At 61.7% G+C, this 56,090-nt stretch carries 52 protein-coding genes and 2 pseudogenes (2 of these 54 running past the window's edge); 28 read left to right on the forward strand and 26 right to left on the reverse strand.

What is annotated here, in order from left to right; translation table 11 throughout:
- Positions 1–212, forward strand: partial view of a patatin-like phospholipase family protein gene (locus tag TU80_RS04030; protein WP_017845816.1) — the end only. It extends 943 nt beyond the left edge of the window; only the last 212 of its 1,155 coding nucleotides appear in the window; its start codon lies beyond the left edge, outside the window; its stop codon occupies positions 210–212.
- Between the two features lie 46 nt (positions 213–258).
- On the opposite strand, the gene TU80_RS04035 is transcribed toward TU80_RS04030, so the two are convergent.
- From TU80_RS04035 to puuE, 7 genes are all read right to left on the reverse strand, one after another.
- Positions 259–1,044, reverse strand: a complete 786-nt coding sequence (locus TU80_RS04035) for an outer membrane protein OmpK (RefSeq protein ID WP_026139882.1) — start codon at positions 1,042–1,044, stop codon at positions 259–261.
- Between the two features lie 15 nt (positions 1,045–1,059).
- Entirely contained in the window at positions 1,060–1,245 is a 186-nt protein-coding gene (locus tag TU80_RS32585; RefSeq protein ID WP_128192346.1) for a hypothetical protein, read from the reverse strand.
- A 300-nt stretch (positions 1,246–1,545) separates the two neighbouring features.
- Positions 1,546–2,829, reverse strand: a complete 1,284-nt coding sequence (locus TU80_RS04040; protein ID WP_057003887.1) for a urate hydroxylase PuuD — start codon at positions 2,827–2,829, stop codon at positions 1,546–1,548.
- A 51-nt stretch (positions 2,830–2,880) separates the two neighbouring features.
- Positions 2,881–3,384: an ureidoglycolate lyase gene (locus tag TU80_RS04045; RefSeq protein ID WP_017845819.1), complete on the reverse strand. Its 504-nt coding sequence runs from the start codon at positions 3,382–3,384 to the stop codon at positions 2,881–2,883.
- Between the two features lie 141 nt (positions 3,385–3,525).
- Complete coding sequence (gene alc / locus TU80_RS04050) at positions 3,526–4,527, reverse strand: allantoicase (RefSeq protein ID WP_017845820.1); 1,002 nt, start codon at positions 4,525–4,527, stop codon at positions 3,526–3,528.
- 41 nt (positions 4,528–4,568) lie between these two features.
- On the reverse strand, positions 4,569–5,084 hold the full coding sequence (gene uraD, locus TU80_RS04055) for a 2-oxo-4-hydroxy-4-carboxy-5-ureidoimidazoline decarboxylase (protein ID WP_017845821.1): 516 nt from the start codon (positions 5,082–5,084) through the stop codon (positions 4,569–4,571).
- A complete protein-coding gene (gene puuE / locus TU80_RS04060) occupies positions 5,081–6,007 on the reverse strand; it encodes an allantoinase PuuE (RefSeq protein WP_017845822.1) in 927 nt (308 codons plus the stop codon). The genes uraD and puuE overlap by 4 nt, the downstream gene beginning before the upstream one ends.
- Positions 6,008–6,396: 389 nt before the next feature.
- Here puuE and uraH point away from each other — a divergent pair, with 389 nt between their 5' ends.
- From uraH to TU80_RS04085, 6 genes and pseudogenes are all read left to right on the forward strand, one after another.
- Entirely contained in the window at positions 6,397–6,750 is a 354-nt protein-coding gene (uraH, locus tag TU80_RS04065) for a hydroxyisourate hydrolase (protein WP_017845823.1), read from the forward strand.
- Between the two features lie 129 nt (positions 6,751–6,879).
- A pseudogene (locus TU80_RS32590) lies at positions 6,880–6,987 on the forward strand (IS110 family transposase); the annotation flags it as partial.
- A gap of 291 nt (positions 6,988–7,278) precedes the next feature.
- A complete protein-coding gene (gene tla1 / locus TU80_RS04070; protein WP_052735820.1) occupies positions 7,279–8,034 on the forward strand; it encodes a toxin Tle1 chaperone Tla1 in 756 nt (251 codons plus the stop codon).
- A 102-nt stretch (positions 8,035–8,136) separates the two neighbouring features.
- A complete protein-coding gene (gene tli1a / locus TU80_RS31285) occupies positions 8,137–8,652 on the forward strand; it encodes a Tli1a family immunity protein (RefSeq protein ID WP_082643800.1) in 516 nt (171 codons plus the stop codon).
- Positions 8,640–10,985: a T6SS phospholipase effector Tle1-like catalytic domain-containing protein gene (locus TU80_RS04075; RefSeq protein WP_057003888.1), complete on the forward strand. Its 2,346-nt coding sequence runs from the start codon at positions 8,640–8,642 to the stop codon at positions 10,983–10,985. The genes tli1a and TU80_RS04075 overlap by 13 nt, the downstream gene beginning before the upstream one ends.
- A gap of 588 nt (positions 10,986–11,573) precedes the next feature.
- The gene (locus TU80_RS04085; RefSeq protein ID WP_057003889.1) at positions 11,574–16,838 is read left to right on the forward strand and encodes a dermonecrotic toxin domain-containing protein; all 5,265 of its coding nucleotides are present in this window, start codon (positions 11,574–11,576) and stop codon (positions 16,836–16,838) included.
- Here TU80_RS04085 and TU80_RS04090 read toward each other — a convergent pair.
- The 3 genes from TU80_RS04090 to TU80_RS04100 form a co-directional block, all read right to left on the reverse strand.
- Positions 16,819–17,460, reverse strand: coding sequence for a LysE family translocator (locus tag TU80_RS04090; RefSeq protein ID WP_057003890.1), 642 nt, complete (start codon positions 17,458–17,460; stop codon positions 16,819–16,821). The genes TU80_RS04085 and TU80_RS04090 overlap by 20 nt on opposite strands.
- Before the next feature lie 66 nt (positions 17,461–17,526).
- Positions 17,527–18,858, reverse strand: a complete 1,332-nt coding sequence (locus tag TU80_RS04095) for an NCS2 family permease (protein WP_169796379.1) — start codon at positions 18,856–18,858, stop codon at positions 17,527–17,529.
- 197 nt (positions 18,859–19,055) lie between these two features.
- A complete protein-coding gene (locus tag TU80_RS04100; protein WP_046382563.1) occupies positions 19,056–19,490 on the reverse strand; it encodes a MarR family winged helix-turn-helix transcriptional regulator in 435 nt (144 codons plus the stop codon).
- An 81-nt stretch (positions 19,491–19,571) separates the two neighbouring features.
- On the opposite strand from TU80_RS04100, the gene TU80_RS04105 reads away from it, so the two are divergent.
- Together TU80_RS04105 and TU80_RS04110 are read left to right on the forward strand one after the other, a co-directional pair.
- A complete protein-coding gene (locus tag TU80_RS04105) occupies positions 19,572–20,738 on the forward strand; it encodes an aminotransferase-like domain-containing protein (protein ID WP_017845832.1) in 1,167 nt (388 codons plus the stop codon).
- Positions 20,739–20,748: 10 nt separating this feature from the next.
- On the forward strand, positions 20,749–21,351 hold the full coding sequence (locus TU80_RS04110) for a glutathione S-transferase family protein (protein ID WP_017845833.1): 603 nt from the start codon (positions 20,749–20,751) through the stop codon (positions 21,349–21,351).
- Between the two features lie 42 nt (positions 21,352–21,393).
- Here TU80_RS04110 and TU80_RS04115 read toward each other — a convergent pair whose 3' ends face one another.
- The gene (locus TU80_RS04115; RefSeq protein WP_057003892.1) at positions 21,394–22,290 is read right to left on the reverse strand and encodes a LysR family transcriptional regulator; all 897 of its coding nucleotides are present in this window, start codon (positions 22,288–22,290) and stop codon (positions 21,394–21,396) included.
- A gap of 111 nt (positions 22,291–22,401) precedes the next feature.
- Here TU80_RS04115 and TU80_RS04120 point away from each other — a divergent pair, with 111 nt between their 5' ends.
- The 4 genes and pseudogenes from TU80_RS04120 to TU80_RS33295 all read left to right on the forward strand — a co-directional run.
- The gene (locus tag TU80_RS04120) at positions 22,402–23,694 is read left to right on the forward strand and encodes a CitMHS family transporter (RefSeq protein ID WP_057003893.1); all 1,293 of its coding nucleotides are present in this window, start codon (positions 22,402–22,404) and stop codon (positions 23,692–23,694) included.
- A 1-nt stretch (position 23,695) separates the two neighbouring features.
- Entirely contained in the window at positions 23,696–25,021 is a 1,326-nt protein-coding gene (locus TU80_RS04125; RefSeq protein ID WP_057003894.1) for an acyclic terpene utilization AtuA family protein, read from the forward strand.
- Entirely contained in the window at positions 25,018–25,335 is a 318-nt protein-coding gene (locus TU80_RS04130; RefSeq protein WP_046382567.1) for an AtuA-related protein, read from the forward strand. The genes TU80_RS04125 and TU80_RS04130 overlap by 4 nt, the downstream gene beginning before the upstream one ends.
- A pseudogene (locus TU80_RS33295) lies at positions 25,305–25,430 on the forward strand (outer membrane lipoprotein carrier protein LolA); the annotation flags it as partial. The gene TU80_RS04130 and the pseudogene TU80_RS33295, both read left to right, overlap by 31 nt.
- A 16-nt stretch (positions 25,431–25,446) precedes the next feature.
- Here the strand turns inward: TU80_RS33295 and TU80_RS04135 are convergent.
- The 5 genes from TU80_RS04135 to TU80_RS04155 all read right to left on the reverse strand — a co-directional run bounded on the left by TU80_RS04135 (position 25,447) and on the right by TU80_RS04155 (position 28,227).
- The gene (locus TU80_RS04135; RefSeq protein WP_057003895.1) at positions 25,447–25,818 is read right to left on the reverse strand and encodes a glutathione S-transferase N-terminal domain-containing protein; all 372 of its coding nucleotides are present in this window, start codon (positions 25,816–25,818) and stop codon (positions 25,447–25,449) included.
- A gap of 100 nt (positions 25,819–25,918) precedes the next feature.
- A complete protein-coding gene (folE, locus tag TU80_RS04140) occupies positions 25,919–26,464 on the reverse strand; it encodes a GTP cyclohydrolase I FolE (protein ID WP_017845839.1) in 546 nt (181 codons plus the stop codon).
- A 78-nt stretch (positions 26,465–26,542) separates the two neighbouring features.
- Positions 26,543–27,100, reverse strand: a complete 558-nt coding sequence (locus TU80_RS04145) for a Smr/MutS family protein (protein WP_017845840.1) — start codon at positions 27,098–27,100, stop codon at positions 26,543–26,545.
- Between the two features lie 75 nt (positions 27,101–27,175).
- Positions 27,176–27,496 carry a hypothetical protein gene (locus tag TU80_RS04150; protein ID WP_046382569.1) on the reverse strand — a complete coding sequence of 107 codons (321 nt, stop codon included), beginning with the start codon at positions 27,494–27,496 and terminating at the stop codon, positions 27,176–27,178.
- Between the two features lie 140 nt (positions 27,497–27,636).
- A complete protein-coding gene (locus TU80_RS04155) occupies positions 27,637–28,227 on the reverse strand; it encodes a cysteine hydrolase family protein (RefSeq protein WP_026139885.1) in 591 nt (196 codons plus the stop codon).
- A gap of 240 nt (positions 28,228–28,467) precedes the next feature.
- On the opposite strand from TU80_RS04155, the gene prmB reads away from it, so the two are divergent.
- Positions 28,468–29,376: a 50S ribosomal protein L3 N(5)-glutamine methyltransferase gene (prmB, locus tag TU80_RS04160; protein WP_057003896.1), complete on the forward strand. Its 909-nt coding sequence runs from the start codon at positions 28,468–28,470 to the stop codon at positions 29,374–29,376.
- 105 nt (positions 29,377–29,481) lie between these two features.
- Here the strand turns inward: prmB and TU80_RS04165 are convergent, their stop codons facing one another.
- Positions 29,482–30,288, reverse strand: a complete 807-nt coding sequence (locus TU80_RS04165; RefSeq protein ID WP_017845844.1) for a hypothetical protein — start codon at positions 30,286–30,288, stop codon at positions 29,482–29,484.
- A 99-nt stretch (positions 30,289–30,387) separates the two neighbouring features.
- Complete coding sequence (locus TU80_RS04170; protein WP_057003897.1) at positions 30,388–31,350, reverse strand: alpha/beta hydrolase; 963 nt, start codon at positions 31,348–31,350, stop codon at positions 30,388–30,390.
- Between the two features lie 142 nt (positions 31,351–31,492).
- On the opposite strand from TU80_RS04170, the gene aroC reads away from it, so the two are divergent.
- The 4 genes from aroC (at position 31,493) to TU80_RS04190 (ending at position 34,804) form a co-directional block, all read left to right on the forward strand.
- Entirely contained in the window at positions 31,493–32,584 is a 1,092-nt protein-coding gene (gene aroC / locus TU80_RS04175) for a chorismate synthase (RefSeq protein ID WP_046382572.1), read from the forward strand.
- A gap of 52 nt (positions 32,585–32,636) precedes the next feature.
- The gene (locus tag TU80_RS04180; RefSeq protein ID WP_017845847.1) at positions 32,637–33,800 is read left to right on the forward strand and encodes an MFS transporter; all 1,164 of its coding nucleotides are present in this window, start codon (positions 32,637–32,639) and stop codon (positions 33,798–33,800) included.
- Positions 33,797–34,327: an acireductone dioxygenase gene (locus tag TU80_RS04185; RefSeq protein WP_017845848.1), complete on the forward strand. Its 531-nt coding sequence runs from the start codon at positions 33,797–33,799 to the stop codon at positions 34,325–34,327. The genes TU80_RS04180 and TU80_RS04185 overlap by 4 nt, the downstream gene beginning before the upstream one ends.
- Before the next feature lie 210 nt (positions 34,328–34,537).
- The gene (locus tag TU80_RS04190; RefSeq protein WP_046382574.1) at positions 34,538–34,804 is read left to right on the forward strand and encodes a response regulator transcription factor; all 267 of its coding nucleotides are present in this window, start codon (positions 34,538–34,540) and stop codon (positions 34,802–34,804) included.
- Between the two features lie 55 nt (positions 34,805–34,859).
- Here TU80_RS04190 and TU80_RS04195 read toward each other — a convergent pair whose 3' ends face one another.
- Positions 34,860–35,138, reverse strand: a complete 279-nt coding sequence (locus TU80_RS04195; RefSeq protein WP_016970113.1) for a DUF3509 domain-containing protein — start codon at positions 35,136–35,138, stop codon at positions 34,860–34,862.
- Positions 35,139–35,533: 395 nt separating this feature from the next.
- Between TU80_RS04195 and TU80_RS04200 the strand changes: the two genes are divergently transcribed.
- The 5 genes from TU80_RS04200 to TU80_RS04220 all read left to right on the forward strand — a co-directional run bounded on the left by TU80_RS04200 (position 35,534) and on the right by TU80_RS04220 (position 41,320).
- On the forward strand, positions 35,534–37,360 hold the full coding sequence (locus TU80_RS04200; RefSeq protein ID WP_057003898.1) for a long-chain-acyl-CoA synthetase: 1,827 nt from the start codon (positions 35,534–35,536) through the stop codon (positions 37,358–37,360).
- Positions 37,361–37,471: 111 nt separating this feature from the next.
- A complete protein-coding gene (locus TU80_RS04205) occupies positions 37,472–37,987 on the forward strand; it encodes an ankyrin repeat domain-containing protein (protein ID WP_017845853.1) in 516 nt (171 codons plus the stop codon).
- 41 nt (positions 37,988–38,028) lie between these two features.
- Complete coding sequence (locus TU80_RS04210) at positions 38,029–38,559, forward strand: hypothetical protein (protein WP_057003899.1); 531 nt, start codon at positions 38,029–38,031, stop codon at positions 38,557–38,559.
- A gap of 67 nt (positions 38,560–38,626) precedes the next feature.
- On the forward strand, positions 38,627–38,818 hold the full coding sequence (locus TU80_RS04215; protein ID WP_010567448.1) for a PLDc N-terminal domain-containing protein: 192 nt from the start codon (positions 38,627–38,629) through the stop codon (positions 38,816–38,818).
- A 414-nt stretch (positions 38,819–39,232) separates the two neighbouring features.
- Positions 39,233–41,320 (forward strand): LTA synthase family protein, encoded by a 2,088-nt coding sequence (locus TU80_RS04220; protein ID WP_046382577.1) that lies wholly within the window; start codon positions 39,233–39,235, stop codon positions 41,318–41,320.
- Positions 41,321–41,374: 54 nt separating this feature from the next.
- Here TU80_RS04220 and TU80_RS31295 read toward each other — a convergent pair whose 3' ends face one another.
- Positions 41,375–41,527: a DUF3309 family protein gene (locus TU80_RS31295; RefSeq protein ID WP_010208879.1), complete on the reverse strand. Its 153-nt coding sequence runs from the start codon at positions 41,525–41,527 to the stop codon at positions 41,375–41,377.
- Between the two features lie 331 nt (positions 41,528–41,858).
- On the opposite strand from TU80_RS31295, the gene TU80_RS04225 reads away from it, so the two are divergent.
- Positions 41,859–42,674, forward strand: coding sequence for an SDR family oxidoreductase (locus TU80_RS04225; RefSeq protein WP_046382578.1), 816 nt, complete (start codon positions 41,859–41,861; stop codon positions 42,672–42,674).
- Between the two features lie 170 nt (positions 42,675–42,844).
- The gene (gene csrA / locus TU80_RS04230) at positions 42,845–43,042 is read left to right on the forward strand and encodes a carbon storage regulator CsrA (RefSeq protein WP_017845857.1); all 198 of its coding nucleotides are present in this window, start codon (positions 42,845–42,847) and stop codon (positions 43,040–43,042) included.
- 9 nt (positions 43,043–43,051) lie between these two features.
- On the opposite strand, the gene TU80_RS04235 is transcribed toward csrA, so the two are convergent.
- From TU80_RS04235 to mnmC, 5 genes are all read right to left on the reverse strand, one after another.
- Entirely contained in the window at positions 43,052–43,279 is a 228-nt protein-coding gene (locus TU80_RS04235; protein ID WP_003236706.1) for a YheU family protein, read from the reverse strand.
- Positions 43,280–43,338: 59 nt separating this feature from the next.
- Entirely contained in the window at positions 43,339–44,523 is a 1,185-nt protein-coding gene (locus TU80_RS04240) for an osmoprotectant NAGGN system M42 family peptidase (protein ID WP_057003900.1), read from the reverse strand.
- A gap of 75 nt (positions 44,524–44,598) precedes the next feature.
- Positions 44,599–46,344 (reverse strand): N-acetylglutaminylglutamine synthetase, encoded by a 1,746-nt coding sequence (gene ngg, locus TU80_RS04245; RefSeq protein ID WP_057003901.1) that lies wholly within the window; start codon positions 46,342–46,344, stop codon positions 44,599–44,601.
- A gap of 3 nt (positions 46,345–46,347) precedes the next feature.
- Entirely contained in the window at positions 46,348–48,120 is a 1,773-nt protein-coding gene (locus TU80_RS04250; RefSeq protein WP_057003902.1) for an N-acetylglutaminylglutamine amidotransferase, read from the reverse strand.
- A 284-nt stretch (positions 48,121–48,404) separates the two neighbouring features.
- Positions 48,405–50,390, reverse strand: a complete 1,986-nt coding sequence (gene mnmC / locus TU80_RS04255) for a bifunctional tRNA (5-methylaminomethyl-2-thiouridine)(34)-methyltransferase MnmC2/FAD-dependent 5-carboxymethylaminomethyl-2-thiouridine(34) oxidoreductase MnmC1 (RefSeq protein ID WP_057003903.1) — start codon at positions 50,388–50,390, stop codon at positions 48,405–48,407.
- A 141-nt stretch (positions 50,391–50,531) separates the two neighbouring features.
- Between mnmC and pap the strand changes: the two genes are divergently transcribed.
- From pap to TU80_RS04270, 3 genes are all read left to right on the forward strand, one after another.
- Positions 50,532–52,049 (forward strand): polyphosphate:AMP phosphotransferase, encoded by a 1,518-nt coding sequence (gene pap / locus TU80_RS04260; protein WP_046382583.1) that lies wholly within the window; start codon positions 50,532–50,534, stop codon positions 52,047–52,049.
- A 92-nt stretch (positions 52,050–52,141) separates the two neighbouring features.
- Positions 52,142–53,326: a thiolase family protein gene (locus TU80_RS04265; RefSeq protein ID WP_046483950.1), complete on the forward strand. Its 1,185-nt coding sequence runs from the start codon at positions 52,142–52,144 to the stop codon at positions 53,324–53,326.
- A 108-nt stretch (positions 53,327–53,434) separates the two neighbouring features.
- Complete coding sequence (locus tag TU80_RS04270) at positions 53,435–54,391, forward strand: DMT family transporter (protein ID WP_017845864.1); 957 nt, start codon at positions 53,435–53,437, stop codon at positions 54,389–54,391.
- 499 nt (positions 54,392–54,890) lie between these two features.
- Here TU80_RS04270 and TU80_RS04275 read toward each other — a convergent pair whose 3' ends face one another.
- Positions 54,891–56,090 carry the 3' portion of a class II fumarate hydratase gene (locus TU80_RS04275; protein ID WP_057003904.1) on the reverse strand. The gene runs 189 nt beyond the window's last position, so 1,200 of the gene's 1,389 nt are visible here — the last part of the coding sequence; its start codon lies off the right edge, out of view; it ends in the stop codon at positions 54,891–54,893.

Below are 56,090 nucleotides of genomic sequence, written 5' to 3' on the forward strand. Positions count from 1 at the left end.
ATGAAATCGCGGCGCGGCATCGGCAGGAATTGCCCGCGGCGTTGCGCCTGTTCCTGCGCGGGCCGGGTGCGACCAAGACCAGCGGGGCGGGAGTGCTCAGTTACTTGCTGTTCGAGGCGGGGTATTGCAGCGAGTTGATCGAGTTGGGGCGCAGTGATGCGCTGGCCAAGCGCGAGGAGATAACCCGGTTTTTGGGGCTGTCCCCTAGCTGAATTTGGGAGCAGGCACGCCAGCTCCCCCATCAGGCCCGCGGTGTGGTCAGAAGTGGTACTTGACCAAAAAGCTCGCCGTATCCTGGTTGGTCTTGAACGCACCGGAATCTTCGATCCCGTACTTGTTCTTCCAATAGTCGTATTCAAAACCGACGTACAGCTGTTTCTCGCCCCAGTTCAACGCCTTGCCCAGGTCATATTTGACTTGTGGGTTGAAGTGCAGGTTGGCGTGATAAGTGCCACGGGCGTTCTTGTCGTTGTCGACCACCCAATCCATATAGCCGTCGATCAGGATGTTGGAGTTGCCCACGGGAAGGGTGTACGACCACACCGGGGTGATCTGCCACACACCGTCGCCCGGGCGATTGCCTTCGGTCTGGCGCTGGTAGAAGTTCAACTGGAAGTAGTCGAAACCAGGGATGTTCAGGTCGAAGCCCGGGCCCAGCAGGTACGATTCGTTATCGCCTTCGCCGAACTCATAAGTGAATGCCAGCAATACATCTTTGATCGGTCCGAAGGACAAGTCCTTGTCGAAAATCTTGCCGAACGATAGACGCGGGCTGAACTCGCCGTAGTAAGTACTGGGGCCGACGTTGCCGTCTTCCTTGCCGTTGTAAAAGATGCGGTCGAGGAAAAAGAAGTTGTCGCCGTACTTCCACGCATCGGCGTGTTCAAACGTGACGGTCTGTTGGATCTGCGGGTTGACGGTGAAGTTTTTGCCCCACAGGTACGTCAGGCTGTTGTTCTGCCACTGCAACAAGTCGCCGGCAACGGCTTGGCCGCCCGCCAGCAGGGTTGCCGCCAGCATCAGGCCTTTGAACATAGGTTTCATTCGGTTGCTCCCGAGTTAAAGTTTTATGGTTTTTCTTCTAAGCAGGCGCTCTGGTGTGGCGCCTTTTGGTTCGCTGAAAAAAATCGTCTGTTCGGTCAGCTTTAATGCTTTTAGCAAGAGCTGCGCCAAGGTGTAAAAAAAGCCAAAAAAATCCCCGTCGGCTGCAGCGGCTGCAGTCGAATTCAGAGGGCTTTTGCGCACTTGGGCCGCCGCCCGCAGGCCGGGATAAGTTGGCCTTGCAGTCAGCTTTTACATTCGCTGTTTTTTTTTCAGTCGATTCGAGCGGGCGCGGAGAATACTGGCTCCAAAGCCTTGGCTCAAGTGCGCTGTTAGAGCGCGCGTGGGGCGAGAATGGGGCACGGCTTGTGGCCGTCCCCAGGTCAAAGGTGTACATGTGGGCGTTCCCTGTTCGTTATTGTTTTTGTTGTGACGAAGGAATCAATGAGTGTGGGCGACGGCGGGTCGTTCAGAACCGCCCACATTGGGATCTGTGTGAGTCAGTCAGTGCGTGCTGGCCCCCTGGTTGATCCAGGTGCCGATCAGATCGCGTTCCTGCTGGGTCATCTGGGTGATGTTGCCCAACGGCATGATCTGGCTCGCCACGGCCTGCGCCTGAATGCGCGCGGCCTGTTGCTGGATCTGCGTCGGCGTGTCGAACATCACCCCCGCCGGTGCGGTGCTGAACAGCGGGCTGGTGGGCTTGGCCGAATGGCACACGGCGCAGCGTGCCTGGATCACCCCATGCACCTTGTCGAAGTCGACCGTCGCCTGGGCCGGCGCGGGTGCCGCAGCGGGGGCGGCCGGCGCGACGGGTTTCTCGCCGCCGCCCAATGCGGTCTCCGGCAACGGCTGGTACTCGATGGCCGCTGGTGCCTTGGCCACTTCGGCGATCGGCTTGGGCCCGGTGACATACGCCAGGCAAATCATCGCCAACGCGCCCACCGGCAAGGTCCAGGCATATTTCTGGCTGTTGTGCCGGGTGTTGAAATAATGCCGCACCAACACCGCCGCCACCGCGATCCCCGCCAGGATCAGCCAGTTGTAGTGGCTGCCGTAGGTGCTCGGGAAGTGGTTGCTGATCATGATGAACAGCACCGGCAAGGTGAAGTAGTTGTTGTGCCGTGAACGCAGCAAGCCCTTGGCCGGCAGGGCCGGGTCCGGCGTGCGCTGCTCCGCGATCGCCGCCACCAGCGCGCGTTGTGCCGGCATGATGATGCGGAACACGTTGCCCACCATGATGGTGCCGATGATCGCCCCCACATGCAGGTACGCGCCCCGGCCGCTGAACACTGTGCTGAAGCCGTATGCCGCCGCGATCAACAGCACGAACAGGATCAAGCCGAGCAGCGCCGGGCGTTTGCCCAGGGCCGAGTCGCAGAGAAAGGAGTAGATGAACCAGCCGGCGAACAGTGAGCCGATGCCCAGCAACACGCCTTCGGTGCCGCTCAGGCTGCTGCCGGGGGCGAGCAGGTACAGCGTCGGGTTGAGGTAGAACACCACGCACAGCAGCGCGACGCCCGACATCCAGGTGAAATAGGCTTCCCATTTGAACCAGTGCAGGTTGTCCGGCATGGTCGGCGGGGCCAGTTTGTATTTTTCCAGGTGGTAGATACCGCCACCGTGGATCGCCCACAAGTCACCGGACAGGCCGTCCTTGGGGTTGACGCGGTTGAGGTTGTTTTCCAGCCAGACGAAGTAAAACGACGCGCCGATCCAGGCCACGCCAGTGATCATATGAACCCAGCGCACGCTGAGGTTCAGCCATTCCAACAGATGTGCTTCCACAGTCTTTACCTCTCGCCTGTCACCCTTGTTGTCGGGTGATCCGGCCTTCTCTTATTGGTGGGGGGCGAGGATCAACCGCTCATCCTCTTTGAAAAAATGCTCATCGCAGTTATTGCCTGTGCCACTGCGATCAACCACCAGGAAGTCATCCCGCTTTTCGATCGTCAGCACCGGGTGGTGCCAGACGCCGCGATGGTAATTAATGCCCTGCCTGCCGTTGGTGACGAAGGCGCGGACCAAGCCTGATACAGGTGCATCGCCAAGTGGCGCGACCACGATCAGAAAGGGGTTGCCGAGCAGCGGAATGAAGGCTTGGCTGCCCAGCGGGTGTCGCTCCAGCATGCACACGGTCAGCGGCATTTCCAGCGCGTCGGCGCGGAAGATGCTGATGATGGCGTGGTCTTGCGGCTGGGCGGTTTCCACCGTTGCCAGCTTGTGAAAACGCATGGTCGACCCGTTGTTGATCATGAAGTGCTCGCTGCCGTCGGTTTCGATCACGTCTCCGAAGGGGGCGAAGGCTTCTTTGGTCAGGGGTTCGATCATCAGTGTGCGCATGGCTGGCTTCTTAATCTGTTGGGTTATTGATGGACCGTTGTAGGAGCAAGCTTGCTCGCGAAGGTCGTCAACGATAACGCGTGCATCCTGAATGAACGCGGTGTCCTTGAGTTTTTCGCGAGCAAGCTCGCTCCTACAGGTTCAGCATGACTTGGCGACCTTGCCCAGGACGCGCAGGCGACTCACACCGCCATCCGGGAACACGTTCAGGCGGATGTGGGTGATCGGCCCCAGCGCCTTGATCTGCTCGGCGAAGGTGTGTTCGGCGTGCATTTCCAGCTTCTGCGCCGGCAGCAGTTCGCGCCAGAACAGCGATTGGGTTTCGATCTGGCTGTCGGTGCCGCCTTTCACGAACGCGGCCTGGATCGAGCAGGTGTCCGGGTAGTTGCCCTTGAAGTGCAGGGTGTCGACGATGACTTTCTCGATCTCGCCCGCATGCCCCAGCGCGACGATCACCCAGTCATTGCCTGGCGTGCGACGCCGCGCGGTTTCCCAGCCGTCGCCCATGTTGACGCCACGGCCGGGGTTGAGGAGGTTGCCCATGCGGCCGAAGTGTTCGTCGGAACAGGCCAGGGCGCGACCGCCGTTCAACGCCGCCGCCAGGTCGACCTGTTCGTTGTCGCCCACTGCGGACCAGTCGCGGAACGGAACACCGTACACGCGCAGACGGGCCACGCCGCCATCCGGGTAGATGTTGAAGCGCAGGTGGCTGAACGCCTGGTCATGGTTGATTGCGTGGTAGTGGTGGCTGTTGCCTTGCAGCTCGACGGCCGACAGCACTTCCACCCACTGGGTGCTGTCATCCGGCTCGCCCGAGGCGAGGAAGCAGGCTTCCAGGGAGGCCGACGGCGGGAAGTTGCCGGTGAAGAATGAAGTGTCGATGTCCACGCCCTTGATCGAACCTGGTGCGCCCAGGCGGATCACCGCGCTGTCGTAGCCTTCGAAGCGCTTGCGGCGCGACTCCCAGCCGTCCATCCACTTGCCGTTGTCATCGAAAACGCCCTCCTTCCACACCGCCGGGGTCGGCTGGAACAGGCGGTTGGCGTCGGCGAACCAGTCATCGGTCACCGAGATGATTTTGGTGCCGAGGCGGGCGTCGGCCAGGTTGACGAACTTCTCGAAAGGTACGGGTTGCGCTTTCATTCTTCTTGTCTGCCTTGGATAGAGTGGCTGGGGATGGTCGTTTAGAGGGTCAGTAAGCGGAACAACGCGATCTTGTTGATCTCGTCCAGCGCGCACTTGAACTCGGTGTCGACCGGGTGGTGGATGCGCGTTTCGAACGCTTTGATGATCTGATGCCGGTTGCTGCCTTTTACCGCCATGATGAAGGGAAACTTGAACTTGGCCTTGTAGGCCTCATTCAGCTCGGTGAAGCGTGAGAACTCTTCGGCCGTGCATTGGTGAATACCGGCGCCGGCTTGTTCATGAGTGCTGGCTTCGGTCAGTTGGCCCTGGACGGCTGCACGGCCTGCCAGGTCCGGGTGAGCGTTGATCAGCGCCAGTTGCGTGGCGTGATCGGCGCTGAGCAGGATATCGCGCATGCGCTGGTGCAGGGTTTCGATCTCGTCGAGCGAAGCGTCCTGCCCCAGGTCGAAGGCCTTTTCGGCCACCCATGGCGAATGTTCGTAGATGTCGGCAAAGGCGCTGATGAATGCATCGCGGCTCAAGGTCGACGGTTTGACGGTCTGGAACCTGGTCATTGCGCCGCACCCTTATAAGGGTGAGTGGCGTGCCAGTGGCGGGCAATGTCGACCCGGCGGGTGAACCACACCTGTTCATGGCCCTTGGCGTATTCGATAAAGCGCTTCAACGCCGCGAGGCGCGCCGGGCGGCCGATCAGGCGGCAGTGCAGGCCGATGGAAAGCATCTTCGGCGCGTCGGCGCCTTCGGCGTAGAGCACGTCGAAAGCGTCTTTGAGGTACTCGAAAAAGTCATCGCCCTTGTTGAAGCCTTGCACCTGGGTGAAGCGCATGTCGTTGGTGTCCAGGGTGTAAGGGATCACCAGGTGCGGCTTGCCGGTGGGGTTGTTGGGTTCCCAGTAGGGCAGGTCGTCGTCGTAGGTGTCGCAGTCGTAGAGGAAGCCGCCTTCCTCCATCACCAGGCGCCGCGTATTCGGACCGGTGCGGCCGGTGTACCAGCCCAGCGGGCGTTCGCCGGTCAGTTCGGTGAGGATGCGGATGGCTTCGAGCATATGCTCGCGCTCCTGGGCCTCGTCCATGTACTGGTAGTCGATCCAGCGGTAGCCGTGGCTGCAGATTTCATGGCCGGCGGCGACCATCGCGCGGATCACGTCCGGGTGGCGCTGGGCGGCCATGGCCACGGCGAAGACGGTCAGCGGGATATCGAATGCTTTAAACAATTTGAGGATGCGCCACACGCCGGCACGGCTGCCGTATTCGTACAGCGACTCCATGCTCATGTTGCGCTCGCCTTGCAGCGGCTGGGCCGAGACCATTTCGGAAAGGAAGGCTTCGGACTCTTTGTCACCGTGCAAGATATTGCGCTCGCCGCCTTCTTCGTAGTTGAGTACAAAAGACAACGCAATGCGTGCCTTGCCCGGCCAGTGGGGGTGAGGAGGGTTACTGCCGTAACCGATCAGGTCGCGTGGGTAGTCAGCGCTCACTGCAGTCTTCCTTCTTGTGCGTGGTAGCGGTGGGTGTGGCGGCCGGGCAGTGAAAAGACTGAGTGGCGTCACAGCGATGAGTGATTGTATACAACTTATTCGCCACTTTGTAAGCCCGGATTTCTGCATTTTTTCCGCAACGCTCACCTTCAAGGGTGTAGCAAGAAACTTGCCTGACTGGTCAGCTAATGGACAAAAGGTCGTTTAAAAGCAAGGATGACTCATGAATCGGCCGGTCGCGCCAGGCCAGTGGAAGGATCGCAAGGTTTGTGATTTTTATTGTGTACAATTTTTTTGAAAAGTGTCTTAATCGACCCGCGCCAGCTTTTTCGCTGCCCTGAAAAAGTGCGGCACTCATTTCTACTGACCTCGGGAGGCGCGTACACGCCATGGGACGTTTGACCACACACGTTTTGGACGCCGCTCACGGCTGTCCCGGCAGCAGCATCACGGTTGAGCTGTACCGCGTCGACGGCGCGCAACTGGAACTGGTCGCCACTGCCGTCACCAACAGCGACGGCCGCTGCGACGCACCGTTGCTGCAAGGCGACGCCTACCGCAGCGGTGTGTACCAACTGCAATTCAGCGCCGGCGACTATTACCGGGCGCGCGGCGTGCAATTGCCGGAGCCGGCGTTCCTCGACGTGGTGGTGCTGCGCTTCGGCATCAGCGCCGAACAGGAGCACTACCATGTGCCGCTGTTGATTTCGCCTTATAGCTATTCCACCTATCGCGGTAGCTGAGCATCATCCCCTCGACGCTCTTCGTTGGTTTTTTTGCCCGCCCACACTGCGGGCTAATGAGATGGTCACCCCCAACACCCTGTGAGGGCTACGCTTTCACGGGGTGTTTTGTTTTCGGAGGCCATCATCATGAGCGAGTCAACACTGATCGGTACCGATCTCGGCAAACACACTTTCCACCTGCATGGCCAGGATAAGTCGGGCCGCGAGGTCTTTCGCAGAAAATGCTCACACCAAAACTCTGCCTACTTGTAACGGTTCGCGCTTGAAAAATATGCGACTCGCATTCATCGACTTTCTGACACGCTAAGTACATCAGTGCTGCTTTGTGGCAATTGCACCAGGGAGTAGTTTCCAGTGTGATCGCCATGAAATATTTTGCATGACTAAGCTCTCATCTTTGGGAAATGTCCTATTTACTCTCGATTTTTATGTGTGCAGCCTTTGGCGCATCGTTTGAGCGTCTGCCCGCCGACGCAAGAACCTCGACCGGACTGATCCGCGATAATTAATCGAGGGAATATGGACATGACGATGCCCACTCAATGGCAAGAACAGATCGAACATGTCTGCGCCCACATTGGCATAAGCCAGATTGACTTACTGCTCGACCAAGCAGGATGGAGCCACCGTGCTGTGCCTGCCTTGGAGATGCTAACGCCAAAAGTCCCCTGGTTCTCGTTGTTCACCGGCACGTCAGAGCAAAACCTGTTGGATCAGGCCCCTCTGTTGATGCGTCTGGACTTGACGCAGTGGCGACATAAGGCCTGGCTGGAACAGTTGGTGGAGCATGCCACCGATGGCCGCCTAATGGTGGTGATCTCGTCATTGCCCTTCGAAGTTTTGAGTAAAGTCCTGCAAGGGTTTTCGCAATTGGCTTGGGGTGGACAAACCGGTTTGTTACGGTATTACGATTCACGCATCTTTCCCCTGCTGATGTCCTCGATCCTCACCGATCAGCAGCGCGCCGAGTTTCTGCAAGCCGCTGCTTATTGGGGCTGGCTTGATCGGGATAACCAGCCGCAGTGGTTACAAGGCACGAGGCTCACCCATCAAAGCAATATCCAGGTCAGTCCCTTCGTGGAAATGAACGATCAACAATTTGACCTGCTTGGTTGTATCAGCGATGCACAGCAACTGTTAAATGGCAAAAACTTTGATTTCCTGGATGAGAGCCGAGAGCGGCGTTTCGCGCTAATTCACTCACTTGTTGTGCAAGCGGGTCAGGAAAATTATTTCGGCGATTTGACCGAGTATGTGAAACAGAACTTAAGCAGAACCTAGGTGCCTGGATAGCCACTTTGCGCTGGGACAAGAGTGTATTGCATGCACAAGTGATTTGAATGGTTTGCGCGGTCTAGGTAATCAGCAAGGAAGTTGCTAGCGATGCAGTCGATAATAAAAAAAACAACACAAAAAGTCGCGTTTTACTTGTTGGGATTCGCGTTATCTGGGTGTTCTTCAGCGAACAATGAAATGGCAGGGGGAAACCTGCAAGCCATCAACCATACCATGCATGGTATTAACTGGATGTCGGTCAATGGTTACCGAGCGGACGGTGGTGGTGGAAGCTCGTGTTGCATCATCATGCCCGTCAAATGGCGTCCTGGCTTAAAGGCCCAGATTGAATGGGAGGTCGATCCTGAGCCGTCTGCAAAAATGCCCTCTGTAACATCAGATGAGTTCAGAGAGGTTTATGCCAAACATGCAGCCAACTATCAGCGCCACAGCACCACCGTGGATATTCCAGAGTGGCCTGGAACGGAGCGATGCGGCCTGAAGGTACACTTTTTGGTTTGTAACCAGATCAAGGTTACGAGCTCATGTTGGGCATTTAACTCAGAGCATTACCCGATTAAAGAGCCCTCGCAAATGAAGGAGCCGGCCGTATGTCCGAAGTGAACAATAATTCAAAAGACAAAGCTTGGGGACCGCCAGTTTTTCCTGCTGCAGGGCGTTTCCCGACGAAAACATCGGATGTGACAGATAACTACAATAAGCAAATTGCTGAGCAAAATCGGCTTCAACAAAAACGTGACGATCAAGGGCGTCGCACACAGCGTTTTACCTGTTGTCATAGCCTGCATATCAGTCTGTTTTTCGATGGCACCAACAATAACGAAAAGAGCGACACCCAGAATGGTCATCCCACTAATATCGCCAAGCTGTTTCATGCCTCACTACGAGGTAAAGACGCGATGGGGCAGGGTTATTTTTCGTATTACATGCCCGGTGTCGGCACGCCATTCCCCGAAGTTGGCGAACTGGATTACAGCGATAGCGGGCTGCAATATGCCACTGGGGGGGAAGACCGGATCAACTGGGCCTTGGTACAGGTGGCCAGCGCGTTATCTTATGCTCTGAACAATAAAAGCGGAATTGATGACATTGTCGCCAAGACCAAGGTCGAGGCCATGAGCACCTGGAAGGCACCGCTGATGAGTGCTCTGGGTGAAGGCAATCGCCGCCGAATCATGAAAGAGCTGCTGGCCCCTTTATACGCTCGCAAGGACGAGGCCCAGCCTAAAGTGCTGGCGGTCAAACTGTACGTGTACGGTTTCTCTCGGGGAGCGGCAGAGGCTCGCACTTTTGTTACCTGGTTGAGTCAGTTGTTCGACACCCCAGAAGGGGATGAACTGCCAAAACAGGAACTGTTGGGCTTGCCTGTCAGCGTCGAGTTTCTTGGCGTGCTGGACACGGTGGCCTCGGTGGGTATCGCCCATGTAGCCCCATTCTTTGCTGGGCATATGGACTGGGCCGATAACACCCAGTTGCTACCGGATGCGCAGCGGTTCCCGGAACTGGTCAAGTGTTGTCGGCATTTTGTCGCGGGCTTCGAGCAACGCTCATGCTTTCCGTTGGATTCGATTCGTAACGAAAACGGCCAGTATCCGGCCAATACCTACGAAGTGGTGTACCCCGGTGTGCATTCGGATGTGGGCGGCGGCTACCCGAAAAATGACCAGGGCAAAGCTCGTGAAGGTACTCATGAGCTGGTGTCGCAGATTGTCTTGCACGACTTGTATGCCGCTGCTTTTGCAGCGGGTGCCCCTCTGCAAGTGCCAGAAGAGGTACTGCCGGACACGTTTAATACTAGCTCGGAGAGGTTGTGGAGAAAAATGGGGCCTGGGACTTCCTCAGAGTTTGTGGTCAGTCAGCAACTGATTGAGCGCTTCAACGCCTGGCTCCTCAAAACCCTACCAGGTGTTGCGGCTGACGAATCCGTCGAGGACTCGGCCTATAAGCCGCTGCGTTTGAACACCACCGTAGAAGACACCCTGGCCGATCAACTGGGCTGGATCACCGGTTGGCGTATTGGTCGTTACGTCAATGATCCTCAAGGTAATAACGACAGCTATAAGCGCCAGCCTTTTTTCACCCAAGCCAAAGAGGCGACGCCCTATCAGGAAACTACTGAGCGCGAACAGTATAAAAAAGACCAGGCTGATGCCGTGAAAATGCGGCGGGATAACCCTCAGTATCCCGGCCCACGAATCTATGAACCGCAGATTGATCAGACCCAACTCAGCCAAGCTGCCGAGGAATTCAAGTCTGACTACACCGGCCAGAAGCGTGAGCAATCCAGTTGGCAAGGCACGGTGACCGACGTGGTGTTACGCGATGCGATCTATTTACTTAACGAGAATGACGAGTCCAAGGACCATGACGCCCTCAAGACGGCAGGTGATCTGCGCAGTAAGCAACTGTTCCGTGATGCTCAAGGCACGTCCGGTGCAGACCCTGAGATGGCCCTACTGGTGGCGTTGTTCGATGACCAGATACACGACTCGCGGGCCTGGTTCATGCACGACAAGTTGAAGTCGAGGGAGTTGTGGGCCGGTTATTTCTTTTACCGCATGACCTATTTCGGCAATGACAATAGCCGTGATCTGTCCCCAGTCGTAGTGGCCGGTCGCATATTGGGCGTGGCGATGATTGCCGGGGCTACGGTGTATGGCATCAAGCGCCGTGGTGTATTAGGTGGTGTTGGCGGACTGGCGGCGGGCATTGGGGCGGCGACCATCGGCTACCAGGTGATCGATAAGGCCACTGGCCTAGTGGTACCGTTCTTGCCAGGCGCGGAACAACTCCTGCAACCAAGCAGCCATGTGGGTCAGATCGCGTCGGAGCAAAAGCATCAGATTGAACTGGATGACTTTGCCCGACGCATGGAACGAACCACAGCCATGTTGCGCAAGACGGGCAGCTTGTTCGAACCGGATAGTGTCGTTTAAGACGCGAAAAATAAATCATTCTGGTCGATTACCCTACAAACCTCAGTTCCAACTTCAACTGATGGCTTTGATAATCGAGCTGCACCTTCTCGCTTCCCACCCCATTCAGCCCGCAACTGTTCTCGGCTGCCCAACCAATTGGCCAGAGCAGTTGAGGGTGTTCCAACAGATGCTGATTGATCAAATGGCAGACGCTGTCGGCCTTGGGCGGCAAACCTTCAGGGCTGTGTAGCTGTTCAAGCAAAATGCGGATCGCATTGTCATCAGCGACTTCCTGCTGTCGATCTGCGAGCAGTTGCCAGATATATGGACGTCGGCTCGATAACCACTGCGCAATGTTCTGCGATGGGAGCAATATCGGAGGGGATGTTCAAGCGCTGACATATCGCGAGGAACTCGGTGACTTCAATAACCGTAGGGAATTCGAACTCTCTTGGCTGACGCTTTGTCTGGACCACCCGTTAATCAGTATTGCAAAAATGGGGGTGGCCATAGATTTTTATGCCGCTTGCGCATGCAACTATCTAGCGCCTTTTGCCCTGCGGCGCTGCCTAGGCTGGGTGTTTTCCTCATGCAGAAGAAAACCCCATGACCTCGTCCCCCGATCACGCGAGTGCTTCACCCGACACCGTTAATGCCGACGACCCGGACCTTGCCGCCCAAGTACAAGCGCAGGCGATTCGCGAGCAACTGATACGGCGGATCAACGCCTACACGCACCCCAGTCGCCTGATCAATCGAATTGCGCTTGCCGACGCGCGTTGCGTCGCCGCGACACGCGCACTGGCGCGGCTGATAGGCCGTTCGCCGAAAGTCTTGACGGTCATCCGCGCCGAGCTGCGCAAAGCGTTCGAAATGGACCCGGACCACCTCTTGTTCAGCGAGCCCAAGCCGCCCACCGCGCCGCGCAAAGTCGAGAGCCTGACCGAGCGGGCGTTGGCGTTGCTGGTCATGCCGACGGTGGTGATCAACGTCAATCAATTCACCGCCCTGAGTGTCAAAGACGCGCCGGAACGGCACTTGCCGTATACGCCGCTGGAAGCCCTGCGCCGCGTCGTCGCGCTGCAGCTGTTCGAGCGGCTCGCCCATGCGGTGAGCGCCTACTGGGACTGCCTGGCGCAGGGCACCTGGCTCACACGCCGGGAACGCTGGGTTGAGTTGCACACGGAGCTGTTTGCGGACCGGGTCTTTTTGGCGTGGCAACTGGACGAGCTATCGCGTGCGGGATTCGCCATGGTTCAGGCCCTGATCGATGCGCCCAGCGCTGAGGAGCGCCGACGTGCGGGCGGGGCTTGGGCTACGCTGCGCGTCGGCCAGTTGCTATGGCCGGGGGCATCGGCGGTCGCGATCCCAGGGGCACTGCATCTGTATCGCGAGGGCGACCCCAGCGATGCGCCGCACGTGGTTTACCTGCCGGGTGGGGGCCGCAACTTCTACGAGTACCCGTCCTTCGCCGCCCTGCAGGACGGCCTGCTGGCGCTGGACCGGTCGCGGTTCCACGCACTCTGGCAGTGCCTGCCGTTAAGTCGGCGCGATAACGTGTACCGCCCCGCTGCCTTGTCTGCGACGAGCGCCTTTATGCGCGGCCTGCCGCTGATGGCCGATGCGCTGGCGCTGGGTGCCGAGGCCTTGCTGAGTGGGCAATGGAGCAACGAGTTGGCGTGTGCGGCGAAGATGAATGACGGCTACGTGTTTTCCGAAGGGCGGCCTCGACTGCCGGATGCCGCACCGTTTCTGGCCGCGGTCGAAGGGGCGAGGCAGCAATGGGTCGGCGGCGCTCGGCTTGGCGTGATCGGCGCGCAATTACTCAAGTGGGACCGGCAACGCCGAGGCGCAGAAATCATCTTCGCCAGCACGGCCTCCGGCCTGGCCCTGCACACGGCACAGCGTCAGGTCGCACGCTACGAAGATGCGCTGCTCGCGCTGTTGGTCCCGGCTGATCCCAGCGCGGATACCCTGGCGTACCGGGTCATTGCGTCGCTGATGAGCCAAATTGACGTGCATATCCAAGCGTTGAATACGTTGATGCAAGATGCCGGGCAACGGCTGCTGGAGTTGGCTTTTTGGGCTGAACGTCCGGGGGGAGCGGGTACGCCCAGGCGCGTGTCGTTGTTTATGCAGGCCCAAACCGCGGCCCTGCGTTGCGAGGTGGAGTTGCAACACCGCCTCAAGCTGATCAGTACGGCGCATCGCGACCTGATGATCGAGGTGGTCGACCAACCGTTGGCCAGCCGCCGCCCGGGCAGTCTTGCCCAAGTGCTGTCGATCGCGGTGGGCAGCGCGCCGGACGCTTTCTACCCGCTCCATAACGTGTGGGTGGTGACCACGGCTGCGGCGCTAGAGCGCTCGTCGCGCCAACTGCCGGTGGTGCTTTACGCTTTCGGCGTGGAGGGTGGGATCAAGGCGTTTGCCGGGCTGGACGCGTTGACCCGCAGCCTCAAGGCAAGCCTGAACAGCCCAGACGACTCGGTGTTGTGGCGCTGCGTCGAGCACGATAAACGCGCCGACCTGCGCGCCCATGCCGCCGCGCAAACACTCGGCGTGCGCTACGTTGAAATCAACGGCAAGCCCGCGCTGGCTGCGCTCAAGAAACTGCTGGGGAGCTACGACCGCTTACACCGCAGCAGCGAGGACATCACGCGGGTGTTCAGCGAAGTGACGGATGCCGACCTGAGCCGCGCGCTGCTGATGGTCGATCTGGACGCGCAGTTGAAGATCCCGCCCAATAATGCCCTGAGCCAGGCGCTGGCCAATATTGAGCTGCTGCGCACGGCGGCGTCTGAGGCGAAAACCCTGCCCGCCTGGCTCGCGCACGCACCACGGGCCCAGCGTCAACACTTCAAGCGCTTGCTGCGCTTGTACCTGGGCAACGCGTTGGCCTTCAAAAGCCGGCTGGAGCAATGCCTGCCTGATCTGAACACCTTTGCCCGGCGCACCTTGATCGCCCGTTTGCGCGAGGACGGTTTTTTTCCGCAGTTGGATATCGACCAAGCGTTGATTGAGATGCCCGATGATGTCCACGGCGCTTTCTGTGGCTGGACCAGTGGCTGCGCCGTGGGCGATCGCCGCATCGTGCTGACCCCGACCGCGACGCGCACCTCCTTCAGCCTGCTGCAACTGGCGCTGCATAACCTGGACCCGCTGGCACCCTGGACGCAGTGGCGATTCGATCACGCGCGTTATCTGCAACCCGAATGGAAACAGCGCCTCAATGCCGCTTACTTGATCGACCTGGTGTCTTCGCTGGACATCGGTGGCCGCTACGATGCCCTGATCCACCAAGTTTATTATCCCCGTCGTGAAACCGACCGTGTGCTCAGCAACGGACGTATCCCTGGGTTATTGAATCGCGCCTTGCAAGCGGGCGCTGCATATCACCTGTTCGATGCGGTGCAACGGGGGCTGACGGCAACGGCACAAAGCCTGTTCAAGACGGCGATGGCGGCACGCACGCCGCAGGACCTGTCGAGCAGTCAGCCCGCGCTGCAACTGTATGTGGTCCATCTGGTCGGCCACACCCTGCAGCATGATCGCTATGTCGCAGGGATCGTCGCGGTACATGACCCGCGTACCGACCTGTGCGTGGTTTACTGGCCCGATGCGCCGCCGGCCCTGGTCCTGACCGAGTACGGCAGCTTGCAACAGGCCCATGCTGCATTGAACCGCATCGGTGCGTTAGCGGATAACGTCAAGACACTGGCGCGGCAGGTCGCGCCGGGCTGGGCATTCGAGGCGCTCCCCCAGCCACCGGAGGGTGTCGATACGCGCACCCAGGCCGCCAAAACGCTGAAAGCCATACCGGCGTTTTTCATGATGAAGGGCATCTGGCGGGGGATCGACTTCGTGCGCTCATTCGGCATCAAGCACCTGGAACCTGCGGTGGTGCTCGAGGAGATCGAAGCCCAGACCCTTGAACAGATCGCCAGTGCTCCGCAGGACTGGCTCGCGCTTGTGGCCGTGCCCCACTGCAACGCCCAGGCATTGCTTTACCACGCCAGCGTGCAGGAGCTGCAACGCCGCACTCAAGCGGCCAGTCATTCCGGCAAGGCGTTGGAGCACTATCGGAACCAGCGCCTGAATGAGCAGGGCGATACCCGCGCACGGGCGCTGGTGGGGTTTTTTTCGCCGTTGTACGGGACGTTCAATGACTTCCATGAGCTGCTGCTGGTGTCACGGCGTTATCACCGTTTCGGCGACCCCCGGGACGCGGTCGATGTGGGTTTCATGAGCGCCTTTATGGTGATCGACGTGTTGCTGAACTTTGTCCCCGGCCCCAGGAAAGTCGGACGTGTCGGCGCAGGTGTCGCGCGGCCGGCGCTGAGGGCCGTGCTGGGGCGGCTACATCGTTTACGGATGGCGACGGATGCCGGGGTTTCCCGCGTGGCAACGCCGCCCGTGACTCGGCTCAAGGCCTTGGATCGCTTCAAAATCAACGGCGTGCCTGAGGGCGCCGTTGCGCTGAAAGGGCCGGACACGGCAGGCGTGCAGGTGAAACACGGTGAGCTCTTTGTGGCGGACGACACCCACACTTACCCCCTTTACCGCCGTGGAGACGAACCGGCGTTTCGCCTGAAGAACCCGCAGGCACCGGGGCAGGACGAACTGATTTTGCACATCCACCAGTCCAAGGAATGGTTACTCGGCGCGGATGCACCGCAACCGGTCGCGGGCACCAGTTCCGGGGTGCTCAACCCATGGCGTCCACCCGTGACGCCGCCACCGGACTGGCGCCCACCGACGGTGCGCGCCGCTACGGAAAGCCGCATTTATCGCTCGTCTGCGCCGAACACCGAGTGGTTCGCCTGGCGCGCGCGCGTGCCCACGGGCCAAGTGCCTGGCTCCTCGGCGTTCGGCACGTTTCATGTGCATATGGACCCGCCGGGGTTTCCCTACGATGTCATCTATATCGGCGCCCAGTACGACCGCCCGACGGCATCGGGGGTGGGTTATTACCGGGTACTGGCGCCGGGGGACAGTGCGCCCTGGAGCGGCCTTGCATTCATTACCAAGGATGAACCGCTGGTGTCACTGGCCCGGGCGGACCTTGAGCGTTGGACAGACACTGCGCTGGAGGAACAGCCCATCCCGGTATCACGCACCCAGGCGGGCGAGTGGCGGCTGCATGCGCCGTTGTTCGACACGCCGTTGGAACGGTCTGTCGCCACGGCGTTCCCGAACCTTACTACTCATAGCCGCAGCATGGCCGTCGCCCGGCTGGTCGAACTGGCCGATACTTCTCGCTCGGCGACGGCCAGCCACCTGCTCAATGTGCGTGCAGCGCTGGACAATTGGTTGACCCCCACCGCCAACCGGCTGGGCCAGACCGATGATTTGCTGAGAATGCTGCGGCCCACCGAAAGCAGCGGCCGATCGATCTATATCGGCTTCGACGGCAAGGCACCGGGCTTCACTCGCGTCGACTTCAACGTCGCCGGCCTGGACCCGACCCTGCGCACCGGCGGCCGCGCGCGTGCGCCGCAGCGGGAGATTGCACAGCGCGCAGCCGTCAAGCGCGTGCTCGAACAGCAGGGCTTCGACGTGCAGGAACTGCAGGTCATGCGCGGCAAAAAGCCCAGCCATGAATTGCTCGTGACACATTCGCGCTGCGGTTCAAACAAACTGTACTACGTGTCGTTGCATTGGCTTGGGCGCGGCTCTGTACCGTTGGAAAACCGCCTGACAGACCATTGGTTCAATGCCGCGATCATCAGACACCCGACCTCGCTGGCGTTGGCTGCGGTCAAGAGTGCGCTGCGGGAAAACCGTCTGGTTCGGATCGCCGCCGGCATTCAGTGGCAGTCGACGGGGTCGGTCCGCCCCAGCGTGTATTTTGTCAAAGTGACCCCGCTCTGACGTTGAGCAGCGAGACCGCGCCAGCCGCCCCGAACAGCCCGGCACTGGTGCGGTTGAACCAGCTCTGGCCGTTGCCGCTGCGCAGATAGCGTGCCGCGCCGTGGGCGCCAAGGCCGTAGGCGAGCTTGCACAACAGGTCGAGCACGGTCCAGGTGGCGATCATCACCAGCAGTTGCGGCAGAAACGGCTGTTGGCTGCTGAGGAACTGCGGCAGGAAGGCGGCGAAGAACAGAATGTCCTTGGGGTTGCTGGCGCCCAGCACAAACGCACGGCCAAACAAGGCGCGAAAACGCGGCGTGGCGACGGCCAGGGGCACCACCGCGCCGTGGGCCGGTTGGCGCGATTGCTGCCAGCTCTGCCAGGCGAGGTAAAACAGGTAGAGCGCGCCGACTATCTTCAAGGCGCTGAACAATTGTTCCGACGCGAGCAACAGCGCACCCAGGCCGAGTGCCGAGGCACTCAACAGGCAGATCGAGGCGAACACGCCGCCGAGGAACGCCGGGTACGAACGGCGCAGGCCGTAGTTCAAGCTGTTGCTGATCATCAGCAACGACAGGGGACCGGGGATCAGGATCACCACCAGCGCGGCGCCGCTGAACAGCAGCCAGGTTTCCAGGTTCATTCACAGTGCTCCTTTCATGCAAAAGCCTCACCCAAAGGTGAGGCGGTTTCTTCGGGGGTTGCCGACCTAGAGGAAGATGAATTTCGCGATAAAGATCGCGCACAGCACCCACAGGCTGACGGAAATTTCGCGGTACTTGCCGCAGCCGGCCTTGAGCGCCACGTAAGTGATAAAGCCCAGGGCGATCCCGTCGGCGACCGAGAAGGTCAGCGGCATCATGATCGCGGTGACGATCGCCGGAATGCTGTCAGTAGCGTCGTCCCAATTGATATGGGCCATGCTCGCCATCATCAGCATCGCCACATAAATCAGCGCGCCGGCGGTGGCATAAGCAGGAATCATGCCCGCCAGCGGCGCGAAAAACATCGCCGCCACAAACAGCACGCCCACGGTCACGGCGGTCAGCCCGGTACGGCCGCCGGCGGCGACACCGGCGGCACTTTCCACGTAGCTGGTCACCGGCGGCACGCCGACCATGGCGCCGAACACGCTGGAGGCGCTGTCGGCCTTCAACGCACGGGACAGGTTGTGGATCTTGCCGTCGGGGTTGACCAGCCCGGCCCGTTGCGCGACGCCCATCAGGGTGCCGGCGGTGTCGAACATGTGTACAAACAGAAAGGCGAACACCACGCTGATCATGCTCACATTGAATACACCCATCACGTCCATGGCTAACCAGGTCGGTGCCAGGCTCGGCGGGGTGGCGAGGATGCCGTTGTAGTGCACCAGCCCGAGGCCCCAGCCGGCGAGGGTCACGGCGATGATGCTGATGAGGATCGCGCCGAACACCCGGTGGTAGCTGAGGATGGCAATCAGTAGAAAGCAGATGGCCGCCAGCAACGGTGCCGGCTCGTGTAGCGAACCGAGCTTGATCAGGGTGGCCGGGCTGTCGACGATGATGCCGGCGGTTTTCAGGCCGATCACCCCGAGGAACAAGCCGACACCGGCGCCCATCGCATGGCGCAGGCTCACCGGAATGCTGTTGAGCAGCCATTCGCGGATGCGCGACAGCGTCAGCACCATGAACAACACGCCGGAGATAAACACCGCGCCGAGGGCCGTCTCCCAGGTGTAGCCCATGGTCCCGACCACGGTGTAGGTGAAGAACGCGTTCAAGCCCATGCCTGGCGCCAGGCCCACCGGCCAGTTGGCATACAGGCCCATCAGCAGGCACCCCAGCGCGGCAGCGATGCACGTGGCGACAAAGGCGGCGCCGTGATCGATACCGGCATCGGCCATGATGTTCGGGTTGACGAAGATGATGTAGGCCATGGTGATAAACGTCGTGAGGCCGGCGATCAACTCGGTCTTCACTGTGGTGCCATGCACGCGCAGTTTGAACAGGCGTTCGAGCCAGCCGCTGTCGGTGGGGGAGAGGTTCGGCGCGGCGAGGTCCAGCGGGGCTTCGGATTTGCGGCTATCCACAGCAAGTACTCCTCAAGCATTTTATTGTTATGGTCAGCGCGCAGGCGCTGTGAGGTACTGGCGGGTTTTGTTGACTGATAGGTCAGGAACTCGCACGAAGCGAATTATGCTTTTGTATACAAAAAAAGCAAATAATGTTTTCGATTGTCTGCGCAAAAAAGGATGAAAGGCTAATTCACCGCACTCAACGCCTGATTGACCGCCAGCCAGCCGTTCACCGCGGCTTCCCCCGCTTCATTGAAGGCGCGCTGCAACAACTTCACCTGTTCGCGGCGCAAGGACTGCTCGAAACGCAGGCCTTCGGCGCTCAATTCCAGCAGGCGTTTGCGCTTGTCGGTCTCCGACGCGACGCTCTGCACCAGGTGCATTTCCTGTAATTGGCGCAGCGGCATGTTCAGCGCCTGCTTGCTCACGCCGAGCAATTCCAGCAGTTCCTTCACGCTCAGGCCGGGGTAGCGCGCGATAAAAAATACGATGCGCTGATGCACCCGGCTCAGGCCCCGGCGCTCCAGCATTTCGTCGGCCTTGGCGGTGAACGCCTGGTAGCCGAAGAAGAACGCTTCCATGGCGGTTTGCTGGCTGGTCTGGTTTTTAAGGTCAAGCATATTGACGTATCCACACAAGTCGTCGTAATTTCGGTCAACCAGTTTGACGTATTTCCCACAGGCTTTGCTACCGGTGACCCTATGGCCTTCTCAGAACGTGTTACGCGCCTCAAAAGCTCCTTGATCCGTGAAATTCTCGCGGCGGCTCAGCGCCCGGAAATGATGTCGTTCGCCGGTGGGCTGCCGGCCGAAGCGATGTTGCCCGCGTTGAACTGGGACGACATGCCGGTGAACATCGGCCAATACGGCATGAGCGAAGGCGAGCCGCAGCTGCGTGAATTGCTCGCCGCCGAGGCGCGTGCATTGGGTGTGCCGTGCCAGGCCAGCCAGGTGCTGGTGGTCAGCGGTTCCCAGCAGACCCTGGATCTGGCGGCCAAGCTGTATATCGACAAGGGCACGAACATCCTCCTGGAAGGCCCGACCTACCTGGCGGCCTTGCAGATTTTCCAACTGTTCGGCGCCGAGTGCCTCACCGTACAACTGGAAGCCGACGGCCCGGACCTGGCCGCGTTGCGCTCACGTCTCGAACGCTACCGCCCGGCGTTCATCTACCTGATCCCGACGTTCCAGAACCCGTCGGCCGTGCGTTACAGCGAGGCCAAGCGCGAAGCCGTCGCGGCGCTGCTCGATGAATTCGACGTGACCCTGATCGAAGACGAACCGTACCGCGAACTGACCTTCGACGGCGGCAGTGCGCAGCCCATCGCCGGCCGCCTGAAAAAGGCCAGTTGGATCTACACCGGCACCGTGTCGAAAACCTTGTTGCCCGGCCTGCGCGTCGGTTACCTGATCGCCAGCCCCGACCTGTTCCCGCACTTGCTCAAGCTCAAGCAGTCGGCCGACCTGCACACCAACCGCGTCGGCCAGTGGCAGGCGATGCAGTGGCTCGGCAGCGAGAAATATCAACAGCATCTGGTCGAGCTGCGCGGTTTCTATCGCGCGCGCCGGGATGCTTTTCAGGCGGCACTCGAGCGGCATTTCGGCGAATTGGCCGACTGGCAAGTGCCCCAGGGCGGATTATTCTTCTGGTTGACCTTGAAACAGCCGCTCGACACCCGCACCTTGTTGGCACCTGCGCTCGATCAGAACGTCGCGTTCATGCCCGGTGAACCGTTCTTTTCCGAGCCGGACCAGCACCTTGGCTCACTGCGGCTCAATTTCAGCCATATCGACCCGTCCCGTCTGGACGAAGGTCTCAAGCGCCTGGCCGCGGTGGTCCGTCAAGCACAGCACGCGCGAGCGGCATAAGGGGAGCCCCATGTACAAGGTTTATGGCGATTACAAGTCGGGCAACTGCTACAAGGTCAAATTGATGCTCAACCTGTTGGGCATCCCGTATCAATGGGTGGATGTCGACATCCTCAAGGGCGACACCCAGACCGCCGAATTCCTGGCCAAGAACCCCAACGGCAAGATCCCGGTGCTGGAGCTCGAAGACGGCACCTGCCTGTGGGAATCCAATGCGATCCTCAATTTCCTCGCCGATGGCAGCGAGTTTCTGCCGACCGAACCGCGCTTGCGTACCCAAGTGTTGCAGTGGCAGTTCTTCGAGCAGTACAGCCACGAGCCGTACATTGCGGTGGCGCGCTTTATCCAACTGTACTTGGGGATGCCCGAGGATCGCCTCGACGAATACAAAACCACCCACAAGGGCGGTTACAAGGCGTTGAAGGTCATGGAGCGCCAACTGCAAAGCACGCCGTACCTGGTGGGCGAGCAGTATTCGATTGCGGATATTGCGCTGTATGCCTACACCCACGTGGCGCATGAGGGCGGTTTTGACTTGACGCCTTACCCGGCGTTGCAGGCATGGCTGAAGCGTGTGGCCAGCCATCCCAGGCATGTGGCGATGCTCGACTGACTCACTCGGTCAATTGTGGGAGCGGGCAAGCCCCTCCCACATTTAGCTCAGTGGTGTGTCGGATAATTTGTCATGCAGCAAGTCGAAACAGCGCTGCGCCGCCGGGCTCAGCGCCATCGCGCTGCGACTGATCAACCCGATCTCGCGGTTCACGCCGGGATGATCGATGCTGATGCGCTTCAACCCCTCCAGGCTGTCCGCCGCCGACTCCGGCAACACACTGATCCCCAAGCCCTGACGCACCAGCGCCAACACCGTCGACATGTAGTTGGCCTCCATGCCCGCGTTCATCGTCAGGCGTGTCTCGTCAAATAACGCCTCGACGTGTTCGCGCACACTGCTGTCGCGCCCGGTCAGGATGATCGGCTGATCCGCCAGTTGCTTCAGGGTCAGCGCCGGATAGCGGGCGAGGGGATGATCCAGCGGTACGAACGCGCACAGCCGATCATTCAATACCGGCACGAACGCCAGCCCGTGGTTCAGCCGTGCGCGCACGCCGATGCCGAAGTCCACCTCGCCCGAGCGCACCTGGGCATGAATGCGATGGGCCACCAGGTCATGCAGGCGCACTTCGATCCCGCCGAAGCGTTCGCGAAACAGGCGCAGCGCGGGCGGCAAGGCGCCGGCGCACACCGAGGGCAGGGCGGCGATGGTCACCACGCCACGACGTAACGCCGCGAGGTCGCGGGAGCCGGTGACGATGTTGTCCAGGTCCAGCAGCAGCTTTTCCATCGGCCCGCGCGCTTCCTGGCCGGCGGCCGTGATGCTGACATGCCGCGGGCTACGGTCGAGCAGGGCGACGCCGAGCCAGTCCTCGAGTTGCTGAACCTGCACGGTGAGCGCGGACGGCGACAGGTGCAGTTCGTTGGCCGCCTTGGTAAAGCTGCCGGTGCGCGCGACAGCGAGGAAGGCTTGGATGTGTTGGATAGAGTTCTTCATTTTGTTTTTCCGAACACTAGCTGGTGAATATTCCAATTTACAAAGACTAACGCGTTTCCAATACTCCAGGGAAAACAATAACCGGCCACCAAGGCCGCTCTGGAGTAACCCATGCTCGCTACCCTGGGTGTCATTACCATCCTTTGCTTGCTCGCTGCCGTCATGAGCAAACGCCTCTCGCCCCTGGTGGCGCTGATCGCCTTGCCGATCATCGCTGCGCTGCTCGGCGGGTTCGGCCTGCAAACCAGTGCCTTCATCATTACCGGGATCAAGAACGTTGCCCCGGTGGTGGGCATGTTTGTGTTCGCGATTCTGTTTTTCGGGATCATGACCGATGCCGGCATGCTTGACCCGATCATTGATCGCATCCTGCGCACGGTAGGGACGCGTCCTACACGAATTGTCGTTGGCACCGCGACCCTCGCCTTGCTGGTCCACCTGGACGGTTCCGGCGCGGTGACATTTCTGGTGACGGTGCCGGCGATGCTGCCGCTGTATACGCGGCTGGGCATCGACAAACGCATCCTCGCCTGCGTCTGCGCGATGGCTGCCGGGGTCAACTTCCTGCCGTGGACCGGCCCGGTGCTGCGCTCGTCGGCGGCGTTGCATGTGCCAGTGGCGGATCTGTTCCAGCCGCTGATCCCGGTGCAGATCGTCGGCCTGATCTTTGTCTTCGCCTGCGCCTGGTGGCTCGGCCATCGTGAAGAAAAACGCCTTGGCCTGGGCGCCGGTTCGACGGTGGATGCCGTGCCGCAACGGGTGCTCAGCGACGACGACATCAAGCTGCGACGCCCGCGGCTGTTCTGGGTCAACCTGATGCTCACCGTGCTGGTGATGGTGGTGATGATCGCCGGCTGGGTCGACCCGGTGGTGATGTTCATGCTCGGCACCGTGGTCGCGCTGTGCATCAACTACCCGAATGTCGACGCCCAGCGCGCACGCATCGACGCCCATGCCAAGACCGCCCTGACCATGGCCAGTATCCTGCTCGCCGCCGGGGTGTTCACCGGCATCATGCAAGGCACCGGCATGCTCAAGGCGATTGCCGAAGTGGCGGTGGCGCAGATTCCGGCCGGCCACGGCAAGTTGATCCCGGCGGTGGTGGGCTTTATTTCCATGCCGCTGAGCATGTTGTTCGACCCCGATTCCTACTATTTCGGCGTGATGCCGGTGATCGCCGAAGTCGGCAAGGCCCTGGGCGTCGACCCGCTGCAAGTGGCCCAGGCCTCGCTGCTGGGCGTACACACCACCGGTTTCCCGGTCAGCCCGCTGACCCCCGCGACCTTCCTGTTGGTGGGGCTGTGCAAGATCGAGCTGGCCGATCACCAGCGCTTCACTATTCCGTTTCTGTTCGCCGCGTCGGTGTTGATGACCCTGACCGCGTTGCTCCTGGGAGTATTTTGAGATGAAAACCTTGCGCATCGGTTCCGGCGCCGGCTATTCCGGCGACCGCATCGAACCTGCCGTGGAACTGGCCGAACAGGGCGACCTCGATTACCTGGTCTTCGAATGCCTGGCCGAACGCACCATCGCCTTGGCGCAACAGGCACGCATCAGCGATCCGCAGGGCGGGTATGACCCGTTGCTGAGTGAGCGCATGCGCCGGGTGCTGCCCTTTGTCGGTGAGCAGGCGGGTCGCCGGCGCTTGCGCGTGATCACCAATATGGGCGCGGCCAACCCGGTGTCGGCGGCCGTTGAAGTGCGGCGCATTGCCAATGAGCTGGGCCTGAGCCTCAAGGTCGTGGCGGTGGTGGGCGATGATGTGCTCGACGTGTTGCGCCCCGAGCAGGTGTTGGATAACGGCCAGACCCTTGGCTCGCTGGGTGCGCGGCTGATTTCCGCGAACGCCTACCTGGGCGTCGACGGCATTCTGCAGGCGTTGCGCGCCGAGGCCGATGTAGTGATCACCGGGCGCGTGGCCGACCCGTCGCTATTTCTGGCGCCGCAGATGTTTGCGTTCGGCTGGGCGGCTGACGATTGGTTGCGCCTGGGGCGCGGCACGTTGGTCGGGCATTTGCTCGAATGCGCGGGGCAGGTCAGTGGCGGCTATTTCGCCGATCCCGGGTTCAAGGACGTAGACGACCTGGCGCGCCTCGGCTTCCCCCTGGCCGAGATCGATGCCGAGGGCAACGCCGTGATCACCAAAGTGAGCGGGTCCGGCGGGCGCGTCAGCTGCGCTACGTGTACTGAACAATTGATCTACGAAGTACACGACCCGGCGGCCTATCTGACGCCGGACGTGACGGCCGACTTTTCCCAGGTGAGCTTTGTCGAGGAAAGCGTCGACCGGGTACGCGCCCAGGGTGCTGCGGGACGGGTGCGGCCGGACCGGTTGAAAGTCAGCGTGGGTTACCTGGACGGTTGGATCGGCGAGGGGCAGATGTCCTACGGCGGGCCGGGAGCCGTCGCACGCGCCGAACTGGCGCGAGAGGTGGTGCTCAAGCGCCTGGAACTGATGGGGGTGAAGATGCAGGACGTGCGCGCCGAGTTGATCGGCATGGACTCGCTGCACGGCCCGCGCAGCCGCGTCGAGCCGTGGGAAGTGCGCCTGCGCGTCGCTGCGCGCTGTGAGGAACGCAGCGAAGCGGTGCGGGTCGGCAATGAAGTGGAAACCCTCTACACCAACGGCCCGTCCGGCGGCGGCGGTGCCAGTAAGAGCGTGCGCCAGGTGGTGGCGGTGGCCTCGTTGTTGTTGCCGCGTGACGCCGTCAACCCGAGGATCGAAGCATGAAGCTGCATACCCTGGCCCATTCCCGCACCGGGGATAAGGGCGACACCTCGAACATTTCGATCATTGCCTATCGCCCTGAGGATTATCCGCTGCTCTGCGAACAGCTCACTGCCGCGCGCGTGACGGCGTTCTTCGCCGGGCTGTTGGAGCCGGGGGCGGCGCCGGTGCGACGCTATGAATTGCCCAACGTGCAGGCGCTGAACTTCGTGTTGCCGGGGATCTTGCGCGGCGGCGTGACCCGTTCGCTGGCGCTGGACGCCCATGGCAAGTGCCTGGGCTCCGCATTACTGGACATGGAAATCCCCCCTCTGTAGGCGCGAGCCAGCTCGCGAAAATCGTCAACGATAACGAGGGGAACCTGACACCCAGCGGCGTCCTCAGGTTTTTCGCGAGCAAGCTCGCTCCTACAGAGGAGAGGGCGTTTGTCAGACGGCGGCGAAGCGCTTGTCCAGGTAATCGATGATCACCTTGGAGTCATACATCCAGGTGGTCTGGCCATTCTCTTCGATGCACAGGCACGGCACTTTGATCTTGCCGCCTTGCTCCAGCATGGTCTGGCGATCCTGTTCGTTGTTCTTCGCATCCTTCAATGCTACCGGCACATTCAGGCGATGCAGGGTGCGACGGGTCTTCACGCAGAACGGGCAGGCATGGAACTGATACAGGGTCAGTTCCTTGGCGGCCGCGTTGACCTGCGCTTGCTGCTCGGCGGGGCGCTGCTTTTTGCGTGGACGGGTAATGTAGTCGCCCGCGATGATGACGTGGCCGAGGCCCACTCGAAGTGCTTTGACGAACATGACTGAAACCTCTTGCCCAGAACAGAGGGCCGCATCTTACTTGATTTGTGGGGGCGAAAAAAAACCGGCGATGAACGCCGGCTTTTTCCTACCCGACCGGTTATTTGATCAGGCTGAGGAATTCGCTGCGGGTCGCCGCGTTTTCGCGGAACTCACCCAGCATCACCGAGGTGATCATCGACGAATTCTGTTTCTCCACACCGCGCATCATCATGCACATGTGCTTGGCTTCGATTACCACGGCCACGCCCAGGGCGCCGGTCACTTGCATCACGGCATCGGCGATCTGGCGGCTGAGGTTTTCCTGGATCTGCAGGCGGCGCGCATACATGTCGACAATCCGCGCGACCTTCGACAGGCCCAGCACTTTGCCGCTCGGGATATACGCGACGTGGGCCTTGCCGATAAACGGCAGCAGGTGGTGTTCGCACAACGAGTACAACTCGATGTCCTTGACCAGCACCATTTCGCTGTTGTCGGAGCTGAACAAGGCACCGTTGGTGACTTCTTCCAGTGTCTGTTCATAGCCGCGGCAAAGGTACTGCATCGCCTTGGCGGCACGCTTTGGCGTGTCGAGCAGGCCCTCGCGGGTAACGTCCTCGCCGAGTTGGCCGAGGATCGCGGTGTAATTCTGTTCCAGGGACATGAAACTACCTGTGGGATTTTCGCAAAGCGCAAGGGTACGGTGGCCGACCCATCGCTGCAAGCCTGACGATGGCACGGGTTACTCGTCGCGCCCTTCCAGCATGGTGCGCTTGAGCATCACATACACCGCGCCGGCGCCACCGTGGCGGGGCTGGCAGGAGGTAAAGCCGAGTACTTGGGCATGCTGGCGCAGCCAGGTGTTGACGTGGCTCTTGATCATCGGCCGCTTGCCGTCCAGGCGCACGGCCTTGCCGTGGGTGACGCGCACGCAGCGGATTTCGAACCGGGTGGCTTCGGCGAGGAAGGCCCAGAGGGTTTCCCGGGCTTTTTCCACGCTCATGCCGTGCAGGTCGAGGCTGCCTTCGAAGGGGATCTGGCCGGTCTTGAGCTTGCGTATCTGGCTTTCCTGCACGCCGTCGCGGGCCCACATCAGCTCGTCTTCGGGGCCGACGTCAATCACGAACTGGTCCGACAGACCGTCCACGGTGGTGGCGTCAGTGCGTACGGTCGCGGCCTGGCGCAGCTTGGCGATCTGCGCTCGGTCACTCTTGGGTTTGCCGGTGTCGGCGCGGTCGTGCTTGATCGGCTTGACGCCGCGCAGCTCGTTTTTGAACAGGGAAAAATCGTCGTCTTGCATGTCAGCCTCCGCGAGGGGCGGGCAGTTTACCTAAATCGCGGCGGCCGGGGCGCAGGAAACGCTATCCAAGCGCCATCAGTCGTGCTTTTTCATCAGGTGCGAGGCGATGTTCAGCGACAACGGCTGGCGCATCCGCCGCCGGCTGCGGCGCCATAACCACACGCCGAACCACAGCACCAGCAGGCCGCCCACCAACAGCATCGCCGAGCCACCGGGGCTGGCATTCAGTTCGCCCAGCGCCGGGGAATGCCCCGACAAACCCGCGCCACCGGCGACCGCCAGCAGCACACCTATGATCGCCAGCAGCGCGGCAATGCCGGCTACCAGGCGCAGACGCCAGTTGCTCGGGCCCTTGGGGCGCAAGCGACGAGCATCAAAACCATCGGATATCTTCATTCCGACCTTTCCTCCAGGGTATCGGCCCTTCGACCGGAAGATACACAGGTTGTTCCGGCGCCAGAGGTAATTGCAGCAAATGACAGGCATTTGCGGATGAGCGGGGCCTCGAATCGGCCGCACCGCTCATTTCGGGGCAATCAGATCAGGTCTTTGGTCAAGGCGAGGGTGGCGAAGTTGTCGGCCATGATGGCCATTTCGGTTTGTTGCACGTGCTCGGCACTCAGGACACCGCCCTTGTAAGGCAGGTCGCGGGTGGCGCAGGCGTCTTCCACCAGGGTGCAGCGAAAGCCCAGGTTCTTGGCGGCGCGCACGGTGGTGCTGACGCTGGAGTGGCTCATGAAGCCGCAGACGATCAGGTCCAGGGAGCCGAGGTCCTGCAGGTGTTTTTCCAGGCCGGTGCCGTGGAACGCGCTGGGCAGCAGTTTACCGATGATGGTTTCGTTGCCCATTGGCTCCAGGCCGGGAATGAATTCGCCGCGCTCGCCTTGTGGGTCAAACAGGCCGCCGACGGTGCCCAGGTGGCGCACATGCACGATCGGGCGACCGGCGTTGCGCGCCGCAGCGACCAGTTGCTTGATATTGCCCACCGCCGCATCCATGCCCGCGAGGGCGAGTGGACCGCTGAGGTACTCCTTCTGGGCGTCGATGATCACGAGGGTCGCATGGCTGAGATTGGCCGCTGCATAACCTCGACCGCTGATTTGAAACATCGTCTTTGGAACGGACATTCTGGGGGCTCCTGTGAGGGGGGCTTTTGCGCCATTGTCCACTGGCTGAGCGGTTCTGTGAATCGCTTCCATCGTAAGCTACGCCGTTGCTGGCGTGCAGCCGTGTCAAGCGGTGCGGTTGTTTGACGCAATGATGGCAAATTGGATGAAATCCGACATACGGTTGAGGCTTTTCGCACGTCGTCGCTACAGACGAAGGCTGTTAGAATCGCCAGTCGTTTTTTCCAGGAGTCTGCCCCCGTGATCACTTCCCGCCTGCGCACCTTGCGCGACCATATCCGTTGGGCTGTCAGCCGTTTCCATGGGGAAGAGCTGTTTTTCGGGCACGGTACCGACAACGCCTGGGACGACGCCCGGCAATTGGTGCTCGGCGCCTTGCATCTGCCCTGGGAAATTGCCGACAGCTACCTGGATTGCAACCTAGAAGAAGAGGAAGTTTCCCACTTGCAACGGCTGCTGCACCGTCGCATTCATGAGCGGGTGCCGACAGCCTACTTGATTGGCGAAGCCTGGTTCTGTGGCATGTCGTTTATCGTCGACGAGCGCGTGCTGATCCCGCGTTCACCGATCAGCGAACTTATCGAAAGCCGCTTCGAACCCTGGCTGGCCCAGCCGCCGGCACGCATTCTCGACCTGTGTACCGGCTCCGGTTGCATCGGCATCGCCTGTGCCTACGAGTTCCAGGACGCCGAAGTGGTGTTGGGTGACGTGTCGTTCGAAGCGTTGGAAGTGGCCAATCAGAACATCGAGCGCCATGGCGTCGACGAGCGTGTGTATACCGTACAGGGCGACGGTTTTGACGGGCTGCCGGGCCAGCGCTTCGACTTGATCGTGTCGAACCCGCCGTATGTGGACGCCGAAGACTTCGCCGACATGCCGGACGAGTACCAGCACGAACCGGAACTGGGCCTGGCCTGCGGCGACGATGGCTTGAACCTGGTCCGGCGGATGCTCGCCGAAGCGGCGGACCACCTGACCGAGAAGGGCTTGTTGATCGTCGAAGTGGGTAACAGCCAGGTGCATGTCGAGGCGCTGTACCCGGAAGTCGACTTCGCCTGGCTGGAGTTCCAGCGCGGCGGGCACGGTGTGTTCATGCTCACGGCCGAGCAGTGCCGCAACCATCAGGCGGTATTCGCCGCCCGGGTTTAATCGACCGCTCTGACGTGTGTGAGGGGGCTTGCCCCCGATGAGGGCGTGTCAGTCACTGAATGCATTGACTGATGCACCGCTATCGGGAGCAAGCCTGCTCCCACATCACCGATGGGTGGCAATCCAGATCAACAACCCCGCCTGAAACACGGTAAACGCCACCAGACAGGTGATGGTGAAGCGTAGCCCGCTGTCCTCACGCTTGAACTTGGTGACCTTTTCCTCTTCCTTGCGCAGCTTCACTTCCTGCTCCGTCAGGTTCTGCTCGGCCTGTTGCAGCATTTGCGCGGCTTCGAGGATTTCCACGAACTGCACTTTCTCGGTGTTCCAGCTATCGAGCACGTCGCTGACCTTGCCGGGCTGCACGTTGCCCTTCAGATGCTGCACGTCGGCGTAGGCCACATCAAAGCCCTGGATACGCAGGAAGTGATCGCGGCGCAGGCGCGTGGCTTCGTTGAGGGCGTCCTTGTTGGCCAGGTCCACCCCGTCGACGCGGTAGTGCGACCATTTCTTCTTCGCCCACGCGGCGCCCTGGGCCACCAGGAAGCGGCCGATGCCACGGTTGGCCGGTTCGATTTCCAGGCTGTTGCCCGGGCCGAAATGCACACGGTGTTTAGCGTGATCGACCCAGATATCCAGGTGATTCTGCTCGCGGCGCACCCGTTGGCCCGGCAACTGGATGACCATGCGCAACAGGCTGTGATGGTGGTCGTGGCGTTCGACATAGCCAAATTGCACAAACCGCAAGGGGCGTACCCCGGTGGAGCGGTCGGTGGGCAGGGGCGCCAGGCGCAGCATTTTGAAATGTTCGGCCTGTACGTCCGCCCACGGCAGGGGCGCCGCGTCGACGACCTCGGTGTGTTCCGCCGGGGTGTCGGCGGTAGGTTCTGGTGTTGCTTCGGTGTTAGTCATGCGGCGCGATCCTGTCCTAGCCCAGCCAGTCGACAGGCTTTTTGCTGTCGACTTTCGGCTTATCGGCCGTTTTTCCCAGTACTGGAGGCAATTAGTCGGTTAACGGGGCTGAAGTCCGTCGATAAAGCCAACCAGGCGGGTTTCCAGCTCGGCGGCGAGGGGCAATCGCGGGTCGTTGTAGGACGCCAACTGTTGCTTCACCTCCTTGGGCACGATACGCATCACATGGTTCATGCCTTCGATCACCGTCAGCTCGGCATCGGGCTTGGCGTCCTTCAATTGCCGCGCATCGCCCACACCCACCTGGATATCGTTGGTGCCCTGGATGATAAGCGCGGGCATGCGCAGTCTGGCAAAGGCGGCCGACGGGTCGGCGCGAAACAGGCTGATCAGATACGGTTGCACACTGGGTCGGAAAATCCCTTCAAGCGGGCCAGGCACATCGGTATCCACTTGGCCGGCCTTGAGGTGATCGAGGATTTCATTGCTGCGCAACTGCAGGGCCGGGGGCAGGTGACCGGCCAGTTGCTGGCGGATCACCTGGTCGACCGGGCGGGCGCTGCCCGACAGGGAAATCACCCCGGCCGGGTCGAGTTGCGGTGCCGCCAGGGCGGCCACCAGCGCGCCTTCGCTATGGCCCAGTACGATCAGCGGGCCCATGCGCTTGTCGGCCTTGAGCAGCTTGCCCCAGGCCACGGCGTCGGCCACGTAGGCGTCGAGGGTCAGGTCGCGTTCATCGGGCGTGGCGGCCAGGCTGGCCGCCACGCCGCGCTTGTCATAGCGCACGCTGGCGATGTTATGCCGGGCCAGGACCCAGGCCAGGCGCTTGAGGCTGTCGTTGCGCGCGCCGTCGGCACTGTTGCCGTTGCGGTCGGTCGGGCCGGAGCCGGCAATGATCAGCACCACCGGCACCGGTTTGTCGGACTGCGGTAGCAACAGCGAGCCGAACAGCTCGCCGCTGCCGGTGTCGAGGCTGATGGGCCGTTGCAACACCACGGGGGACGCGGCATGCGCTACGGCGGTGAACAGGGTGAGGGTAAACAGCAAAACTCGAAGCATCATTGCGCCATTATTCAGGAGGTGCCGGTTCGACCAACGTCTACCGGTAAGGTTTCGAGGATGAACTAGTCGGTTGGCCCGCGTATACTGGTGCGCTTGGTTATCACCGCTGAGTGATTACAACTGATTTCACGGAGCGCCCTGCATGTCCGGCAATACCTTCGGCAAGCTGTTCACTGTCACCACCGCGGGCGAAAGCCATGGCCCGGCGTTGGTCGCCATTGTCGACGGCTGCCCGCCCGGCCTCGAGCTGTCCCTGGAAGACCTGCAACGTGACCTCGACCGCCGCAAGCCCGGCACCAGCCGCCACACCACCCAGCGCCAGGAACCCGATGAAGTCGAGATCCTCTCCGGAGTGTTCGAAGGCCGCACCACCGGCTGCGCCATCGGCCTGTTGATCCGCAACACCGACCAGAAGTCCAAGGACTACTCGGCGATCAAGGACCTGTTCCGCCCGGCCCACGCCGACTACACCTACCACCACAAATACGGCGAACGCGACTACCGTGGCGGCGGCCGCAGCTCGGCCCGCGAAACCGCGATGCGCGTGGCTGCCGGTGCCATCGCCAAGAAGTACCTGGCGACCCAGGGCATCGTCGTCCGTGGCTACATGAGCCAGCTGGGCCCGATCGAAATCCCGTTCAAGACCTGGGACAGCGTCGACGACAACGCCTTTTTCAGCCCGGACCCGGACAAAGTGCCGGAGCTGGAAGCCTATATGGACCAGTTGCGCCGCGACCAGGATTCGGTCGGGGCGAAAATCACCGTGGTCGCCGAGGGCGTGAAACCGGGTCTCGGCGAGCCGATCTTCGACCGTCTGGACGCTGAGCTGGCCCACGCGCTGATGAGCATCAACGCCGTCAAAGGCGTGGAAATCGGCGCCGGGTTCGCCTGCGTGTCCCAGCGCGGCACCGAGCACCGCGACGAACTGACCCCGCAGGGCTTCCTCAGCAACAATGCAGGCGGCATCCTCGGCGGTATTTCCTCCGGCCAGCCGATCGTTGCGCACCTGGCGCTCAAGGCCACGTCGAGCATCACCACCCCGGGCCGTTCGATCGATGTACACGGCAACCCGGTGGACGTGATTACCAAGGGCCGTCACGACCCGTGCGTCGGCATCCGCGCCACGCCGATCGCCGAAGCGATGATGGCGATCGTGTTGATGGACCACCTGCTGCGCAACCGTGGGCAAAACGCCGATGTGCGCGTGAGTACTCCGGTACTGGGCCAGCTGTGACGGTGTGTGGCGCGCGAGCTTGCTCGCGCCTTGCCGCAAAGCGGTCCCTTGCATGACTCCAGCACTTCCGTACTGGCGACTCTCCAGCTTCTACCTCTTCTACTTCGCCCTGCTGGGGGCCACGGCGCCGTTCCTGGCGCTGTACTTCGATCACCTGGGGTTCTCCAGCGCGCGTATCGGCGAGCTGGTGGCCATCCCCATGCTGATGCGCTGCGTGGCTCCCAATCTGTGGGGCTGGCTGGGCGACTATACCGGCCGGCGCCTGGCCATCGTGCGTGTGGGCGCACTGTGTACGCTGGTGAGTTTTGCGTTGATTTTCGTCAGCAAGACCTATGCCTGGCTGGCCCTGGTCATGGCCCTGCATGCGTTTTTCTGGCATGCGGTGCTGCCGCAGTTTGAAGTGATCACCCTGGCCCATCTGCATAAGCAGACCTCGCGCTATAGCCAGATCCGCCTGTGGGGCTCCATCGGCTTCATCCTCACGGTGGTGATCATGGGCCGCCTGTTCGACTGGCTGAGCCTGGATATCTACCCGGTGGTGGTCGTGGTGATCATGGCCGGGATCATCGGTGCCAGCCTGTGGGTGCCGAATGCGCAGCCGGCGAACCACGGCCCCCGCCTGGCGGGCGAGGGCTTCCTCAAGCAGTTGCGCAGCCCCGGCGTCCTGGCGTTTTACGCCTGCGTGGCGTTGATGCAAATGAGCCATGGCCCGTATTACACCTTTCTCACCCTGCACCTGGAACACTTGGGCTACAGCCGTGGCGTAATCGGCATGCTGTGGGCCCTCGGGGTGGTGGCGGAAGTGTTGATGTTCCTGGGCATGAGCCGCATCCTCACGCGTTTCTCGGTGCGCCGGGTGCTGCTGGCGAGTTTCCTGTTGGCGGCGCTGCGCTGGTTGTTGCTGGGCGCGTTCGCGGAATTTTTCTGGGTGCTGCTGCTGGCGCAGGTGATGCACGCGGCGACCTTCGGCAGTTTTCATGCGGCGGCGATTGCCTTTGTGCAGCGCAGCTTCGGTGCGCGCCAGCAAGGTCAGGGCCAGGCGTTATACGCGGCCTTGGCCGGCACCGGCGGCGCGCTTGGCGCGCTGTACGCCGGTTACAGCTGGAACCTGTTGGGGCCAGCCCTGACCTTCAGTATCGCCAGCGTCGCGGCCCTGGCCGCCGCCCTTATCATCGGTTTTCGATTGCACGAGCAGAACCAAGGAACCGTCCTATGAGTTATGTAGCCGTTTACCACGTCGCCACACCGGACACACCGAACAAAGTCCTGACCCACTTCGACGATATCGCGTCGACCCTGGCCGAGCATGGCGTGCGATTCGAGCGCTGGCAGCCCGCCGTTATTGAAAAAGGCGCGGACGACGCCACCATGATCGCGGCGTATCAGCCACGGATCGACGCCCTCGGCTACGCCTGCGTCGAGGTGCTGCATGCTCCCGGCGACCCTGCGCAGAAGGCGGCATTGCGCGATCAGTTCCTTGCCGAGCGGCGTTACAGCGAAGATGAAGCGCGCTTTTTCATCGCCGGCCAAGGCCTGTTTGCCTTGCACATTGGTGACTATGTGTACGGCGTGCGCTGTGAGAAAAATGACCTGCTGCTGATCCCGGCCGGCATGCCCCATTGGTTTGATATGGGCGAGCACCCACATTTTGTGACGCTGCGCCTGTCCCATGCGGCAGGCGGCGGGGTGCCTGAATTCAGCGGGGACGATATCGCCGCTGGTTTCCCTGGGTTGGATGACTAGGCTTAATCGACTTGAATCTTCAACCCCGACGAGTTGGAAGTTGTTGTGGGAAGAAGCTTATTTATCTGTAAGGCCTGGCTGTTTATCGCCGGCCTTACGCTTTGACGCGCTCCATTATGTAACTCTCTCCGGTCTTAATGTTTGTATCGCCTGTCAATAGGAGGAATCCGAAAGGCGATAAGCATCAGCCAACAATAAGGAGAGAAAGCGATGAGTGATCCAGAGGCGTCAGGTGCGCCGTTGAGCGTGCCCACCGATGTCAGAAAACGCTTGGCCTTGTCCGGCAAGCCCCTGACTCCGACCGAATTGGAGATCTTGCGCTGGGCCTCCGAAGGCAAGACCATCTGGGAAATCAGCCGGATTCGTGAAACGTCCCAAGCCGCAGTGAAATTCCACCTGCGTAACATCTATGGCAAGTTGCAAGTCAACAATCGTGTACAAGCGATGAATGAAGCCGCCCGATTGGGCCTGTCCTGAACCCATGAAAAAGGGCCGCGACGCTGGATGGCGTCGCGGCCCTTTTTTGTGTGTCTTAGGCCGAATGGTAAGTCGGCAGGGCAAAGCGGTTCTGGCTCTGCAGCATGGAAATCTGCGGCAGTTCGCTGGCTTGTTCGGCCAGGTCGCGGCGAATGGCGCTGATCACCCAGGTGAGTTGATCGGCCGTGTGCAGTTGCTGGTAGGAGATCGAGCGCTTGACCTGCTTGCCTTCGCTGTTGCGCAGGGTCAGCAGGATACCGCCGTCCGGGCGTGGCTGAGTGGTGACGTCGTATTGGGAGAATACTGAGGCGAATTTATCTTGGATCAGGCTCATGTCTATCAGCTCCGTTGGCTCAAGTTGGCAAGCATGGAGTGATAGGTGCAGTGATTGTGCCATCTCGCGTTTTTATATAAAGTCTTTAAAAATCAATAACTTGTAAAAAGTCAGGATTTTTGATTTCGTGCAAATTGCATGAATGGCCATCATGCATCCTGCATTTTGCGCTACTCGATCCGGCCGGGCGGGCGCCTCGTCACTGATAGGGACTGCCGATGTGTCGCAAAATTCCCTGTGGGGCGGTTGCGGCTTCGGGATACAAAACATTTCAAATCCCGCGTGTACAGTCGAAGAACGGCTGGCGTATTTTCCCCTGAGCATTTGGCTTCCTGCCTGCAAAAAATGCCGGAGTTTCTGGCCCCGACGAAGAATAAGAAAAAGGACGTTCCTCCATGCGCCATCCGCAAAACGACATGATTACCTGGAGCATGCTGCTGCGTAAGGTGCCCGCCATCGTCCGCGCCTTGCCACGGGTGGTCCGCGGCATGCGTGCCGCGAATGTCACCGACCCCGCGCAGCCCTGTGGCCTGGGCTGGCATTTCGAGCAAGCCACCCTGCGCAACCCTGACGGCGCGGCGTTGTTGTACGGCGACAGCGTGCTCAGTTACCGCGATGCCAACCAGCGTGCGAACCGCATCGCCCACCACCTGCAGAGCCAGGGCATCCGCAAAGGCGATGTGGTGGCGCTGTTTATTGAGAATCGCCCCGAATTGCTGCTCAACGTGCTGGCCGTGGCCAAGCTGGGCGGCATCTGCGCCATGCTCAATACCTCGCAAACCCAGGCGGCGCTGGTACACAGCCTGAATCTGGTCAACCCGGTGGCGATTGTGGTGGGGGCGGAGTTGGTGGAGGCCTACACAGCGGTGCGCGATCAAGTGGTGATCGCGGCCGATCGCACCTGGTTTGTCGCGGATCAACCCGGCAGCGCGGTGCCTGCCGGCTATATCGACCTGATGGCGGCCAGCGCCGAGTGCACGCTGGACAACCCGGCCAGTTCCCGGCAGATCTTTTTCAACGACCCGTGCTTCTATATCTACACCTCCGGCACCACCGGCTTGCCCAAGGCCGGCATCATGAAACATGGCCGCTGGACCAAAACCGCGGTCAGCTTCGCCAGCATCGCCCTCGACATGGGCCCCGCCGACGTCATGTATTGCACCTTGCCGCTGTACCACGCCACCGGCCTTTGCGTGTGCTGGGGCTCGGCGATCGTCGGCGCGTCGGGGTTCGCGATTCGCCGCAAATTCAGCGCCAGCCAGTTCTGGGGCGATGTGCGCAAGTTCAACGCGACCACCCTGGGTTATGTCGGTGAGTTGTGCCGTTACCTGCTCGACCAGCCGGCCAGCGCCCAGGACCGTGACAACCGGGTGATCAAGATGGTCGGCAATGGCCTGCGGCCCGGTGTATGGGCGCAGTTCAAGCAACGCTTTGGCGTCGAGCATATCTGTGAGCTGTATGCCGCGAGTGACGGCAATATCGGCTTCACCAATGTGTTGAATTTCGACAACACCATCGGCTTCTGCCTGCAGCGCTGGGCGCTGGTGGACTACGCCCACGACAGCGGTGAGCCGCTGCGTGGCGCCGATGGTTTCATGCGCAAGGTGCAAACGGGCGGGGAGGGCCTGTTGCTGGCGAGGATCGATGAAAAGGCCCCGTTCGACGGTTACACCGACCCGGAAAAGAACCGCAAGGTGGTGCTGACCGACGTGTTCGAAAAGGGCGACCGCTACTTCAATACCGGCGATCTGCTGCGCAGCATCGGTTTCGGCCATGCGCAATTTGTCGATCGCCTGGGCGACACCTATCGCTGGAAAGGCGAAAACGTTTCCACCACCGAGGTCGAGAACATCCTGTTGCAACACCCGCAGATCGCCGAGGTGGTGGCCTACGGTGTCGAGATCGAAAACACCAATGGCCGCGCCGGCATGGTCGCCATCACCCCCAGCGAATCCCTGGCCGCCCTGGATATGCGCGAGTTGCTGCAGTTCGCTCATGGCCAGTTGCCGCACTATGCGGTGCCGCTGTTCCTGCGGATCAAGATGAAGATGGAGACAACGGGCACGTTCAAATACCAGAAAGTACGGCTCAAGGAAGAAGCGTTCGACCCGGCCAAGGCCGGCAACGACCCGGTCTACGCCTGGCTGCCCGGTTCGGATTGCTATGTGCCGGTCACCGGGCAATTGTTGGCGCAGATCCAGGGCGGACAGTTCCGCTATTGATTCTGCCTATGGTGGCTGTTGACAAAAAAACCATGACAGTGGGGAACTCCCTCGCGACACTGGGCGCCTACTCTTCAGTACCCGAAGCCGCACCAGACAAGGAGCCCCCACATGTCAGACCATGCCAAACAAATGACCGAAGACGAAGCCGCCGAATTTGCCGAGCAGGTCTTCGACGTCGCGCGCAGAGGCGATGCCGCCTTGCTTGCCGCGCTGCTGGCCAAGGGCTTGCCAGCCAACCTGCGTAACCACAATGGCGACACCTTGCTGATGCTGGCCGCCTATCACGGCCACGCCGACGCGGTCAAAGTGCTGCTGGAGTTCAAGGCCGACCCACAGATCGCCAACGACAAGCATCAACTGCCGATCGCCGGCGCGGCGTTCAAGGGCAACTTGCCCGTGGTCAAGGCGCTGATCGAAGGCGGCGCGCCGGTTGATGCGTCGTCGTCCGACGGCCGCACGGCATTGATGATGGCCGCGATGTTCAACCGCGTCGAAATGGTCGACTACCTGCTCAGCCAGGGCGCCAACCCCAAGACTGCCGACGCCCAGGGCGCCACGGCATTGGCCGCGGCACAGACCATGGGCGCGGTGGATACGGCGGCGCAGTTGCAGAAACTGGTGTAGGCTACGCGCCCTCGAAAACCCGCCCGCCACAGGACCCCTTCATGAAAAACGCCCTCGTCGAACTCATCCGTAAAATCAGCGCCGGCGTCATGGGCGACGACGAGGTGGCGCGCATCGCCGAGGAAGCGGCGCAGGCCTACGCCGACCCGGTGGCCTTTCTGGCGGCGAACCCGGACATCAACTACGACGATACTTTCCCGATTCCGCTGGGCGAGTGGGTGGTGGTCGGCAGCCTGCCGGACACGGTGCTGTTCCAGGCCGACACCTATGGCGACTTGTTTGCGCAGATCGTTGCCTCGTTCGGCCCCGGCGTGGTGTTCAACCTCAAGCCCAAGCAACTGGCCAAGACCGAAGCCCTCACCGCGCTCAATCGCATCCAGATCCAGATGAGTGCGCTCAGCCTGCAAGACGGTGGTTATGTGTTGCTGAACTTCAGCCAGCCGCTGGATGACGAGATCCAGGCCGTGCTGGTGTTCGGCAACGACCTGCCGCGCGTGCTGGAACTGTGCGCCGAAGTCGGCATCCACGGCGAACCGTCCCTGGAAGCCCTGCGGGTCGCGGTCCACGTCTGAAATAAAACGGAACCCCAGCCAGGGCTGGCTATCCTACAAGGGCATGCCCTCACTTAGGAGCGACACCATGGGTTCCACTTTCAACGGTCTGGTCGGGCTGATCATCCTCGCGCTGGATATCTGGGCGATCATCAATGTGTTCAAAAGCGGCGCGAGCACCGGTGCCAAGGTGTTGTGGATTCTGTTGATCCTGCTGCTGCCGGTCCTGGGCCTGATCATCTGGGCGATTGCCGGGCCGCGGGGCAACGTGCGGTTCTGAGCTCCAGCTTCACTCAAGCTGAAGCGGGCACGGAAAATGTGGGAGGGGGCTTGCCCCCGATAGCGGTGTATCAGTCGTTACAACAGTGACTGAACCACTGCTATCGGGGGCAAGCCCCCTCCCACAATAGGTTCAGCAAATGCCTTGATATTGTGTGTCGAAATATTCGCTGTACGAAATTTTCACATCTCATCCAAGACAATTCGCCGGCTTTATCTCCCTGCAACGGCTCTATCTCAAGCACCGCCAGTTGCAGGATTGCGGCACGCGTTCAGTAATTAATGGCGTTGCCGGCAGTGATCGGGCACCATTTGCGCCATCGCGTTTACCGCCTACCCCAGCCAGCCTGGGCGAGGGCCGGACGCCACTGCACTCTTTTTCGCAACTTAAACCTCCAATGGGTCCTGAAACGACATGGCAAACCCGGACGCCCTGAATCAGCAGCGAGCTTCTAATCGCCTGCTGCAACCGACCGTCAAATCCCATCTGGCATACACGCTGCTTTGTGCACTGGTCATGATGGTGATGTTCTCCCTGCTGCGCCTGGCGCTGCTGGCCTACAACCGCGAGATGATCCTCGACACACCGGCCTCGACCTTCCTTGAAGCGTTCGCCAACGGCCTGCGCCTGGACATTCGCCTGGTGGTGTACCTGACGATCCCCTTGCTGCTGTCACTGTTCAGCGTGCGGGCCATGGCCGCGCGGGGGTTCTTCCGTTTCTGGCTGACCCTTGCCTCCAGCATCGCGCTGTTCCTGGGCCTGATGGAGATGGACTTCTACCGTGAATTCCACCAGCGCCTCAACGGCCTGGTCTTCCAGTACGTGAAGGAAGACCCGAAAACCGTGATGAGCATGCTCTGGTACGGTTTCCCGGTGGTGCGCTATCTGCTGGCCTGGGCCGTCGGCACGCTGATTCTGAGCGTGGCCTTCAAGGGCGCCGACCGGGCGACGCGTCCACGCGGCCCGTTCAGCGGCGGCAGCATCGGCACCCGCCAGGTGGCGCCGTGGTATTCGCGCATCGCGGTGTTTGTGGTGTGCCTGCTGGTCGCCGTGGTCGCCGCTCGCGGCACCCTGCGCCAGGGCCCGCCGCTGCGTTGGGGTGACGTCTACACCACCGACTCGAACTTCGCCAACCAATTGGGCCTCAATGGCACGTTGTCGTTGATCGCCGCGGCCAAGTCGCGCTTCTCCGAAGAACGCACCAACATCTGGAAGGCCACCCTCGAACAACCACTGGCCACCCAGACCGTGCGCGACATGCTGGTGTTGCCGCAAGAGAAGCTGGTAGATACCGACACCGCCGCCGTGCGCCGTGATTTCACGCCACCGGCCGAGAAAACCCTGCCGATCAAGAACGTCGTGGTGATCCTGATGGAGAGCTTCGCCGGTCACTCGGTGGGCGCTCTGGGGCGTCCGGGCAATATCACGCCGTACTTCGACAAACTGTCCAAGGAAGGCCTGCTGTTCGACCGCTTCTTCTCCAACGGCACCCACACCCACCAGGGTATGTTTGCCACCATGGCGTGCTTCCCGAACTTGCCGGGTTTCGAATACCTGATGCAGACCCCGGAAGGCAGCCACAAGCTGTCGGGCCTGCCGCAGTTGCTCAGTGCGCGCAAGTTTGACGACGTGTATGTCTACAACGGCGACTTCGCCTGGGACAACCAGTCGGGTTTCTTCAGCAACCAGGGCATGACCAACTTCATCGGCCGCAACGACTTTGTCGACCCGGTGTTCTCCGACCCGACCTGGGGCGTGTCCGACCAGGACATGTTCAACCGTGGCCTGGAAGAACTGAAAGCGCGTGAAGGCGGCAAGCCGTTCTACGCCCTGCTGCAAACCCTGTCCAACCACACGCCGTATGCCTTGCCGACCCCGTTGCCGGTGGAGAAAGTCACCGACCGTGGCAGCCTCAACGAGCATTTGACGGCGATGCGCTACTCCGACTGGGCCCTCGGCCAGTTCTTTGAAAAGGCCCGCAAGGAGCCGTACTTCAAGGAAACCCTGTTTGTGATCGTGGGCGACCACGGTTTCGGCAACGAGCAGCAGATCACCGAGATGGACCTGGGCCGCTTCAACGTGCCGATGCTGATGATTGCTCCGGGCATGCAAGAGAAGTTCGGCGTGCGTGACCACACCGTGGGCACCCAGATCGACATCGTGCCGACCATCATGGGCCGTCTGGGTGGCGATACTCTGCACCAGTGCTGGGGGCGTGACCTGCTCAACCTGCCGGAAGGCGACAAGGGTTTCGGCGTGATCAAGCCTTCGGGCAGCGATCAGACCGTGGCGCTGGTCACCGGCGACCGCGTGCTGGTATTGCCTAAGGAAATGCCACCGAAGCTGTGGGAATACGAACTGGGCGCCGAGCCGACCGGTAAAGTGATCGCGGAATCGCCGGACGAGGCAGGGCTGAAACAGAAGCTCGAATCGTTCCTGCAGACCGCGACCAAAAGTTTGCTGGATAACACCGCCGGTGTTGTCGATGGCAAGCCGGACTGATTGACCGGCAATAAAAAAGAGGCCTTCATGAAGGCCTCTTTTTTTGTCCGGCGTTTATATCTTGCCGAGTAACAACAGCACCAGCAGCACCACCAGGACTACGCCGAGAATACCCGATGGACCATAACCCCAGCTACGGGAGTGCGGAAACACTGGCAAACCGCCGACCAGCAGGAGAATCAGGATGATGATTAAAATGAGGCTCATAATTGTATTTCCTTATAGGCCTTCTGCAAGGACCGGTTGTTTAAAGTTAGGCCCGTGGGTTTAATCGCGGACGCCTTAATAACTCCGACTGTGCCGCTTCGCAGAAAATTCCGTGTTTTTTTAAAGCATTTCGAAGACCTGCTTATTTCTTTTAATGCGTCGCTGAATGCCTGCGCTTAGTTGAAAAAGATTGAACTTAGGGCGTGCCGTGGTATCCGACCCGGCCCGTGGTTTGCTCGGGGCATTCATCAATTGGATGGTGCGTGGGTGTAGGAAAAACCTTCGCTACACTGCCGATCACTTCTTCTGTGAACCACAAGGCTATTTTCCTATGCAAAATCGCATGATGATCACCGGTGCCGGGTCCGGCCTGGGTCGCGAAATCGCGCTGCGCTGGGCCCGCGAGGGTTGGCAGTTGGCCTTGTCGGATGTCAGCGAGCCAGGCTTGCAAGAGACTCTCAGGTTAGTGCGCGAGGCGGGTGGCGATGGCTTTGTCCAGCGCTGCGATGTGCGCGACTACAGCCAGCTCACCGCCTTTGCCCAGGCCTGCGAGGTCAAGCTGGGCGGGATCGATGTGATCGTCAACAATGCCGGCGTGGCCTCCGGCGGGTTCTTCGCCGAACTGTCGCTGGAAGACTGGGACTGGCAGATCGCAATCAACCTGATGGGCGTGGTCAAGGGCTGCAAGGCCTTTCTGCCGCTGCTGGAAAAGAGCAAGGGCCGCATCATCAACATCGCCTCGATGGCGGCGCTGATGCAAGGGCCGGCGATGAGCAACTACAACGTGGCCAAGGCGGGCGTGGTGGCGTTGTCGGAGAGCCTGCTGGTGGAACTCAAACAACAGGAAATCGGGGTTCACGTGGTGTGCCCGTCGTTCTTCCAGACCAACCTGTTGGACTCGTTCCGTGGGCCGACCCCGGCGATGAAGGCGCAGGTGGGCAAGCTGCTGGAAAGCTCGCCGATCTCGGCGGCGGATATCGCCGATTACATCTATCAGCGGGTGGCCGAGGGCGAGTTCATGATCCTGCCCCACGAACAAGGGCGGATGGCTTGGGCATTGAAGCAGAAAAACCCGCAGTTGCTGTATGACGAGATGACCGTGATGGCCGACAAAATGCGCGCCAAGGCCCAGGCGATTAAAGGCTGAGCGGGGCACGGTCGTAAATCTCGGAGCGGGGCTCGGCGCAAAAAAATCATGTGGTCTGTCAGGCAAGTTACCTACCGTTGTAGGTGGTGCCTGATTTGACCGCAAGCCGTTGCTGAGCATCACCCAAGCGCGCAAGGTCGGGGTCCTGTCACTCGAAAAGGACAACCGCCATGCTGGTCTTAAGCCGCACCGTAGGCGAAATCATTTCCATCGGCGATGACATCGCCTTGCACATCCTCGAACTCAACGGTTCCCAGGTGAAGTTCGGGGTTCAAGCCCCGGCCGAGGTGTCGGTCCACCGCGCCGAGGTGTACCAGAAGATCGTCGAACGCCAGGACACCGCCAGCCATCCGCTGCCCAATCCCTGAACTGCACCTTCAGTCGAACAGGTGCTTGGGCACGTCGTGCTTGAGCATCAACTGGCATTGCTCGCTGTCGGGGTCGAAGACGATCAATGCCTGGCCCTTGGTCAGTGCCTGGCGCACGCGCAGTACGCGGGTTTCCAGGGGCGTGTCGTCGCCATTGTCGGTGCCGTCGCGGGTCACGAAGTCTTCGATGAGGCGGGTCAGGGTGTCGACTTCAAGTGCGTCGTAGGGAATCAGCATACAAGCCTCTGGGGTTAAGTCCCGGCGATGCTACTGCGCCGGGACCGTTGTTGCCAGTGTCAGGACTTCTGGCCGACCAGGCTGTCCACCGACGGCACGCGGGTATCGCTCTCCATTTGGGTCTCGTACTCGATCTGATGACTGAACCGATCCAGTGACCCTTGCGCCGGTTGCGCGTCGCTGGCGAACACCGGCGGGCTGAGAATGTAAGCGCTCAACAACCGGCTGAGGGCCGCGAGGCTGTCGATGTGGGTGCGCTCGTAGCCGTGGGTCGCATCGCACCCGAACGCCAGCAGGGCGGTGCGGATGTCGTGGCCGGCGGTGACCGCCGAGTGTGCGTCGCTGAAGTAATAACGAAACAGATCGCGGCGCACCGGCAGGTCATTATCCGCCGCCAGGCGCAGCAGGTGGCGTGACAGGTGATAGTCATACGGCCCGCCGGAATCCTGCATCGCCACACTGACCGCGTGTTCGCTGGAGTGCTGGCCGGGGGCGACCGGGGCGATGTCGATGCCGACGAACTCACTGACGTCCCAGGGCAGGGCGGCGGCCGCGCCACTGCCGGTTTCCTCGGTGATGGTGAACAGCGGGTGACAGTCGATCAGCAAGGGTTCGCCGCTGTCGATGATCGCCTTGAGGGCGGCGAGCAGCGCGGCGACACCGGCTTTGTCGTCAAGGTGACGCGCGCTGATATGCCCGCTCTCGGTGAACTCGGGCAGCGGGTCGAACGCCACATAGTCACCGATGCCGATCCCCAGGGAATCGCAATCGGCGCGGGTGGCGCAGTACGCGTCCAGGCGCAGTTCGACATGGTCCCAACTCACCGGCATTTCATCCACGGCGGTGTTGAACGCATGCCCGGAGGCCATCAGCGGCAACACGCTGCCACGGATCACGCCGTTGTCGGTGAACAGGCTGACGCGGCTGCCCTCGGCGAAGCGGCTCGACCAGCAGCCCACCGGAGCGAGGGTCAGGCGGCCGTTGTCCTTGATCGCGCGCACGGCGGCGCCGATGGTGTCCAGGTGCGCCGACACTGCGCGGTCGGGGCTGTTTTTCTGGCCCTTGAGGGTGGCGCGGATGGTGCCGCGGCGCGTCATTTCAAAGGGGATGCCCAGTTCTTCGAGGCGTTCGGCGACGTAGCGCACGATGGTGTCGGTAAACCCGGTCGGGCTGGGAATGGCGAGCATTTCCAGCAGCACTTTTTGCAGGTAGTTGAGGTCCGGTTCGGGAATGGTTCGGGTCATGGAAACTCCTGATGGGTTGAGGGCATCGATGGTTTCGATGAGGGTGGAGCGGCGCCGGCCCAGGCAATACTTCGTTCAGGCGCTGGGCTGACTGTGCGGAAACAACAAATCCACAAACCGTTCTGCCGTTGGCTGCGGTTCATGATTGGCCAGCCCGGCCCGTTCGTTGGCTTCGATAAACACGTACTCCGGTTGATCGGCGGCCGACACCATCAGGTCGAGGCCGACCATCGGGATGTCGAGGGCACGCGCGGCGCGCACGGCGGCGTCGACCAGCGTCGGATGGAGGATGCCGGTGACGTCTTCCAGGCAGCCGCCGGTGTGCAGGTTGGCGGTGCGGCGCACGGCCAATTGCGCGCCACGGGGCAGGATGCTGGAGTAGTCATGACCGGCCGCGTGCAGGGTGCGTTCGGTTTCGGCGTCCAGCGGGATTTTGCTTTCGCCGTCGGTGGCGGCCTGGCGCCGGCGGCTTTGCGCCTCGATCAGGGCGCGGATGGAATGCTGGCCGTCGCCGACCACTTCGGCCGGGCGGCGGATCGCCGCGGCGACCACCTCGAAGCCGATCACCAGGATGCGCAGGTCCAGGCCTTCGTGGAAGCTTTCGAGCAAGACCCGGCTGTCGAACTGACGCGCTGCTTCAATCGCCTGTTGCACCTCTTCGATGGTCTGCAGGTCCACCGCCACGCCCTGGCCCTGTTCACCATCCAGCGGTTTGACCACGATGCGCTGGTGTTGGTCGAGGAACTCCAGGTTGTCGTCGGCGTTGCCCGCCCGCTGTTGCGCCGGCAGTTTCAACCCGGCGCCCTTGAGCACCTTGTGGGTCAGGCTTTTGTCCTGGCACAGGGTCATGCTGATGGCGCTGGTCAGGTCGCTCAACGATTCACGGCAGCGCACGCGGCGCCCGCCATGGCTGAGGGTGAACAGGCCGGCATCGGCGTCGTCTACCTGCACGTCGATGCCACGGCGATGGGCTTCTTCGACGATGATCCGCGCGTAGGGGTTGAACCCCGCCTGCGGGCCCGGGCCGAGGAACAGTGGCTGGTTGATGCCGTTCTTGCGCTTGATCGCAAAGGTGGTCAAGGCACGAAAGCCGAGCTTGGCGTAGAGGCTCTTGGCCTGGCGGTTGTCGTGCAGCACCGACAGGTCCAGGTAGCTCAGGCCACGGCTCATGAAGTGTTCCACCAGGTGGCGCACCAGCACTTCGCCGACGCCAGGGCGCGTGCAGTGCGGGTCGACCGCCAGGCACCACAGGCTGCAACCGTGTTCCGGGTCGTGGAAGGCTTTCTGATGGTTGAGGCCCATCACGCTGCCGATCACCGCGCCGCTGTGTTCGTCCTCGGCCAGCCAATACACCGGGCCGCCCGCGTGGCGGGGCGTCAGGCGTTCGGCGTCGACCGGCAGCATGCCGCGCCCCTGGTAGAGCTGGTTGACCGCCTGCCAATCGGCCGCGGTCTGGACGCGTCGAATACGGAAGCCACGAAACACGCGGGTCGACGGACGATAGTCAGAGAACCACAGGCGCAAGGTGTCGGACGGGTCGAGGAACAGTTGCTGCGGATCGATCCCGAGGATCTGCTGGGGCGCCGCCACGTACAGTGCGATGTCGCGCTCGCCGGCCTGCTCGTTGAGCAGTTCCTCGGCCAGGCTGGCCGGGTCGGGAAACGTGTGGCCGATCAACAACCGGCCCCAGCCGCAATGCACCGCGATCGGCTCGGCGGCCAGTGGGCTGCCGTCTTCGGCCAGGCGCGCTTGCAGGCGCTCGTAGGTCGGCGCCTGGCCTTTGAGCAAGCGTTGGCTGTAAGCCGCTGCGAGAGGTTTCATTGATCAGATTCCTTGTTCGCTGAGCCACAGGTTCAGCGCCGCCAGTTGCCACAGCTTGGAGCCGCGCAGCGGGGTGAGTTGACCGTGTGGGTCGGTGAGCAAGCGGTCGAGCATGGCCGGATTGAACAGGCCGCGGTCCTGGCTCGGGTCCAGCAGCAACTCGCGGACCCAGTTCAGGGTATCGCCTTGCAAATGCTTGAGGCCGGGCACCGGGAAGTAACCTTTCTTGCGGTCGATGACTTCACTCGGGATGACTCGACGCGCCGCCTCTTTGAGGACCTGCTTGCCGCCATCGGGCAATTTGAATTTGCCCGGTACGCGGGCCGACAGTTCCACCAGGCGGTAGTCGAGAAACGGTGTGCGCGCTTCCAGGCCCCAGGCCATGGTCATGTTGTCGACGCGCTTGACCGGGTCGTCGACCAGCATCACCGTGCTGTCCAGGCGCAGCGCCTTGTCTACGGCGGCATCGGCGCCCGGCATCGCGAAATGCTCGCGCACGAAGTCGCCGGCGGCGTCATTGGCGGTCAGCCATTTCGGCGCGACGGTGGCTGCGTAGTCGTCATGGCTGCGATCGAAAAACGCCTCGCGGTACGCCGCATACGGGTCGCTGGCGCCGTCCACTTGCGGGTACCAGTGGTAACCGGCGAACAGCTCGTCGGCGCCCTGGCCGCTTTGCACCACTTTGCAGTGCTTGGCCACTTCCCGTGAGAGCAGGTAAAAGGCGATGCAGTCGTGGCTGACCATCGGCTCGCTCATGGCGCGGAACGCCGCTGGCAGTTGCTCGATGATCTCGCCCTCGGCGATGCGCAGTTGGTGGTGCCGGGTGCCGTAGTGCTTGGCGATCAGGTCCGAGTACTGGAACTCGTCGCCGCGTTCGCCGCCGGCGTCTTCAAAGCCGATGGAGAAGGTCGACAGGTCCTGCACGCCGACCTCGCGCAGCAGACCGACGAGCAGGCTCGAATCGACGCCGCCGGACAGCAGCACGCCGACATCCACCGCGGCGCGTTGGCGGATCGCCACGGCTGCGCGGGTGCTGTCGAGTACGCGCTCGGTCCAGTCTTCGAGGGTCAGGTGCTGCTCATCTTCATGCGGGCCGTAGGGCAGGGTCCACCAGGTTTTCTGCTCGGTGTTGCCGTGGGCGTCGATACGCATCCAGCTGGCTGGCGGCAGTTTTTCGATGCCGGCCAGCAGCGTGCGCGGCGCGGGCACCACGGCGTGGAAGTTCAGGTAATGGTTGAGCGCCACCGGATCGAGCACCGGGTTGATATCGCCGCCCTTGAGCAGGGCCGGCAATGTCGAGGCAAAGCGCAGGCGCTGGCCGGTGCGCGACAGGTACAAAGGCTTCACGCCGAGACGGTCACGGGCGATGAACAGCCGCTGGGCATCGCGCTCCCAGATCGCAAACGCAAACATGCCGTTGAGCTTGGGCAGCAGGGCTTCGCCCCAGGCGTGATAGCCCTTGAGCAGCACTTCGGTGTCGCCGCCGGAATAGAAGGCGTAGCCCAGGGCTTCGAGCTCCTGGCGCAGTTCCGGGAAGTTATAGATCGCGCCGTTGAAGGCCAGGGACAACCCCAGCTGCGCATCGACCATCGGTTGGGCAGAACCGTCCGACAGGTCCATGATTTTCAGGCGTCGATGGCCCAGGGCAATCGGCCCCTGGGCATGGAAGCCCCAGGCGTCGGGGCCGCGTGGGGCCAAGTGATGGGTGATGCGCTCAATCGCAGCCAGGTCGGCAGGTTGGGCATCGAAACGTAGTTCTCCAGCTAATCCGCACATAAATTCCTTACCGGTTTTTCCGTTGGGGAGGGGTCAATACTCAATACGCCCAAAAGGCGCGTACCCAGAAACTGACACACGGCTATCAGTGGAGTTTTAGATCAATCTGTTATAAGGCAAACCGCCTTGACTGTTCGGGCGTGAGCCTGCGCAGCGTGTGGCGGCGGATTTGCGGGTGGTAAATAGGCTTGGCAAATATACAAGTTTTGCGCGGTTTGCCGTTGTGGACCGGCTGTTTGAAGAGGGCCAACAGTGTGTCGCTCGGGCGCTTGACCGCGCCGTTGTTATGACCCGCCGGTGCCGCGAATCAACGCGCGCACGGCGAATCGATTGGGGTGGCAGGCGTCGGCCACGCTTCTGGGCAGCGGCAGGGGTTCATCGTCCAGCCAGGCCGCCAGCAGTTCGGCGCACAGCGGCGCGGTCACCAGGCCGCGTGAGCCGTGGCCGCTGTTGATGTACACGCCGTCGAGCCACGGGCACTCGGCCTCGGGGGGCTGACGGGCGTCCTTGCGCAGCGCGGCGTAGGCCTGGTCGAAGAGGGCGCGATCGGCCAGCGGCCCGATAATCGGCAGGTAGTCCGGGCTGGTGCAGCGGAACCCGGCGCGCCCTTCGAGCTGATCGGCGGCCAGTGTGTCGGCGTTCAAGCGGTGGGCCAGGTCGACGGAGATTTCCTGCAGCATCTCCAGGTTGCCGACATGCTCGGCGACTGTCGGCGTCAGGTCGTCACTCTTGAAGTCGAAGCTGGCGCCCAGGGTGTGCTCGCTGAGGCGCGCCGGAGCCACGTAGCCCTCGGCACAGACCACGGTGGCCAGCGCCTGGCTGTCTGGGGTTTGCGCCAGGCGGGTGATTTGCCCGCGAATGCGCTTGAGGGGCAGCTCGGCGCTGAACGGGAAGCGCTTGATCTCGGCCGCGCCGGCCAGCACCACCACCGTGGCGCTGGCCAGCAGGGTGTCGCCGGCCAGGGCTTGCCATTGCCCGTCGACCCGTTGCAACTCAAGGGCCTCGTGATGCGTCAGCACGTTGATCAACGGGTGCCGGGCTTGCCATTCGCATAAGGCCGGCGGGTGTACCCAGCCCCCTTCGGGGAAAAACAGCCCGCCGTGTTCCAGCGCCACCCCGGCGCGCGCTTGAGCCTGGGCCTGGTCCAACGGCTGCAGCAGGCCGGGCGCAAACGCCGCGGCCAGCTGTGCCTGGCGCTCGGCTTCCTTGGCGTTGAACGCCAGTTGCAGCACGCCGCAACCGTCCCAGTCGACGCCCCGGTGCAGGTGTTCGAGCAGGCGCCGGGTGTGGCCGAACCCGCTCAAAATCAATTGCGAAAGGGCCGTGCCATGGGCCGACAACTTGAGGTACAGCACCCCTTGCGGGTTGCCCGAGGCTTCCTCGGCCAGGCGGGCATGGCGTTCCAGCAGGCTGACGTTCCAGCCGCGCGCGGCGAGGCTGGCCGCCGTGGTGCAGCCGGCCAGGCCGCCGCCGATCACCAGGGCGCTGCGTTCGCCGTGCAGCGGCGCCGGGCGGGCGAACCACGGTTTACCTGCGGCAGGCAACGGCGTCTCGGCCGGCCAGCCGAGGAATTCACCGCGCAGGATTTCCCATTTATGCCCGATGCCCGGCGTGCGCTTCATCTTGAACCCGGCGGCATTGATCAGGCGCCGTACCCAGCCGGTGCTGGTGAAGGTGCTGATGGTCGACCCCGGGGCCGCCAGGCGCGCCAGTTCGGCAAACAGCTCGGCGGTCCACATGTCGGGGTTCTTCGCCGGGGCGAAACCGTCGAGAAACCACGCGTCGATTTGCGCATCCAACTGCGGCAACTGCTCCAGCGCATCGCCGATCAGCAGGGTCAAGGTCACACGGCCGTTATCCAGCACCAGGCGCTGGAAGCCTGGGTGGATGGCGATGTACTGCGCCAGCAATTGCGCGGCGAACGGCTGCAGTTCCGGCCAGAGGAGTAGGGCGCGTTGCAGGTCGGCGTGGCTCAGCGGGTATTTTTCCACGCTGACAAAATGCAGGCGCGCGCCGGCCACCGCGTGTTGTTCGAACAACTGCCAGGCGCAGAGAAAATTCAGCCCGGTGCCGAACCCGGTTTCGCCGATCACCAGGCGCCCGCCCGCCGGCAAGGCGGCAAACCGTGCCTGCAAACGGTTCTGTTCGAGGAACACATAGCGCGTTTCTTCAAGGCCCGACTGGTCGGAAAAGTACACATCGTCGAAGACCCGCGAATGCGGGCGACCTTGGTCATCCCAGTCGATCTGGGCGTGGGTTACAGGGTTCATGGGCGACTCGGCAAAGGCAAGGTGGCCATTCTAGCCGATCAACCGGCAATGAATTGACCCACGGCAAGCGCACGTGGAATTTCCTCCCGCGTGTTGCTGCTCAATCCGCTAGTCTTGAGCGATCTTGAAACGGAGCTGCTCATGTTCGAATCCGCTGAAATCGGTCATGCCATCGACAAAGACACTTACGACACCGAAGTACCGGCCCTGCGCGAAGCCTTGCTGGAAGTGCAGTTCGAGCTGCAACAGCAGAAACGTTTCCCGGTGATCATCCTGATCAACGGCGTCGAAGGTGCCGGCAAGGGCGAGACGGTCAAACTGCTCAACGAATGGATGGACCCGCGTCTGATCGAAGTGCGTACCTTCGACCAGCAGACCGACGAAGAACTGGCCCATCCGCCCGCCTGGCGTTACTGGCGGCAGTTGCCCGCAAAAGGCCGCATGGGGGTGTTCTTCGGCAACTGGTACAGCCAGATGCTGCAAAGCCGGGTGCAGGGCGAAATCAAGGACGCCCGGCTCGACCAGGGCATCGCCGGCGCCGAACGCCTGGAGAAGATGTTCTGCGACGAAGGCGCGGTGATCTTCAAGTTCTGGTTTCACCTGTCCAAGAAACAGATGAAGGCGCGGCTCAAGGCCCTGGCCGACGACCCGCTGCACAGTTGGCGGATCAGCCCGCTGGACTGGCAGCAGTCCAAGACCTACGACAAGTTCGTTCACTTCGGCGAACGTGTGCTGCGTCGCACCAGCCGCGACTACGCGCCCTGGCATGTGATCGAAGGGGTCGACAGCAATTACCGCAGCCTCACCGTCGGCAAGATTCTGCTCGAGGGCCTGCAAAACGCCCTGAGGCAACCCAAGGGCAAAGTCAGCGGGATGAACCCGGCGCCGTTGCCGGCGGCCGTGGACCAAGTGAGCCTGCTCAACAGTCTCGACATGACCCTGAGCCTGGAAAAAGAAGACTACGAAGAGCAGTTGATCACCGAGCAGGCGCGTCTTTCCGGCCTGATGCGGGATAAGCGCATGCGCAAGCACGCGTTGATCACGGTATTCGAAGGCAACGATGCGGCCGGCAAAGGGGGCGCGATCCGCCGGGTCGCCGCGGCCCTCGACCCTCGCCAGTACCGCATCGTGCCGATCGCCGCGCCCACCGAAGACGAGCGCGCCCAGCCTTACCTGTGGCGTTTCTGGCGGCAGATTCCGGCACGGGGCATGTTCACCGTGTTTGACCGCTCCTGGTACGGCCGCGTGCTGGTGGAGCGCATCGAAGGCTTCTGCACCCCGATGGACTCGATGCGCGCCTATGGCGAGATCAATGATTTCGAAGAGCAACTGCGCGATGCCGGAGTGATCGTGGTCAAGTTCTGGCTGGCCATCGACAAGCAGACCCAACTGGAGCGCTTCCAGGCCCGCGAAGCGATCCCGTTCAAACGCTTCAAGATCACCGACGACGACTGGCGCAACCGCGAGAAGTGGGACGAATACCGTGCCGCCGTGGGCGATATGGTCGACCGCACCAGCACCGAGGTCTCGCCGTGGACCCTGGTCGAAGCCAATGACAAGCGCTGGGCGCGGGTCAAGGTGTTGCGCACTATCAACCTGGCGTTGGAGGAGGCGTTCGCCCAGTCCGACAAGCACGACCAGAAAGGCAAGAAGAAGTAGGCCTATAGGCGGGGTGAATGATCATCGCGGTTGGGCGGGCCTGGATTTATTCTCGAGCGCTCTCCCAACAACGACAAGATCGAGGTAGCCCCATGCGTGAAGTAGTGATCGTCGACAGCGTGCGAACCGGCCTGGCCAAGTCCTTTCGCGGCAAGTTCAACCAGACCCGACCGGATGACATGGCGGCTCATTGCGTCAACGCGCTGCTGACACGCAACGGCATCGACCCGGCCACGGTGGAAGATTGCATCGTCGGCGCGGGCTCCAACGAGGGCGCCCAGGGCTACAACATCGGGCGCAACGTCGCGGTGCTGTCGCAACTGGGCACAGGCACGGCGGGGATGACTCTCAACCGTTTCTGTTCCTCGGGCTTGCAGGCGATTGCCATCGCGGCCAACCAGATCGCCTCGGGCTGCAGCGATATCATTGTCGCCGGCGGCGTCGAGTCCATCAGCCTGACCATGAAAAGCGTCAACACCGACAACCTGATCAACCCGTTGCTCAAAGCGCAGGTGCCGGGCCTCTATTTTCCCATGGGCCAGACCGCCGAAATCGTTGCGCGCCGCTATCACGTCAGCCGCGAGGACCAGGACCGGTATGCCCTGCAAAGCCAGCAGCGCACCGCCCAGGCCCAGGCCGATGGCTTGTTCAACGATGAAATCGTGCCGATGGCGGTCAAGTACGCGGTCGAGGACAAGAACAGCGGCGCCGTGCAGGTGCTCGACGGTGTGGTCGAGCGCGACGACTGCAACCGCCCCGACACCACCCTGGCCAGTCTCCAGGGCTTGAAGCCGGTGTTTGCCGAAGACGGCTCGGTGACCGCGGGCAACTCTTCGCAATTGTCCGACGGCGCCTCGATGACCCTGGTGATGAGCCTGGAAAAAGCCCTGGCCCTGGGGCTCAAGCCCAAGGCGTTTTTCCGTGGCTTTGCTGTGGCTGGCTGCGAGCCCGACGAGATGGGCATCGGCCCGGTGTTCTCGGTGCCCAAGTTGCTCAAGGCCAAGGGCTTGCAGGTGGCGGATATCGACCTGTGGGAACTCAACGAGGCGTTCGCCTCCCAGTGCCTGTATGCGCGCGACCGCCTGGAAATCGACAATGCCAAATACAACGTCAACGGCGGCTCGATCTCCATCGGCCACCCGTTCGGCATGACCGGCTCGCGGCAAGTCGGGCACCTGGTGCGTGAGTTGCAGCGGCGTAATCTGCGTTACGGCATCGTCACTATGTGCGTGGGCGGCGGCATGGGGGCGACCGGGCTGTTCGAAGCTGTGCGCTGAGCCCACTGTGGGGGCAGGCCGGCTCCCGCACTTGCACAGTGCCGTATCCCAATCCGTCTACTTGCCCCTAGAATGCCGGTTCCACTTCCTCTGGCTTCTGGGGCACTCATGCACATCTCTTCCGGCCGCTGGGTCTATGGCTTTTGCTTGACCCTGCTGGCCGCGCTGCTCTGGGGCATTCTTCCGGTCAAACTCAAACAAGTGTTGCAGGTGATGGACCCGATCACCGTCACCTGGTTTCGCCTGACGGTCGCCGGCAGTTGCCTGTTCGTCTACCTCGCCGCCGTCAAGCGCTTGCCCAGCCTGCGCGTGCTCGGGCCGCGCCGCGGTTGGCTGGTGGCGATGGCCGTGTGCGGGCTGGTGGGCAACTACGTGCTGTACCTGGTGGGCCTGAACATGCTCAGCCCCGGTACGGCGCAACTGGTGGTGCAGATGGGGCCGATCTTCCTGATGGTCGCCAGCGTGTTTGTGTTTAAAGAGCGCTTCAGCCTGGGCCAGGTGTTGGGCCTGGTGGTGCTGGTCATCGGCTTTGGCCTGTTCTTCAACCAGCGTCTGGTGGAGTTGCTGACGTCCCTGGGCACCTACACCGCCGGGGTACTGACGGTCCTGCTCGCCACTACTATCTGGGTGTTCTACGCCTTGGGCCAGAAGCAATTGCTGACGGTGTGGAATTCGCTGCAGGTGATGATGGTGATCTACCTGTCGTGCGCGGTGTTGCTCACGCCTTGGGCGCATCCGCTGGAGGCCCTGCAACTGAGTCCGCTGCAAGGCTGGCTGCTGCTGGCGTGCTGCATGAACACGCTGGTGGCCTACGGCGCATTTGCCGAGGCCCTGGCCCATTGGGAAGCCTCGCGGGTGAGTGCGACCCTGGCGCTGACGCCGTTGGTGACGTTTGTGGCGGTGGCCCTGGCGGCGTGGTGGTGGCCGGATTTTGTGCAGGCTGAAGAGATCAATGCGCTGGGGTATGTGGGGGCGTTGGTGGTGGTGTTGGGGTCGGCGACCGTGGCGTTGGCGCCGTCGTTGTTTGCGGGGCTCAAGGCGCGGCGGGCGCGGTTGGTGTCTTGATTGGCCCAGGTGTTTTTATCGGGTGTACGCGGGCCTAAGTGTGGGAGGGGGGGTGCTTGCGATGGCGCCCTGACAGCCGATACATATCTAACAGGTTCACCTCGTTCCAAATGTGGGAGGGGGCTTGCCCCCGATGGCGGCCTCTGGGCCGACCATTTTTTTGGGTTGAGTACATATCCGTTTCTTTGGTAACGGCTGCTATAGGTTCCGCTCTTACAGCGGGTCACTTTTGGAAAAGAGCCCCAAAAGTAACCAAAAGGGCTCTTGCCCCACCACTCGGCACCTCGCCTAGGCTCGGTGTGCCCGAACGCAGGTTTGAATCCGTGGGCCGCCGTCATGGGCCATCCATGGCCCAGGACGGCTAACCCGGCGTCCTGCCGGGTTACCCACGGATTCAAACCTGCGTTCGGCCAGCGTGGTTTAACGGGGCGCCTAAGATCAAGATCAAAAGCAGATCAAGAGCAAGAGCAAGAGCAAAGCAAAAGCACGCGCTACGCGCTTATTGTCCGGCCTCCAGCATGTTTTCCGGGCGTACCCATTGGTCGAACTGTTCGTCGGTGAGGTAGCCCAGGGCCAGTGCGGCTTCCCTCAGGGTCAGGCCTTCGGCGTAAGCCTTTTTGGCGATCTGCGCCGATTTGTCGTAGCCGATGTGTGGGTTGAGCGCGGTCACCAGCATCAGCCCGCGTTCCAGGTGCGCGGCCATTTGGTCGGCGTCGGGCTCAAGGCCGGTGATGCAGTGTTCCTGGAAGTTGTTGCAGCCGTCGGCCAGCAAGCGGATCGATTCCAGCAGGTTGTGGATGATCACCGGTTTGTACACGTTCAACTGCAAATGCCCCTGGCTGGCGGCAATGCCGATGGTCACGTCGTTGCCCAGGACCTGGCAGGCGAGCATCGACAGCGCTTCGCACTGGGTCGGGTTGACCTTGCCGGGCATGATCGAGCTGCCCGGTTCGTTGGCCGGCAGTTTGACTTCCGCCAGCCCGGCGCGCGGGCCGGAGCCGAGCAGGCGCAGGTCGTTGGCGATTTTCATCAGGGCCACGGCCAGGGTTTTCAGGGCGCCGTGCAGCGTCACCAGCGGTTCGTGGCCGGAGAGGGCGGCGAATTTGTTGGGTGCGGTCACGAACGGCAAACCCGACAAGGCTGCCAGCTCGGCGGCAATCGCCTCGCCAAAGCCGTGGGGCGAATTGAGCCCGGTGCCGACCGCGGTGCCGCCCTGGGCCAGCTCGCACACCTGGGGCAGGGCGCTGCGGATCGCGCGTTCGGCGTAATCGAGCTGGGCGATGAACGCCGAGAGTTCCTGGCCAAAGGTGATCGGTGTGGCATCCATCATGTGGGTGCGACCGGTCTTCACCAGCTTCATATGCCGCGCCGACAATTCCGCCAGCCCGCCGGACAGGTGTGTGATCGCCGGCAGCAGTCGCTGGTTGACCGCCTGCACCGCCGCGATGTTCATCGCGGTGGGGAAGCAGTCGTTGGAACTCTGGGAGCGGTTCACATGGTCGTTCGGATGCACCGGGCTCTTGCCGCCGCGCGTCTTGCCCGACAGCTCGTTGGCACGCCCGGCGATCACTTCGTTGGCGTTCATGTTGCTCTGGGTGCCGCTGCCGGTCTGCCACACCACCAGCGGGAACTGGTCGTCATGCTGGCCGTCGAGCACTTCGTCGGCGGCCTGTTCGATCAGGCGTGCGATGTCGGCGGG

Source organism: Pseudomonas veronii (assembly GCF_001439695.1).
Lineage (GTDB): Bacteria > Pseudomonadota > Gammaproteobacteria > Pseudomonadales > Pseudomonadaceae > Aquipseudomonas > Aquipseudomonas veronii.

Excerpts from the sequence above, each read along its gene's own strand:
- alc (WP_017845820.1), bottom strand. The coding sequence starts at position 4,527 with ATGAAAGCGCAACCCGTACCTTTCGAGAAGTTCGTCAACCTGGCCGAC.
- TU80_RS04130 (WP_046382567.1), top strand. The coding sequence starts at position 25,018 with ATGAAGCTGCATACCCTGGCCCATTCCCGCACCGGGGATAAGGGCGAC.
- TU80_RS04115 (WP_057003892.1), bottom strand. The coding sequence starts at position 22,290 with ATGAAGAACTCTATCCAACACATCCAAGCCTTCCTCGCTGTCGCGCGC.
- TU80_RS04190 (WP_046382574.1), top strand. The coding sequence starts at position 34,538 with ATGAGTGATCCAGAGGCGTCAGGTGCGCCGTTGAGCGTGCCCACCGAT.
- TU80_RS04185 (WP_017845848.1), top strand. The coding sequence starts at position 33,797 with ATGAGTTATGTAGCCGTTTACCACGTCGCCACACCGGACACACCGAAC.
- TU80_RS04265 (WP_046483950.1), top strand. The coding sequence starts at position 52,142 with ATGCGTGAAGTAGTGATCGTCGACAGCGTGCGAACCGGCCTGGCCAAG.
- TU80_RS04240 (WP_057003900.1), bottom strand. The coding sequence starts at position 44,523 with ATGACCCGAACCATTCCCGAACCGGACCTCAACTACCTGCAAAAAGTG.
- csrA (WP_017845857.1), top strand. The coding sequence starts at position 42,845 with ATGCTGGTCTTAAGCCGCACCGTAGGCGAAATCATTTCCATCGGCGAT.
- TU80_RS04090 (WP_057003890.1), bottom strand. The coding sequence starts at position 17,460 with ATGAACCTGGAAACCTGGCTGCTGTTCAGCGGCGCCGCGCTGGTGGTG.
- uraD (WP_017845821.1), bottom strand. The coding sequence starts at position 5,084 with ATGACCAGGTTCCAGACCGTCAAACCGTCGACCTTGAGCCGCGATGCA.
- TU80_RS04200 (WP_057003898.1), top strand. The coding sequence starts at position 35,534 with ATGCGCCATCCGCAAAACGACATGATTACCTGGAGCATGCTGCTGCGT.
- TU80_RS04220 (WP_046382577.1), top strand. The coding sequence starts at position 39,233 with ATGGCAAACCCGGACGCCCTGAATCAGCAGCGAGCTTCTAATCGCCTG.
- ngg (WP_057003901.1), bottom strand. The coding sequence starts at position 46,344 with ATGAAACCTCTCGCAGCGGCTTACAGCCAACGCTTGCTCAAAGGCCAG.
- TU80_RS04100 (WP_046382563.1), bottom strand. The coding sequence starts at position 19,490 with ATGCTTGACCTTAAAAACCAGACCAGCCAGCAAACCGCCATGGAAGCG.
- TU80_RS04120 (WP_057003893.1), top strand. The coding sequence starts at position 22,402 with ATGCTCGCTACCCTGGGTGTCATTACCATCCTTTGCTTGCTCGCTGCC.
- TU80_RS04110 (WP_017845833.1), top strand. The coding sequence starts at position 20,749 with ATGTACAAGGTTTATGGCGATTACAAGTCGGGCAACTGCTACAAGGTC.
- TU80_RS04210 (WP_057003899.1), top strand. The coding sequence starts at position 38,029 with ATGAAAAACGCCCTCGTCGAACTCATCCGTAAAATCAGCGCCGGCGTC.
- TU80_RS04205 (WP_017845853.1), top strand. The coding sequence starts at position 37,472 with ATGTCAGACCATGCCAAACAAATGACCGAAGACGAAGCCGCCGAATTT.
- TU80_RS04150 (WP_046382569.1), bottom strand. The coding sequence starts at position 27,496 with ATGAAGATATCCGATGGTTTTGATGCTCGTCGCTTGCGCCCCAAGGGC.
- TU80_RS04270 (WP_017845864.1), top strand. The coding sequence starts at position 53,435 with ATGCACATCTCTTCCGGCCGCTGGGTCTATGGCTTTTGCTTGACCCTG.
- TU80_RS04085 (WP_057003889.1), top strand. The coding sequence starts at position 11,574 with ATGACCTCGTCCCCCGATCACGCGAGTGCTTCACCCGACACCGTTAAT.
- TU80_RS04215 (WP_010567448.1), top strand. The coding sequence starts at position 38,627 with ATGGGTTCCACTTTCAACGGTCTGGTCGGGCTGATCATCCTCGCGCTG.
- TU80_RS04195 (WP_016970113.1), bottom strand. The coding sequence starts at position 35,138 with ATGAGCCTGATCCAAGATAAATTCGCCTCAGTATTCTCCCAATACGAC.
- tla1 (WP_052735820.1), top strand. The coding sequence starts at position 7,279 with ATGACGATGCCCACTCAATGGCAAGAACAGATCGAACATGTCTGCGCC.
- TU80_RS31295 (WP_010208879.1), bottom strand. The coding sequence starts at position 41,527 with ATGAGCCTCATTTTAATCATCATCCTGATTCTCCTGCTGGTCGGCGGT.
- TU80_RS04250 (WP_057003902.1), bottom strand. The coding sequence starts at position 48,120 with ATGTGCGGATTAGCTGGAGAACTACGTTTCGATGCCCAACCTGCCGAC.
- tli1a (WP_082643800.1), top strand. The coding sequence starts at position 8,137 with ATGCAGTCGATAATAAAAAAAACAACACAAAAAGTCGCGTTTTACTTG.
- aroC (WP_046382572.1), top strand. The coding sequence starts at position 31,493 with ATGTCCGGCAATACCTTCGGCAAGCTGTTCACTGTCACCACCGCGGGC.
- TU80_RS04135 (WP_057003895.1), bottom strand. The coding sequence starts at position 25,818 with ATGTTCGTCAAAGCACTTCGAGTGGGCCTCGGCCACGTCATCATCGCG.
- folE (WP_017845839.1), bottom strand. The coding sequence starts at position 26,464 with ATGTCCCTGGAACAGAATTACACCGCGATCCTCGGCCAACTCGGCGAG.
- mnmC (WP_057003903.1), bottom strand. The coding sequence starts at position 50,390 with ATGAACCCTGTAACCCACGCCCAGATCGACTGGGATGACCAAGGTCGC.
- TU80_RS04125 (WP_057003894.1), top strand. The coding sequence starts at position 23,696 with ATGAAAACCTTGCGCATCGGTTCCGGCGCCGGCTATTCCGGCGACCGC.
- TU80_RS04165 (WP_017845844.1), bottom strand. The coding sequence starts at position 30,288 with ATGACTAACACCGAAGCAACACCAGAACCTACCGCCGACACCCCGGCG.
- TU80_RS04105 (WP_017845832.1), top strand. The coding sequence starts at position 19,572 with ATGGCCTTCTCAGAACGTGTTACGCGCCTCAAAAGCTCCTTGATCCGT.
- TU80_RS04180 (WP_017845847.1), top strand. The coding sequence starts at position 32,637 with ATGACTCCAGCACTTCCGTACTGGCGACTCTCCAGCTTCTACCTCTTC.
- TU80_RS04075 (WP_057003888.1), top strand. The coding sequence starts at position 8,640 with ATGTCCGAAGTGAACAATAATTCAAAAGACAAAGCTTGGGGACCGCCA.
- TU80_RS04225 (WP_046382578.1), top strand. The coding sequence starts at position 41,859 with ATGCAAAATCGCATGATGATCACCGGTGCCGGGTCCGGCCTGGGTCGC.
- TU80_RS04035 (WP_026139882.1), bottom strand. The coding sequence starts at position 1,044 with ATGAAACCTATGTTCAAAGGCCTGATGCTGGCGGCAACCCTGCTGGCG.
- pap (WP_046382583.1), top strand. The coding sequence starts at position 50,532 with ATGTTCGAATCCGCTGAAATCGGTCATGCCATCGACAAAGACACTTAC.
- TU80_RS04235 (WP_003236706.1), bottom strand. The coding sequence starts at position 43,279 with ATGCTGATTCCCTACGACGCACTTGAAGTCGACACCCTGACCCGCCTC.
- uraH (WP_017845823.1), top strand. The coding sequence starts at position 6,397 with ATGGGACGTTTGACCACACACGTTTTGGACGCCGCTCACGGCTGTCCC.
- TU80_RS04170 (WP_057003897.1), bottom strand. The coding sequence starts at position 31,350 with ATGATGCTTCGAGTTTTGCTGTTTACCCTCACCCTGTTCACCGCCGTA.
- TU80_RS04145 (WP_017845840.1), bottom strand. The coding sequence starts at position 27,100 with ATGCAAGACGACGATTTTTCCCTGTTCAAAAACGAGCTGCGCGGCGTC.
- TU80_RS04045 (WP_017845819.1), bottom strand. The coding sequence starts at position 3,384 with ATGCGCACACTGATGATCGAACCCCTGACCAAAGAAGCCTTCGCCCCC.
- TU80_RS04155 (WP_026139885.1), bottom strand. The coding sequence starts at position 28,227 with ATGTCCGTTCCAAAGACGATGTTTCAAATCAGCGGTCGAGGTTATGCA.